Source organism: Kribbella sp. NPDC002412 (assembly GCF_053592935.1).
The window spans coordinates 1-57,509 of record NZ_JBSFBL010000022.1; the positions used below are offsets into that span (position 1 = coordinate 1).

Annotated in this window: 49 protein-coding genes (1 of these 49 running past the window's edge); 23 read left to right on the plus strand and 26 right to left on the minus strand. The window is 69.3% G+C overall.

The features are described from left to right. A partial coding sequence (locus ACWCOV_RS19060) for an amino acid adenylation domain-containing protein (RefSeq protein WP_449830597.1) occupies positions 1–3,013 on the minus strand: 3,013 nt, incomplete at its 3' end. Positions 3,014–3,326: 313 nt separating this feature from the next. Here ACWCOV_RS19060 and ACWCOV_RS19065 point away from each other — a divergent pair. Beyond that, a complete protein-coding gene (locus ACWCOV_RS19065) occupies positions 3,327–3,854 on the plus strand; it encodes a hypothetical protein (protein ID WP_449830598.1) in 528 nt (175 codons plus the stop codon). Positions 3,855–3,875: 21 nt separating this feature from the next. Here ACWCOV_RS19065 and ACWCOV_RS19070 read toward each other — a convergent pair whose 3' ends face one another. Then, positions 3,876–4,985, minus strand: coding sequence for a neutral zinc metallopeptidase (locus ACWCOV_RS19070; RefSeq protein WP_449830599.1), 1,110 nt, complete (start codon positions 4,983–4,985; stop codon positions 3,876–3,878). A gap of 121 nt (positions 4,986–5,106) precedes the next feature. Between ACWCOV_RS19070 and ACWCOV_RS19075 the strand changes: the two genes are divergently transcribed. Further along, on the plus strand, positions 5,107–6,807 hold the full coding sequence (locus ACWCOV_RS19075) for a DUF2207 domain-containing protein (RefSeq protein ID WP_449830600.1): 1,701 nt from the start codon (positions 5,107–5,109) through the stop codon (positions 6,805–6,807). A gap of 63 nt (positions 6,808–6,870) precedes the next feature. Here the strand turns inward: ACWCOV_RS19075 and ACWCOV_RS19080 are convergent, their stop codons facing one another. The 3 genes from ACWCOV_RS19080 to ACWCOV_RS19090 form a co-directional block, all read right to left on the minus strand. Continuing rightward, positions 6,871–7,866, minus strand: coding sequence for a neutral zinc metallopeptidase (locus tag ACWCOV_RS19080; RefSeq protein ID WP_449830601.1), 996 nt, complete (start codon positions 7,864–7,866; stop codon positions 6,871–6,873). A 1,309-nt stretch (positions 7,867–9,175) separates the two neighbouring features. After that, positions 9,176–10,444 carry a neutral zinc metallopeptidase gene (locus ACWCOV_RS19085; RefSeq protein ID WP_449830602.1) on the minus strand — a complete coding sequence of 423 codons (1,269 nt, stop codon included), beginning with the start codon at positions 10,442–10,444 and terminating at the stop codon, positions 9,176–9,178. A 62-nt stretch (positions 10,445–10,506) separates the two neighbouring features. Then, on the minus strand, positions 10,507–11,691 hold the full coding sequence (locus ACWCOV_RS19090; protein WP_449830603.1) for a neutral zinc metallopeptidase: 1,185 nt from the start codon (positions 11,689–11,691) through the stop codon (positions 10,507–10,509). Between the two features lie 100 nt (positions 11,692–11,791). On the opposite strand from ACWCOV_RS19090, the gene ACWCOV_RS19095 reads away from it, so the two are divergent. Next, complete coding sequence (locus ACWCOV_RS19095) at positions 11,792–13,471, plus strand: DUF2207 domain-containing protein (RefSeq protein ID WP_449830604.1); 1,680 nt, start codon at positions 11,792–11,794, stop codon at positions 13,469–13,471. Between the two features lie 57 nt (positions 13,472–13,528). Here ACWCOV_RS19095 and ACWCOV_RS19100 read toward each other — a convergent pair whose 3' ends face one another. The 3 genes from ACWCOV_RS19100 to ACWCOV_RS19110 form a co-directional block, all read right to left on the minus strand. Beyond that, positions 13,529–14,818 carry a peptidase C39 family protein gene (locus ACWCOV_RS19100; RefSeq protein WP_449830605.1) on the minus strand — a complete coding sequence of 430 codons (1,290 nt, stop codon included), beginning with the start codon at positions 14,816–14,818 and terminating at the stop codon, positions 13,529–13,531. Positions 14,819–14,909: 91 nt separating this feature from the next. Then, positions 14,910–15,473, minus strand: a complete 564-nt coding sequence (locus ACWCOV_RS19105) for a GNAT family N-acetyltransferase (protein WP_449830606.1) — start codon at positions 15,471–15,473, stop codon at positions 14,910–14,912. 95 nt (positions 15,474–15,568) lie between these two features. Further along, positions 15,569–16,402, minus strand: a complete 834-nt coding sequence (locus tag ACWCOV_RS19110; RefSeq protein WP_449830607.1) for a lysozyme — start codon at positions 16,400–16,402, stop codon at positions 15,569–15,571. A gap of 150 nt (positions 16,403–16,552) precedes the next feature. On the opposite strand from ACWCOV_RS19110, the gene cysS reads away from it, so the two are divergent. Continuing rightward, positions 16,553–17,989 carry a cysteine--tRNA ligase gene (gene cysS, locus ACWCOV_RS19115; RefSeq protein WP_449830608.1) on the plus strand — a complete coding sequence of 479 codons (1,437 nt, stop codon included), beginning with the start codon at positions 16,553–16,555 and terminating at the stop codon, positions 17,987–17,989. Between the two features lies 1 nt (position 17,990). Then, positions 17,991–18,953 (plus strand): 23S rRNA (guanosine(2251)-2'-O)-methyltransferase RlmB, encoded by a 963-nt coding sequence (rlmB, locus tag ACWCOV_RS19120; RefSeq protein ID WP_449830609.1) that lies wholly within the window; start codon positions 17,991–17,993, stop codon positions 18,951–18,953. 58 nt (positions 18,954–19,011) lie between these two features. Here rlmB and ACWCOV_RS19125 read toward each other — a convergent pair whose 3' ends face one another. From ACWCOV_RS19125 to ACWCOV_RS19140, 4 genes are all read right to left on the minus strand, one after another. Then, positions 19,012–19,896 carry a S1 family peptidase gene (locus ACWCOV_RS19125; RefSeq protein WP_449830610.1) on the minus strand — a complete coding sequence of 295 codons (885 nt, stop codon included), beginning with the start codon at positions 19,894–19,896 and terminating at the stop codon, positions 19,012–19,014. A gap of 128 nt (positions 19,897–20,024) precedes the next feature. After that, positions 20,025–20,903 (minus strand): S1 family peptidase, encoded by an 879-nt coding sequence (locus tag ACWCOV_RS19130; RefSeq protein WP_449830611.1) that lies wholly within the window; start codon positions 20,901–20,903, stop codon positions 20,025–20,027. A gap of 48 nt (positions 20,904–20,951) precedes the next feature. Next, positions 20,952–22,622: a DUF7800 domain-containing protein gene (locus tag ACWCOV_RS19135; RefSeq protein ID WP_449830612.1), complete on the minus strand. Its 1,671-nt coding sequence runs from the start codon at positions 22,620–22,622 to the stop codon at positions 20,952–20,954. 17 nt (positions 22,623–22,639) lie between these two features. Further along, positions 22,640–23,224 (minus strand): TetR/AcrR family transcriptional regulator, encoded by a 585-nt coding sequence (locus tag ACWCOV_RS19140; protein ID WP_360474117.1) that lies wholly within the window; start codon positions 23,222–23,224, stop codon positions 22,640–22,642. An 85-nt stretch (positions 23,225–23,309) separates the two neighbouring features. Between ACWCOV_RS19140 and ACWCOV_RS19145 the strand changes: the two genes are divergently transcribed. Both ACWCOV_RS19145 and ACWCOV_RS19150 read left to right on the plus strand, forming a co-directional pair. Then, positions 23,310–24,461 (plus strand): acyl-CoA dehydrogenase family protein, encoded by a 1,152-nt coding sequence (locus ACWCOV_RS19145; RefSeq protein WP_449830613.1) that lies wholly within the window; start codon positions 23,310–23,312, stop codon positions 24,459–24,461. Beyond that, positions 24,458–25,225 carry an SDR family NAD(P)-dependent oxidoreductase gene (locus ACWCOV_RS19150; RefSeq protein ID WP_449830614.1) on the plus strand — a complete coding sequence of 256 codons (768 nt, stop codon included), beginning with the start codon at positions 24,458–24,460 and terminating at the stop codon, positions 25,223–25,225. The genes ACWCOV_RS19145 and ACWCOV_RS19150 overlap by 4 nt, the downstream gene beginning before the upstream one ends. On the opposite strand, the gene ACWCOV_RS19155 is transcribed toward ACWCOV_RS19150, so the two are convergent. From ACWCOV_RS19155 to ACWCOV_RS19165, 3 genes are read right to left on the minus strand one after another with little or no spacing between them, the layout of a single operon-like run. After that, the gene (locus tag ACWCOV_RS19155; RefSeq protein ID WP_449830615.1) at positions 25,206–26,480 is read right to left on the minus strand and encodes a glycoside hydrolase family 27 protein; all 1,275 of its coding nucleotides are present in this window, start codon (positions 26,478–26,480) and stop codon (positions 25,206–25,208) included. The two genes, ACWCOV_RS19150 and ACWCOV_RS19155, sit on opposite strands and share 20 nt — an antisense overlap. Continuing rightward, positions 26,474–27,619, minus strand: a complete 1,146-nt coding sequence (dgoD, locus tag ACWCOV_RS19160; RefSeq protein ID WP_449830616.1) for a galactonate dehydratase — start codon at positions 27,617–27,619, stop codon at positions 26,474–26,476. Before dgoD ends, ACWCOV_RS19155 begins: the two co-directional genes overlap by 7 nt. Beyond that, the gene (locus ACWCOV_RS19165; RefSeq protein ID WP_449830617.1) at positions 27,616–28,848 is read right to left on the minus strand and encodes an ROK family protein; all 1,233 of its coding nucleotides are present in this window, start codon (positions 28,846–28,848) and stop codon (positions 27,616–27,618) included. Before ACWCOV_RS19165 ends, dgoD begins: the two co-directional genes overlap by 4 nt. Positions 28,849–28,993: 145 nt before the next feature. Between ACWCOV_RS19165 and ACWCOV_RS19170 the strand changes: the two genes are divergently transcribed. From ACWCOV_RS19170 to ACWCOV_RS19185, 4 genes are read left to right on the plus strand one after another with little or no spacing between them, the layout of a single operon-like run. Further along, positions 28,994–29,779 carry an NAD-dependent epimerase/dehydratase family protein gene (locus ACWCOV_RS19170; protein WP_449830618.1) on the plus strand — a complete coding sequence of 262 codons (786 nt, stop codon included), beginning with the start codon at positions 28,994–28,996 and terminating at the stop codon, positions 29,777–29,779. Between the two features lie 21 nt (positions 29,780–29,800). After that, the gene (locus ACWCOV_RS19175; protein ID WP_449830619.1) at positions 29,801–31,171 is read left to right on the plus strand and encodes an ABC transporter substrate-binding protein; all 1,371 of its coding nucleotides are present in this window, start codon (positions 29,801–29,803) and stop codon (positions 31,169–31,171) included. Continuing rightward, positions 31,168–32,139, plus strand: a complete 972-nt coding sequence (locus ACWCOV_RS19180; protein WP_449830620.1) for a carbohydrate ABC transporter permease — start codon at positions 31,168–31,170, stop codon at positions 32,137–32,139. Before ACWCOV_RS19175 ends, ACWCOV_RS19180 begins: the two co-directional genes overlap by 4 nt. Then, positions 32,136–32,957, plus strand: coding sequence for a carbohydrate ABC transporter permease (locus ACWCOV_RS19185; protein ID WP_449830621.1), 822 nt, complete (start codon positions 32,136–32,138; stop codon positions 32,955–32,957). The genes ACWCOV_RS19180 and ACWCOV_RS19185 overlap by 4 nt, the downstream gene beginning before the upstream one ends. A gap of 50 nt (positions 32,958–33,007) precedes the next feature. Here the strand turns inward: ACWCOV_RS19185 and ACWCOV_RS19190 are convergent, their stop codons facing one another. Genes ACWCOV_RS19190 through ACWCOV_RS19200 form a run of 3 tightly spaced genes read right to left on the minus strand, consistent with a single transcriptional unit; the run spans position 33,008 to position 35,478 of the window. Then, positions 33,008–34,057, minus strand: a complete 1,050-nt coding sequence (locus ACWCOV_RS19190) for a hypothetical protein (RefSeq protein WP_449830622.1) — start codon at positions 34,055–34,057, stop codon at positions 33,008–33,010. Further along, entirely contained in the window at positions 34,057–34,179 is a 123-nt protein-coding gene (locus ACWCOV_RS19195; RefSeq protein ID WP_449830623.1) for a hypothetical protein, read from the minus strand. Before ACWCOV_RS19195 ends, ACWCOV_RS19190 begins: the two co-directional genes overlap by 1 nt. Positions 34,180–34,230: 51 nt before the next feature. After that, positions 34,231–35,478 carry a DUF4032 domain-containing protein gene (locus tag ACWCOV_RS19200; protein WP_449830701.1) on the minus strand — a complete coding sequence of 416 codons (1,248 nt, stop codon included), beginning with the start codon at positions 35,476–35,478 and terminating at the stop codon, positions 34,231–34,233. A gap of 67 nt (positions 35,479–35,545) precedes the next feature. Between ACWCOV_RS19200 and ACWCOV_RS19205 the strand changes: the two genes are divergently transcribed. The 7 genes from ACWCOV_RS19205 to ACWCOV_RS19235 all read left to right on the plus strand — a co-directional run bounded on the left by ACWCOV_RS19205 (position 35,546) and on the right by ACWCOV_RS19235 (position 43,323). Then, a complete protein-coding gene (locus tag ACWCOV_RS19205; RefSeq protein WP_449830624.1) occupies positions 35,546–36,538 on the plus strand; it encodes a LacI family DNA-binding transcriptional regulator in 993 nt (330 codons plus the stop codon). Positions 36,539–36,711: 173 nt separating this feature from the next. Further along, positions 36,712–38,085, plus strand: coding sequence for an ABC transporter substrate-binding protein (locus ACWCOV_RS19210; RefSeq protein ID WP_449830625.1), 1,374 nt, complete (start codon positions 36,712–36,714; stop codon positions 38,083–38,085). Next, on the plus strand, positions 38,086–39,036 hold the full coding sequence (locus tag ACWCOV_RS19215) for a carbohydrate ABC transporter permease (protein WP_449830626.1): 951 nt from the start codon (positions 38,086–38,088) through the stop codon (positions 39,034–39,036). Then, on the plus strand, positions 39,033–39,902 hold the full coding sequence (locus tag ACWCOV_RS19220) for a carbohydrate ABC transporter permease (protein WP_449830627.1): 870 nt from the start codon (positions 39,033–39,035) through the stop codon (positions 39,900–39,902). Before ACWCOV_RS19215 ends, ACWCOV_RS19220 begins: the two co-directional genes overlap by 4 nt. Before the next feature lie 9 nt (positions 39,903–39,911). Then, positions 39,912–41,453 carry a glycoside hydrolase family 13 protein gene (locus ACWCOV_RS19225; protein ID WP_449830628.1) on the plus strand — a complete coding sequence of 514 codons (1,542 nt, stop codon included), beginning with the start codon at positions 39,912–39,914 and terminating at the stop codon, positions 41,451–41,453. A gap of 60 nt (positions 41,454–41,513) precedes the next feature. Next, complete coding sequence (locus ACWCOV_RS19230) at positions 41,514–42,569, plus strand: transcriptional regulator (protein WP_449830629.1); 1,056 nt, start codon at positions 41,514–41,516, stop codon at positions 42,567–42,569. A gap of 25 nt (positions 42,570–42,594) precedes the next feature. After that, entirely contained in the window at positions 42,595–43,323 is a 729-nt protein-coding gene (locus tag ACWCOV_RS19235; RefSeq protein ID WP_449830630.1) for a prevent-host-death protein, read from the plus strand. Between the two features lie 32 nt (positions 43,324–43,355). Here the strand turns inward: ACWCOV_RS19235 and ACWCOV_RS19240 are convergent, their stop codons facing one another. The 4 genes from ACWCOV_RS19240 to ACWCOV_RS19255 are packed head-to-tail and all read right to left on the minus strand — an operon-like array spanning position 43,356 to position 47,166. Continuing rightward, a complete protein-coding gene (locus tag ACWCOV_RS19240) occupies positions 43,356–45,590 on the minus strand; it encodes a heavy metal translocating P-type ATPase (RefSeq protein WP_449830631.1) in 2,235 nt (744 codons plus the stop codon). Positions 45,591–45,608: 18 nt separating this feature from the next. Then, positions 45,609–46,616 carry a hypothetical protein gene (locus tag ACWCOV_RS19245; protein ID WP_449830632.1) on the minus strand — a complete coding sequence of 336 codons (1,008 nt, stop codon included), beginning with the start codon at positions 46,614–46,616 and terminating at the stop codon, positions 45,609–45,611. Continuing rightward, positions 46,613–46,831, minus strand: a complete 219-nt coding sequence (locus ACWCOV_RS19250) for a heavy-metal-associated domain-containing protein (RefSeq protein ID WP_449830633.1) — start codon at positions 46,829–46,831, stop codon at positions 46,613–46,615. Before ACWCOV_RS19250 ends, ACWCOV_RS19245 begins: the two co-directional genes overlap by 4 nt. Positions 46,832–46,863: 32 nt before the next feature. After that, on the minus strand, positions 46,864–47,166 hold the full coding sequence (locus ACWCOV_RS19255) for a metal-sensitive transcriptional regulator (protein ID WP_449830634.1): 303 nt from the start codon (positions 47,164–47,166) through the stop codon (positions 46,864–46,866). Between the two features lie 177 nt (positions 47,167–47,343). Between ACWCOV_RS19255 and ACWCOV_RS19260 the strand changes: the two genes are divergently transcribed. Together ACWCOV_RS19260 and ACWCOV_RS19265 are read left to right on the plus strand one after the other, a co-directional pair. Then, positions 47,344–48,264 (plus strand): ABC transporter ATP-binding protein, encoded by a 921-nt coding sequence (locus ACWCOV_RS19260; RefSeq protein WP_449830635.1) that lies wholly within the window; start codon positions 47,344–47,346, stop codon positions 48,262–48,264. After that, complete coding sequence (locus tag ACWCOV_RS19265; protein ID WP_449830636.1) at positions 48,264–49,256, plus strand: ABC transporter permease subunit; 993 nt, start codon at positions 48,264–48,266, stop codon at positions 49,254–49,256. Before ACWCOV_RS19260 ends, ACWCOV_RS19265 begins: the two co-directional genes overlap by 1 nt. Here the strand turns inward: ACWCOV_RS19265 and ACWCOV_RS19270 are convergent. After that, positions 49,246–51,726 carry a YfhO family protein gene (locus ACWCOV_RS19270; RefSeq protein ID WP_449830637.1) on the minus strand — a complete coding sequence of 827 codons (2,481 nt, stop codon included), beginning with the start codon at positions 51,724–51,726 and terminating at the stop codon, positions 49,246–49,248. The genes ACWCOV_RS19265 and ACWCOV_RS19270 overlap by 11 nt on opposite strands. Positions 51,727–51,837: 111 nt before the next feature. On the opposite strand from ACWCOV_RS19270, the gene ACWCOV_RS19275 reads away from it, so the two are divergent. Further along, positions 51,838–52,809: a glycosyltransferase family 2 protein gene (locus ACWCOV_RS19275; protein WP_449830638.1), complete on the plus strand. Its 972-nt coding sequence runs from the start codon at positions 51,838–51,840 to the stop codon at positions 52,807–52,809. 93 nt (positions 52,810–52,902) lie between these two features. On the opposite strand, the gene ACWCOV_RS19280 is transcribed toward ACWCOV_RS19275, so the two are convergent. After that, positions 52,903–53,982, minus strand: a complete 1,080-nt coding sequence (locus ACWCOV_RS19280) for an ABC transporter ATP-binding protein (RefSeq protein ID WP_449830639.1) — start codon at positions 53,980–53,982, stop codon at positions 52,903–52,905. Between the two features lie 219 nt (positions 53,983–54,201). On the opposite strand from ACWCOV_RS19280, the gene ACWCOV_RS19285 reads away from it, so the two are divergent. Then, on the plus strand, positions 54,202–55,221 hold the full coding sequence (locus ACWCOV_RS19285; RefSeq protein ID WP_449830640.1) for a LacI family DNA-binding transcriptional regulator: 1,020 nt from the start codon (positions 54,202–54,204) through the stop codon (positions 55,219–55,221). Here ACWCOV_RS19285 and ACWCOV_RS19290 read toward each other — a convergent pair. Then, positions 55,218–55,712 (minus strand): hypothetical protein, encoded by a 495-nt coding sequence (locus ACWCOV_RS19290; RefSeq protein ID WP_449830641.1) that lies wholly within the window; start codon positions 55,710–55,712, stop codon positions 55,218–55,220. The two genes, ACWCOV_RS19285 and ACWCOV_RS19290, sit on opposite strands and share 4 nt — an antisense overlap. Positions 55,713–55,805: 93 nt before the next feature. Further along, entirely contained in the window at positions 55,806–56,468 is a 663-nt protein-coding gene (gene snpA, locus ACWCOV_RS19295) for a snapalysin (RefSeq protein WP_449830642.1), read from the minus strand. Positions 56,469–56,730: 262 nt separating this feature from the next. On the opposite strand from snpA, the gene ACWCOV_RS19300 reads away from it, so the two are divergent. Further along, positions 56,731–57,509, plus strand: partial view of a flavin-containing monooxygenase gene (locus ACWCOV_RS19300; protein ID WP_449830643.1) — the 5' portion only. 298 nt of this gene lie beyond the right edge of the window; the window shows 779 of its 1,077 coding nt (coding positions 1–779); it begins with the start codon at positions 56,731–56,733; its stop codon lies beyond the right edge, outside the window.

Sequence of the window (57,509 nt, forward strand, 5' to 3'; positions counted from 1 at the left end):
ACGACGCGATCATCGTGTCGTCGGCCAGGAACGCGCCCTCACCGACGGTGGTCATCTTCGGCAGCAGGAGCACCGTCGACGCCTCGACGTCGCGGCCGACCTTCGCTCCAAGGGCGCGCAGCCACCACGGGGTCAGCAGGCTGGCGTACAGCGGGAAGAGCAGCGTGCGGGCCGAGTCCAGCAGTCGCTCGGTCGCCCACACCTGCCACCCGATCCGGCTCCGGACGGGGTAATGGCCGGGTTTGATGCCGATACCCAGCAGCCGGACGCCGATCAAGGTCAGCGCGGCCAGCGTTGCGAAGCCGACGAGCGTCATCAGCGGCACGGCTTTGAGTGCTTCCAGGGCCGCGGCTTGCAGCGTTGTCGTGCCTTCGAGCGCGTTGCCCAGTACGACGAGGGCGGCCGCGGCCGCCGCCACCGGGATCAACGACATGAGGGCCGACTGAGCGCCGTACGCGAGAACCCACCACGGCGCGCGGTTCGGGCGGTGGTCCGGCCAGGGATGGCGGGCGCGGCCGATGCGGGTCGCGGGGGATCCGGACCAGCGCTCGCTCGCCGGGACCTTGCCGGACACGGCGGAGCCGGCGGCGATCTCGGCGTTCCGGCCGATCTCCGCGCCGGGCAGCAGCGTGCTGCGCGAGCCGACGACCGCCTCGGCACCGACGGTCACCGGGCCGACGTGCAGCTGGTCGCCGTCGATCCAGTAGCCGGCCAGGTCGACCTCGGGCTCGATCGAGGCGCCGCGGCCCATGGTCAGCATGCCGGTCACCGGCGGGAGGGTGTGCAGGTCGACGCCGCGGCCGATCTTCGCGCCGAGCGCTCTGGCGTAGTAGGCGATCCAGGGTGCGCCGGCGAGGTTGGCCGCGCCGGCGGCGTCCGCGAGGTTCTCGGCCGCCCACAGCCGGACGTGGACGTTGCCGCCTCTCGGGTACGTGCCGGCTTTCAGGTTGCGCAGCAGGATGCGGGCGCCGACGACGGCGATCCCCATCCGCCCCGCCGGCGTGATGAGGATCAGCCAGCCGGCCAGGATCCACCACCAGGACACGGTCCGCAGCCACGGCAGCGGGCCGGCGAACTCCGCGAGCAGGTTGTTCAGGGTGAACAGGTAGACGAGCCAGCGGACGCCGACGACGGTCTGCAGGATGAGCGTCAGCGCAGTCTGCAGGAGCTGGGTGGCCTTTGGCGTCGGCCGGATCTCGCGGAGCTCGACGGGCTCGGCGATGGTTGGGGTCGCCTCGTCGAGTCGGTCCGCGAGCGCGCCGAGCCGGGGGTACTCGTAGATGTCCGCGACGGTGACATCCGGGTAGCGCTCGCGCAGGGCGGACACCAGTTGCGCGGCGGCCAGGCTGCCGCCGCCGTGCAGGAAGAAGTCGTTGTCGTCCCCGGTGACCTTGGCGCCGAGCACCTTCGTCCAGCGCTCCGCCAGCCATCCCGCCGTACCCTCGAGCTCGGCTGCGGGACCGTCGGTGTCGAGGTTCTCCAGCGGCCAGGGGAGTGCGTTGCGGTCCACCTTGCCGGACGTCCTGGTCGGCAGGGTGTCGACGACGGCGATCAGCGGCACGAGCGCTGCCGGCAGGGCTTTGCGGAGCTGCTCGGTGGCCGCTTGCTGGTCGAACTGCGTGGTGTCTTCTGGTACGACGTACCCGACGAGCAACTGGTTACCCGCGGCGCTGGCGCGGACCGCGGCGGCTGCGCCGGACACGCTGGGCAACGCCTGCAGGGCGGCGTCGACCTCGCCGAGCTCGATCCGGCGGCCGCCGAGCTTGACCTGCTCGTCCGCGCGGCCCTGGAACAGCAGTCCCTCGGGCTCGTAACGGACCAGGTCGCCGCTGCGGTACGCGCGTTCCCAGCCGAGGGTCGGCATCGAGGCGAACTTCTCCGCGTCCTTCGCCGGGTCCAGGTAGCGGGCCAGCCCGACACCGCCGATGATCAGCTCACCGATCTGGCCCTCCTGCACCTCGTTGCCTTCGGCATCGACCACGGCAAGGTCCCAGCCGTCGAGCGGGAGGCCGATCCGGACCGGTCCTTCCCCGGTCAGCTGGGCGCCGCAGGCCACTACGGTCGCCTCGGTGGGACCGTACGTGTTCCAGACCTCGCGGCCGTCCGTCGCCAGTCGCTCGGCGAGCTCGGGCGGACACGCCTCGCCGCCGAAGATCAGCAGCCGCACCTGGTCGAGCGCGTCCGGCGGCCACAGCGCCGCAAGAGTCGGCACAGTCGACACGATCGTGATGCCCTGCGCGACGAGCCACGGGCCGAGATCCATTCCGCTGCGCACGAGTGACCGCGGAGCCGGGACAAGGCAGGCTCCATGCCGCCAGGCCAGCCACATCTCCTCACAGGACGCGTCGAACGCCACTGAGAGGCCGGCGAGAACCCGGTCGTCCGCGCCGATCGGGTCCTGCTGCAGGAACATCCGCGCTTCCGCGTCCACGAACGCGGCGGCCGATCGATGCGTGACGGCGACACCCTTGGGTACGCCGGTCGAGCCCGAGGTGAAGATGATCCACGCGTCGTCGTCCGGCTCGGGACCGTCGGCTCGCGGCGGTGCGGTCTGCGGTGAGTCCATGCGGGCCGAGTACGGGTAGTCGTAGTACCCGTCGGCGTTGTCGTTGTCCGGCAACGGCCCCGGCTCCGGCCGCATCAGCGTGAGCTCGAGGTCGTCGGTGACGATCGCCGCCACGGACGCCTCGCCGAACACCAGCTCCGCCCGCTCGTCCGGATCGTCCGCATCCACCGGCACGTACGCCGCCCCGGCCTGCAGTGTGCCGAGGATCGCGACGTACAGATCGTTGTGCCCCGACGAGATCCGCACCCCGACCCGATCGCCCGGCCCGATCCCGCCCTCGGTCAACCGCGCGGCAAACTTCCCGGTCTGCTCCAGCAGCTCCCGGTAGCTCAGACTCACACTTCCGTCGTCCAGCGCCGGCTCGTCCGCAAACCCGGCAGCCGTCTCCTGCAACACATCCACCAGCGTCCGCGCGGGCGGCGCCGCCTCCCCGCGTCGCAACGTCACGCCCGGATAATACGCCCCCCTGTTAACACAACCAGAACCGTGAACAACCACAGAGTTCTTTCCCACGCGGCGGCTACGTTCCGCTGTCTTCGTCGCGTCACCCGCGCCGCTCCCGCCCGCCCCGCGTTGCGCGTGCTCCTGCCGTCGCCCGCTTGTGAAAGCCTACCGCCCGTGGTCGCCGCCGAGTAAACGAATGTCGGTGGACCGTGGTCGACCCGGCATCAACCGTTTGTTCCGAAGGTCGCGGATCCGGCGCAGGCGCCGAACTTGTCGCCGGCGTTGCCGAGTCGGCGAGCAAGCCAGATAGTCAGATATGAATGAGGTCTGGTTCGTGCTGTTGCCGGCTACCTTCGGCCTACTGGGGACGTTGTCTGGTGGCTACCTGACATACCGAAGCACAGGCGCGGCTGAGCTCCGAGCCGCCCGGCGTGCGACTCGTGCGGCACTCGTCACGCTGCTTGACTCGGTCCTGCAGGTCGACCAGGACGGCAGGCGCCATCGGGAGTCGGCCCGCGAAGCAGTCGCACTGCTGATGGCCGAGGGGCTACCCGCAAACGCCGCGGTCGATCTGCTGGACGCCGCAAGTCACTGGGCCCGGATCCTGCCCCGGCTGCAGGACTCGCACTGGGCCAGCACTGGTCGAGCCAGTCGCCTCGACCCGAACGGACCCCTGGTGAAGACAGGCCCCGACGTACGGCGGCTCTACGCCACCGCAATAGAAGAGCTGCTGACCTGGCTCAACGCACCATGGAGACCACGCCGCCAAACCGTCCAACGCATCCGAGACCGCCTGCAAGAACTGGACTCTGCCCTGACACAACGCGACTTGAACGACACCTGACGCGCCGTGGTGCGGCTGTCTCTACTTGACCAGGTCTGCGCGGGCGGCGTAGGTGTTGCAGGCTTTGTTTTCGGAGATGTTATAGCCGTTTTGGATCCAGAAGCCTTGGCTGGTGGCGAGGCCGTGGGTGCGTTCTTCTTCGGGGGTGCTGGGGGACTCGCCGAAGCTGTTGCTGGACTGCTCGCGGAACTCGGACATGCGGTCGGTCAGCGGGTAGGACGACGCGACGGCCTTGCTGAAGACGCCGGCGAAGCAGGAGGCCTGGAGCTCGTTGCGGCGGGAGTACTCGAGCTTCTTGTCGGGGTGGTCCTGCAGGTACGCCGCTCGCGCGTAGAACAACCCGGTGACGCCCTGGACGTGGTGGCCGTACTCGTGGGCGATCGTCATCAGGTAGGCAAGGTCCTGCTGCGGGCCGAACGCCTTGTTCATCTGCTGTACGTCGGTGTACATCACCGAGTTGCCGTAGCAGTAGAAGGCGAGGACGCGACCGGACAGCGGCGCGAACTGGCCGCACGGGGTGACGACCGGCTTGTCGAACACGACCAGGCCGGGGTCGGGCTTCTCCTCGCCGAGCTCCTTGAAGATCGGCCGCCAGGCGTCGTTGAGGCAGGCGAACAGCTTCTCGTAGTACACCTTCTGCGCAGCGAGGTTGCCGTTGCCGAGGCTGGCTGCCTTACAGTTCTGCTCCGGCAGGGCGCCCGTGCGGTAGATCTGGGCGTTGAGCAGGTAGTCCTCGGCCGAACCCTTCTGCGGGTTGCTCGTCGGGGTCGGCACAATCGACGGGCCGGTGATCTCGGGCCTGGCGGCGTTGTCGCCACTGTCGCCGCCGGTCAGGATCACGCTGATCGCAGCCAGCGCGCCGCCGACGATGACGAGCATCGCGAAGCCGAACAGGATCAGCCGGGTCGCGCCACCGCGGCGCTTCGGCGGCTGGAACCCGTTGAACTGCCCCGGTCCGCCGTAGTACGGCTGCGCCCACTGACCCGGGTACGGCGCCTGTCCCGGCGGCGGCCCCGGCTGAAAATGCCCAGGCCCACCCTGGAACTGCCCAGGCCCACCCTGGAACTGCCCAGGTTGCTGAGGCCACGGCGCGGCCTGCGGAGGCGGCAGGACACCGGGCGGTGGACCCACGGGCCGATCCTGTGGCCGGCCCCCGTAGCCGTATGGGCTGCTCACCGGTGTTGCCCTCCTGCCGCTGGACGGTGCTGACTCGAGTTCGCTGGACGAACCGGCACGAGACTACTCTCGACCCATGTCACTGAAGCGCCGCATCCTGCCGGCTGCCCTGCTGATGTCCCTGACCGCCCCGTTCGTTGCCCTCGGCATGTTGCCGGCCCAGGCCGCGCCGACCCGTGCCACCGACGACCAGATCACGGCGTACTCCGCCCAGGCGACGCTGACCAAGGACGGCGCCCTGCAGGTCAAGGAAACAGTGGACCTGACCGCGGGCGGCTCGACGTTCAGCCGCACGCTGGCCACCCGGGTCCGCGCCGACGCCGAGCGGGACCGGACGTACGACGTCCGCGACGTGTCGGCGACGGTGAACGGCCAGCCGGCCCAGGGGTTCCAGGACGAGGGCATCGACGACGGCCGCCGGCTCACGCTGAACGTGTCCGGCCAGTCGAAGATCGTCTACAGCTACACCGTGGACAACGTGGTGGCCGAGTCCACCGAGGGCCGCGAGGTGAGCTGGCCGATCGTGCAGGGCTTCGGTACGGCGATCCCGCAGGCCTCGGTGACCGTCGACATCCCGTTCGCGACGTGGGTGACATGCATCTCCGGCCGCGTCGGCTCGAGCATGCCGTGTACGTCGTCCCAGTTGGCCGAGTCGGCGTCGCTGCAGATCGACCAGAACGGCGTACCGGCGGGTGGACGGCTGACCTTCCTGACCGGGCTGAGCGACCAGGCGACCGTCCAGCCGAACGCTGAGTTCAGCACGCGCTGGAGCCTCGGCCGCGCGTTCACCGTCGACTCCGGCACGCTCGGCCTCGCGGCGATCGTGCTGGGCCTCGGGCTGCTTGCTGCCGCGGCGCTGTGGTTCTTCCGCGGTCGCGACGCGGCCAAGGTCGGTGGCGGCGCGCCGGAGCGGCCGGTGCTGGACAGCTCGGACGGACCGCAGTTCGCCGCGCCGGACGGCATCCGCCCGGGACAGGTCGGCACTGTCGTCGACGAGACGGCTGACGTCGTGGACATCACCGCGACGCTGCTGGACCTCGCCGTACGCAACTACCTGACCATCGTGGAGCTGCCGCGGCAGAGCCAGTTCGGCAAGCTGGACTGGGAGCTACACCGGCTCAACCAGGGTGGTCCTGAGCTGCTGCCGTACGAGAAGGCGCTGCTGGACGCGGTGTTCGCGGACGGCGACTCGGTGGTCGTCTCCACGCTGGGCCCGTCGCTGCGGCCGCGACTCAACCTGGTGCGGGAGCAGTTGTACGCCGACGTCGTCACGCAAGGGTGGTTCACCACCCGGCCGGACGCGGTCCGGAACCGCTGGACCACTGCGGGCGTGGTGCTGCTCGGTGCAGGGGGCGTACTGACGATCGTGCTTGCGATCGTCAGCAAGTACGCACTGGTCGGCCTTGCGGTGATGCTGGCCGGGCTGGTGCTCGCGCTCGTTGGTCAGGTCGCGCCGGCCCGCACCGCGCGTGGCGCGGCCGTGCTGGGGCGAGTGGCCGGCCTGCAGCAGTACCTGCTCGACGAGACGTCGGCCGACCTGCCGCACAGCCACCGGCTCGAGTTCGCGTCCCGGTGCCTCCCGTACGCCGCTGTCCTCGGGCTGACCGAGAAGTGGGCTCTGGAGATCGCGGCAACCGATGACGACGACGACCCGGACGCCGGGATCGGCTGGTACTCCGGGCCGGAGAACTGGCACCTGTCCGACATCGGAGAGTCGCTCAGCAACTTCGTCACCTCGTTCGGCGGCTCGCTGACCACAGCCCGTCGCCTGTTCTGAGCCGGACACGCAGAAGCCCCGGACCGCCGCCGTCTGCGGATCCGGGGCTTCGCTGTTGACTGCCTACGCCACGCGGGCTTCGTCGGCGGTGAAGGTGTTGCAGGAATTGGGCTGCTTGCTGTTGTACCCGGCGATCGACCACTGGTAGTTGCTGACCCGGTTGCCGTGGTCGTGGACCCGCGGCCGGGCGTAGTCGTCACCGCTGTGCGCGATCAGGAACCGCCAGTTCGCCAGCAGCGGGTTGCGCATCGGGATGAACGTCGCGTTGGCGCCCAGGTACGCCGCGCCGAGGCAGGTGGCCTGCAGTTCGCGGCGACGGCTCTCCAGCAGCTTCTGGTTCGGCGTCAGCCCCTGCTGCCGGGTCACCGAGGCCATCAGGATGCCGGACAGGTTCTGGACGTGGTGCCCGTACTCGTGCGCGAACGTGTTCAGCATGATCGCCCGCGCGTAGACGGGGTTGGACCGGTAGTAGCGGTTGTCCACGGCGAACGGGATGTAGATGGTCGCGTTCGCGGCGCAGTACGACGACCGGACACTGCGCTGCATGCCACAGGGGGACGACAGCTTGCCGACGTACACGACTGCCTTCGGGGAGCGGAAGCCGACGCCGACCTTCTTCAGTGCCAGCGACCAGGTGCGGTCGAGGCACGGGAGCAGGCGGGCGTAGTAGGCCCGGGCGGTGGTGATGTTGACCGGCGCGAACGTCGGCTCGGCGCACTTCGAGGCCGCGATCGGGCCGACCGTGTACAGCTTGTTCGCGGTCAGGATCTCGTCCTCGGCAGGTGCGGGTGCCTCGGTCGGCGACGGGCTCGCGGACGGGGACTCCGACTGGCTTTGCGTCGGCGAGGGGCTGTCGGTCGTCTGCGGGGTGTCGTCGCCGGTGTTGCGGACCAGGAGCGTGACGCCCGATCCGACGACCAGGACGGCGAGTACGACGAGGCCGATCAGCAGACCGCGGGTGCGGGTCTTCTGCTTGCGGCGGCGACCGGGGCCGGGTGGCTGCGGGATCGGGATCGGTGGGTACTGCCAGGTCGGCGCCTGCTGCACCGGCTGACCCATCGGACCGATCTGCTGCTGACGTGGAGCGGCGTGCCGCGGACCGCTCTGCTGCCTGTTTGGCGGCAGCGCGTTGCTCCACGGCGACTGCTGCTGCGGCTGCTGGGGCTGTGACGGCGCCCAGAGGTACGACCCTTCCGAGTGCGGCCCCGTCGACCCACCACTCTGCGGAGGCCCTGGCTGCCACCCCGCCAACCCACCACCAGACGAGTCAGCGCCGGACTGACCGGAGCCGGACTGGCCGGAGCCGAACTGGTTGGAGCCGAATTGGCTCGGTCCGGGTTGGCTCGGCCGGGGACCGGGTTGACCGGGACCAGGCTGGCCCGCTGCCGGGTGGTTGGGCGTGCGGCCGGACTGGCCGAGGCCCGGTTGCGGACCCGACCAGGTCGGGCCGGACTGCGGAGGCCCGGACCAACTCGGCCCCGGCGGCGGAGCGGGCCGGCCGGAAGGCGATTGAGGATCTGCCGGACGGGACTGGCTTGGGCCTGCCTGTGGGCCGGACCAGGTCGGTCCGTGCTCAGCACCTGGTTGGGGAGCAGGCCGGCCAGGGTCTGACTGCGAACTGGACTGGGTGGAGCCGGGCTGGGCTGGACCACGCTGGGCAGGGCCGGGCTGCGTAGGACCCGCCTGCGTCGGGTGGGACTGCTCCGGGCGCGACTGCTCTGCGCGCGACTGGTCCGGGCGCGACTGCCCGGCGCGGGGCTGGTCGGGGCGCGACGGGTCAGGCCGAGGCTCGTCGGGGCCCGACTGCTCAGGCCGGGGCTGGTCGGGCCGGGACTGTTCCGGGTGGGTTTGCCAGGTCGGACCGTCGTCTTGGACTGGGGGGCGGCGGCCTTGCCAGCCTTTGCCGAACCAGTTGTTGGCGGGCGGCTCGTCCTGGGACTCGTTGGGGTCCTGGAACTCGCGCTTGGCGTCCGTGCTGTCGCTCCACCACCTGCGCGACTGGCCATCCCCGGCAGGCTGCGGCGGCGGACCGGCCGGCTGGTCGCCGTCAGCCGGTTCGCGCTCCGGGGGTGGATTCCAGTTGTCCGACATCGAATACTCCTCACGACCTTGCTGGGTGTAGCCGTCACGGTGGTGCATCCGGCGCTGTTCGGGGTGCCGACGCCGCGCCCGGTCGTTCGATCCCCCCGGACAGACTGCAGGTCCCCGGACATACTTTGCGTGATCCGGGGCGCACCAGGCTAGCCAGCCCGGCAGGTCGCCGTCTGCAGCCCACCGCCTGGTGACCGAGACCACTATGACGTTGTGAGGTGCCGCACCAGTTCCGGAGGTACGGCGACCAGCCCCGAGCCGACCGCCGTACCAGGGCTCACTGCACCTTGGCAGAGCCGACCGCGAAGGTGTTGCAGACGCTCGGGTTGCGGCTGTTGAACCCGCGGGTCGCCCAGTAGCGGTGGTTCACCCCGTCGCCGTGGTCGTTGTTGTGGTCGGTCCAGTGCAGGATCAGCCACTTCCACTGGAACAGCGCCTCCCCGGTGATCGGGTAGCTGCGCCGGTTCGCCCCGATGAAGATGTCGCCGAAGCAGGACGCCTGCAGCTCGAGCCGCCGGCTGCCCTCCAGCTCCAGCGCCTGGGTCGGGGCCTCGTACCGGATCCGGTGGTTGGCCGCCAGGATGCCGGTCAGGTTCTGGACGTGGTGGCCGTACTCGTGCGCGAACTGGTGCAGCATCCACATCCGCGCCCACACCTTCTGGTACGCCTGCGGGTAGCGGTTGTAGTTGCCGATGTCCTCGCTGAGGTTCATGTAGATGGTCTCGTTGCTACCGCAGTAGAACGGCGGCCCGGAGTCGTTGCCCATCCCGCACGGCGTGCTGACGGTCCCGCTGAACGGCTGCACCGTCGGCGGCCGGAACCGGGCGCCGGACTTGGCGACCAGCGCCGGCCAGGACCGGTTCAGGCACTTGAGCAGGTTGGCGTAGTTGGCCCGCGCGCCCGACACGGTCGACGGGCGGGACCTGGACTCCTTGCAGTTCACCGCCTTCATCGCCCCGGCCTTGTACAGCTTGTTGCGCAGCACCAGGTCCGCGTCGGTCGGCCCGGGGTTCGGCTTCGGCTTGGACGTCGTCCGCGGCGCCGTCGGCTTGGTCGCGGTCGGCCGGGTCGTGGTCCTGGTCGGCGCGCTGGTTGCCCGGGTCGGCGACACCGACGGGCTGTTCGACGGGCCGTACGTCGGGCTGTAGCTGGAGGTGCCGTACGTCGGGCTGGTGTACGGGTCGCCGTCGCCCTTCAGCGCGTTCGAGACACCGAAGATGCCGACCGCACCGAGCACGACGACGCCGAGCACGACGAACACAGCCTTGCCCCCGCCACCCTTCTTACGCGGCGCCGGTCCACCAGGTCCACCGGGTCCACCGGGCGGCGCGCCCCAGCCAAACTGAGGCTGCGGCTGACCGTACGGCGGACGCTGCGGAGGCATCCCCTGGTACGGCGCGCCCTGGTACGGCGCGCCCTGGTACGGCGCGCCCGGCGGCGGACCGCCGTACTGAGGTGCCTGCTGCCACGGCTGTCCACCCTGGGGGGCACCGTAGGGAGGCTGCTGCTGCGGCCCGGGCGGCGGGCCCCACTGGTTGCCTGACACGGGGCAGACGCTATCCGAGCCCCGGGCCACCAACCGTTGCCTTGCTCAACAGACGGGCAGGATCAGCTGACCTTGCCAGGGCTCGCCGTGAACGTGTTGCACTTCCCCAGGTTGCGGCTGGCGTAGGCGGCCCGGCTCCACGCCCCGTGGCTGGCCTTGCTGCCGTGGTCGCGCGGCAGGTACGACACGTCCCCGCTCTGCGTCACGACCCACAGCCACTGCCGATACAGCTCGCCCTTGATCGGGTAGCTGTTCCGGTTGGCGCCCAGGAACGCGTTGCCGAGGCAGGACGCCTGGAGTTCCATCCGCCGGTTCACGAGCAGCTTCGCCGCCTGGTTCGGAGCGTCGTACCGGACTCGGTAGAACGCGGGCAGGATGCCGGTCATCTGCTGGACCGCGTGCGCGTACTCGTGCGCCACCGTGTGCGTGGCCAGGGCCCGCGCGAACGGCTGGTTCTGCTTCCAGTACTTCACGTCGTCCGCCACGTCCATGTAGATCGTGTGGTTCGACGGGCAGTAGAACGACAGGCTCCGGTCGGAATTGCCGCACGGGGAGTTCGCCGCGCCGACCCACGACACCAGGCCCGGGGACCGGAACGTGCGCCCGGATGCCGCCACCTGCCGCGGCCAGGCGCGGTCCAGGCAGGTCTTGAGTGTCCGGTAGTACGCCTGCGCCTTGGACCCGTTGGCGAGGCCGGTCCGCGGCTCCCTGCAGTTCACCGGCCGCATCACCCCGGTCTTGTAGAGCCGGTGCGTGGCAACGAACTGCAGCGGGTCGATCTCGACCGGCTTGGGTGAGGTCGTCCGGGTGGCCGGCGGCCGGGTCGTCGTGGCCCGGGTCGGCGGCGGGATCGACGGCCGCGAGGTGGTTGCCACCGGCACCGAAGGCGTGGAGTACGTCGGAGCGCTCGTCGCCACCGGCTGCGCCACCGACGGGTCGTCGCCACCCTGCGTGGCCTTGATGCCGATGAACACACCGGCGGCGCCCAGTACGGCGAGCAGCCCGAAGACCAGCGCGATCTTGCCGCCACTCGACTTCTTCGGCGGCATGCCAGGCTGCTGACCACCGGGCAACGGGCCCCATCCGTACTGCGGGCCGCCCTGCGGCGGACCGTAGTACTGCGGCTGCTGCGGCGGCCCGTAGTACGCCGGCGGTGGGCCGTACTGCCCCGGCTGCTGCGGCGGCGGTCCGTACTGCCCGGGGCCCGGTGGTGGGCCAGTTGGTGGTCCCCACTGGTTGCCTGGCACCCGTCAGACGCTAGCGGAGCCAGGGATCACGCTGGCCCGCGTGCTGCTCGCGGTATGGTGCCCGAGTCAACTGACCCTCTCTATACGGTGTGATTGGGCGATGCGTCTACGTCTGCTCGGGCTAACCCTGTGTGCCCTCGGTCTCTCCGCCTTGACCGGCGTCCCGGCCGGTGCGACCGGTTCCCACGGTGCCGCCGACCCGGTCGTGACCAACTTCGACAGCCAGATCCGGGTCGAGCGCGACGGCCTGCTCAAGGTCTCCGAGACCTGGAAGCTCAGCAACGTGACCGGGACGTTCACCCGGTTCGTGGTGACCCGTGACGAGCTGCCCGACGACGTCGACCACGTGCAGGAGATCTCGGACCTGAAGGTCACGGCCGGCGGCCAGGACAAACAGGCCGAGCTGAGCACGACCGGCAACGTCACCTCGATCGCGGTCGCGGACGTCAGCGGCAGCAGCCAGCTGGACTTCACCTACACGGTCAAGGGCGCGGTCGCCGAGACGCTGAACGGCACCGAGGTGCGGTTCGCCCCGCTGACCGGGATCAACCTGACCGTCCAGCAGGCGAACATCGTCTTCAGCACGCCGGAGGTCACCCACGTCTCCTGCTTCGCCGGCGCGGTCGACAGCAACACTCCGTGCACCCTGGCGCAGATCGGCGAGACGGCCGGGCCGACGTTCCAGCAGCAGGGCCTGCCGCCGGGCAATACGGTCCGGATGACGGTCGGCTTCCCCGAGGGCGAGGTGGCCGCGAACTCGATCGTCGAGTACCGCAAGTCCTTCAAGCGCGCGTTCTCCACCGACACCGCGCAGCTGCTGACCGCGCTCGGCCTGCTACTGCTCGGTGCGATCGCGCTGGTGGTGCTCTACCGGGTCCGCGGCAAGGACCGGGTCGACCCCCGCCGCGTCGTGCCGGCCTCGCTGTTCAGCCTCGGCAACGACACCCGGATCGACTTCACCCCGCCGTCGAACCTGCGGCCCGGTGAGGTGGGCACCCTGATCGACGAGCGGATCGACCCGGTCGACGTCACCGCGACGATCATCGACCTGGCCGTCCGCGGGCACATCACGATCATCGAGCAGGAGCACGACTCCGAGTACGCGCGCCCGGACTGGGAGCTGCGCCGGGTCGCGAACGCCCCGTCCGAGGAGCTGCAGCGCTACGAGAACGTCCTGATCCGGGCGATCTTCGGCGACTCGGACTCGGTGCTGGTCTCCGAGCTCGGCCGCCAGGTCCGGGCGAACCTCGGCCAGGTCCAGGACGCCTTGTACGACGGTGTCGTCAAGCGCGGCTGGTTCACCGAGCGGCCGGACCGGACCCGCTCGCTGTGGGCGACGATCGGGATCGCCGTGACCGTGCTGGGTGTGGCGCTGACCGTTCTCCTGGCGCTGCTGTCCACCTGGGGCCTGGTCGGGCTCGCGGTCACCGCCGTCGGCGTCGGCCTGATCGTGGTCGGGCGCTACATGCCGGCCAAGGCTCCGGCCGCCGGCCGGGTGCTCGGCCAGGTCGCCGCGATCCGCGGTGAGCTGCTCGAGATGGACGTCAGCGAGCTGCCGACCGACCAGCACGCGGAGCTGTGCTCGCGCGCGCTTCCGTACGCCGTCGTGCTCGGCGGCTCGGAGCGCTGGATCGACGCGCTGGTCGCGACCGACGACGACGTCGACGAGGACGAGGGCTTCGCCTGGTACCGCGGCCCGCGCGGCTGGCACCTGCAGTACCTGCCGGACTCGCTCCGCAACCTCACGACGAACCTCACGGGCGCGCTCTTCGCCCGCTGAGCCCAGCTCAGAACAGCGCCTGCCACACCGCCCCGGTGTGGCAGGCGCTGTTGCTTGTCACCAGTTGGCCTGCGGCCCCGCCGGCGGCAGCGGCATCCCCTCCGGGTGGATGACGTACACGAGCCCGCCGGAGTGCGGAACCCACGCGTTCTCGAACGCGGTCCGGTCGTACGTCGTCCGCACCTCGTCGTTGCTCGGGATCAGGTGCGACGCCGGGTCGTTCACCACCACGTTGCCGTCCGGGTCGAACCCGACGATCACCATCAGGTGCCCGTTCGTCCCGTAGCCGGCCCCGGGCAGGTCGCCCTTCTTGAACGACAGCGACGCGACCAGCGGGATGCCGGCCTTGATGAACTGCTCCGCCTCGGTCAGGGACCGCAGCCGGGTGACGAACCCGTCGATCCCGCGGGTCCCGGCGTACGCCGTGTTGAACGGCCAGTTCCCGGCGCCGTCGTAGGCGTAGTCGAAGACCGAGCGGGCCGCGTGGTCGACCTGTGGATCGGCGTCGTCCGGATCGACCCAGGCTGTCTCCGCGTCGGTCGGCCCGGCGCCGAAGTGGTCGAGCACCATGGCTGTCGAGGTCGCCGAGCACCAGGCCTCGCCGCCGCCGTCCCACTGCGGGTAGTGCCCGATGTGGGTCTCCTGCGAGTACGTCGGCACGTCGAGAACGATCCCCTCGGCGCCGCCAAGGGGGCTCACGGCAACCTTCTTCGCGTCCGGCAGCCGGGACGCCACCGCGCCGACGGACCGGACCGACGGGGTCTGCGTCGTACCCGCCAGCCGGTAGAGCGAGACCTTCAGCTGCCAGCGGTCGAGTGACCGGTCGTTGGCCGCGACGAAGGTGTCGACGGCAACCGATCCGTTCGTGTCGCCCTGGGACGGCACCGACGTCCGGTGGATGTCGCCGGCGGCGGTGTCGTCGCCGCTCGACCAGCGGCCGAGCACGTACCACTTGGTGGACGTGCCGAGGTCGGTGCGGCCGGACATCGCCACTTCGACCCAGGTCCCGGGCGGGGTGGTCGCGTTCCAGGACGCGATCAGCTCGGTCAGGCCGAAGCCGGGTGTGACGACCGGTGAGGTCCAGCTGGTCCGGTCGTAGCTCTTGGCGGCGCCGTCACCGAACGGGTCGACGTACGACGTGCTGCCGTCCGGCGTCCCGAAGGTCAGGGCGCCGTCGGCCACGGTGGTGCCGGAGTGGGCACCGGCGAGGAAGTCATCGGTCGACGTCCACGTGTGGTAGGCGATGTCGCGCAGCTGCGGCACCTTCGTGGCCTCGCTGGGCAAGGTCCCGGAGGTCAGCACGACCACGCCGGCGAGCAGGGCGGTGAGACTTTGGGCGGCGGTCATGAGTTGACCGTAGACCCGGCGCTCCCCGCTGTCGCGGTGAACGCGTGCCGCGGTTGTGGTCTTGTCCGGTCAAATACTTACGAGCCCCGGATCAGGAGCGCAGCTCCCACTCGTCGGCGAGCATCGCGAAGACGGCTTCGTCGGTCCACTCGCCCTTGATGAGCTCGTTCTTGACGAAGGTCCCTTCGTGGCGCATCCCCAGTCGCTTCAGCAGCTTGGCCGAACCGGTGTTGCGCGCGTCCAGCCGGCCGATGATCCGGTGCATCCCGAACTCCTCGAAGCCGAGCCGCAGCACCTCCACCGAAGCCTCCGCCGCGTACCCGTGCCCGTGGAACTCCGGGTGGAACACGAACCCGATCTCGCCGCCCTGGTGCGCCGCGTTGTGCACGAACAGCGACACCTCGCCGACGTGCTGCCCGGTCTCGCGCAGAATCACGGCCAGCGTCAGCGCCTGCCCGTCCGCGTCCATCGGCGGAAAGTCGGCCAACCGGCCGGGCAGCGACTTGTTGCGGACCCGCTCCGGAGTCTGCGTGTCGTACAGCAGGAAGCGCGTCACGTCGTCGTTGGACTGCAGCTTCAGGAGGTCTTCGTAGTCGCTCTCGAGGTACTGGCGCAGGGTCAGGCGGTCGGTCTCGATCGGCAAGGAATAGGTCACGCCGACGAGCCTATGAGACGTCCGCAACCCAATAAAACAAGGGTGGCCAGGCCCTCCCACCTTCGAGGCGGGAGGGCCTGCCTCCTCTCCCCGGCTCAGCCGTTGGCGAGGGCCACCAGGCGGGTCATGTCGCCGTTGAAGCGGTTCTGGTCGAGCGGGGTCGAGGTCCACTGCCAGAACGTGTAGTAGGGCCAGCCGCCCGGCAGGGTGCCCGGCGACGACGCGTACCGGGGCACCCAGAGCGGGTTGGTCGTGCTGAAGGCTGTGGTGTTACCGGTGCACCGGGTCCACCAGTCCAGGTTGCTGTAGATGACGGCGTCGCGACCGGTTCGGGACTTGTAGGTGTTCAGGAAGTCCCGGATCCAGGTCACCATCGCGGACTGGCTCAGTCCGTAGCAGGTGGCGCCGTACGGGTTGTACTCGATGTCGAGGGCGCCCGGCAGGGTCTTGCCGTCCCGGGACCAGCCGCCGCCGTTGGTGGCGAAGTAGTTGGCCTGGGTGGCGCCGCTGGAGCTGTTCGGCAGCGCGAAGTGGTACGCGCCGCGGATCATGCCGACGTTGTAGGAACCGTTGTACTGCTGGGCGAAGTACGGGTTCTTGTACGACGTGCCCTCGGTCGCCTTCACGTAGGCGAACCGCTTGCCGTTGTTCCAGTGCGTCGTCCAGTTGACGTTGCCTTGGTGGCTGGACACGTCGATGCCTTCGACGGTCGCGGCCGGCGCCATCACGGCGGGTGCGGACGCGGTCGTCGTGTTCTGCAGCCAGCCCATGTAGGCCTCGCCGGCCTTGCTGATGCCGTGCTGACGTGCCTCGGCGGTGGGCTGCGGTGCGGTGGACGGGGGATCGGTCGGACGTGCTTGGGCGGGGCCGATCGAGGCCAGGAGCAGGCCAAGAGTGACGGCGGCACCCGTGAAAAGGGCGGACTTCACGGTGAACCTCCAGAGCGATGAGGGGCGGAACAGAGCGCTCGGCGGAGGTTTTACCCGGCTTTGGTAAGAATCAACCCTCGATCGTCGGATATCTGTGAGTATTTACCGAGGTTGTCAGGAGCAGGTGCCAACTCCCGTTACCCTTGATCGGTGACACTTCGCTTGTACGACACCGCGACAGCAGCAGTGAGGGATTTCGAACCGGTCCACCCGGGCAAGGTCGGGATCTACCACTGTGGGCTGACGGTGCAGGGTGCCCCGCACGTCGGGCACATCTACAAGGAGGTCGTGTTCGACGTCCTGCGGCGCTGGCTCGAGCGCTCCGGGTACGAGGTCACCGTGATCGCGAACGTGACCGACATCGAGGACAAGATCCTGGCCAAGTCCGCCGACCGGGGCGTCCCGTGGTGGGCGCACGCCTACGAGTTCGAGCGCGAGCTGCACTGGGCCTACGACGTGCTCGGCTGCCGCCCGCCGACGTACGAGCCGCGCGCCACCGGGCACATCCCGGAGATGCTGGAGATGATCGACCAGCTGATCGAGCGCGGGCACGCGTACATCGCCCCGGACGGGTCCGGCGACGTCTACTTCGACGTCCGGTCCTGGCCGTCGTACGGCGAGCTGTCGAACCAGCGGATCGAGGACATGAAGGCCGCCGAGGACGCGGACCCGCGCGGCAAGCGGGACCCGCGCGACTTCGCGCTGTGGAAGGGCCACACCGAGGCCACTCCGCGGACGGCCTCCTGGCCGACCCCGTGGGGCCGCGGCCGGCCGGGCTGGCACCTGGAGTGCTCGGCGATGGCCGGCAAGTACCTGGGCGAGGAGTTCGACATCCACGGCGGCGGGCTGGACCTGCGGTTCCCGCACCACGAGAACGAGCTGGCCCAGTCGACCGCGGTCGGGCAGAAGTTCGCCCGGTTCTGGATGCACAACGCGCTCGTCACCACCGCCGGCGAGAAGATGTCGAAGTCGATGGGCAACAGCGCGGTGGTGCGCAACGTGGTCGAGCGGGTCCGCCCGATCGAGCTGCGCTGGTACCTGGTGCAGTCGCACTACCGGTCGGTGGTGGAGTTCTCCTTCGAGGCGCTGGACGAGGCCGCGAAGAGCTTCCAGCGGGTGGAGGGTTTCGTCACCCGTGCCACCGAGGTGACCGGCGGGGCCGAGCCGGCTGCCGAGCTGCCCGCGGACTTCGTCGCCGCGATGGACGACGACCTGGGGACGCCGGCCGCGATCGCCGTACTGCACAACACCGTGCGGGACGGGAACAAGCTGGTCGCGGACGGGGACTCGCCGGCGCTGCGGGAGAGTCTGGCCGCGGTGCGCGGGATGCTCGGCGTGCTCGGGCTGGACCCGCAGGCCGAGCCGTGGGCCTCGCGGACCGGTGCCACCGAAGAGCTCAGCGAGGTGGTGGACGGGCTGGTCAAGGCGCTGCTGGAGCAGCGGCAGGCCGCCCGGGAGCGTAAGGACTATGCCGCGTCGGACGACATCCGCGACCGGCTGAAGGCGCTCGGCGTGGTCGTCGAGGACACCCCACAGGGGCCTCGCTGGTCGATCGCGGCGCCTGCAACCAACAACGAAGGAAGCTGACGTGCCAGGCAGTAGCCAGCGCAAGGGAGCAATCCGCAAGAAGCCGCGGGGTAACCCGACCGCCGGATCCGGTGGCCGGGTCCGCCGCGGTCTGGAGGGCAAGGGCCCGACGCCGAAGGCGGTGGACCGGGTCAAGCACCCCGCGCACAAGCGGGCGAAGGCGAAGGAGCGCGCCAAGGAACGCGAGCGCACCCGCCGCCCGGCCCGGCGCGACACCGACGCGTCCGTCGAATGGGTGTACGGGCGCAACCCGGTGGTCGAGGCGCTGCGGGCCGGTGTCCCGGTCGCGGCACTTCATGTTGCCGAAGGCACCGAACGGGACGCCCGGCTGCGCGAGGCCCTGCACGTCGCGGTCGAGCACGGCATCTCGGTCCTCGAGGTGCCGCGCGCCGAGCTGGACCGGGTCACGGCCGGCGGCGCCCACCAGGGTGTCGCGGTTCAGATCCCGCCGTACGAGTACGCGCACCCGGACGACCTGCTCTCCCGGGCGTACGACGCGGGGGAGGTGCCGCTCGTGGTCGCGCTCGACGGTGTGACCGACCCGCGGAACCTGGGCGCGATCACCCGCTCGGCGGCCGCGTTCGGGGCGCACGGTGTGCTCGTGCCGGAGCGCCGTACGGCGTCCATGTCGGCGTCGGCGTGGAAGACGTCGGCCGGCGCGGCGGCCCGGATCCCGGTCGCCCGCGCGACCAACCTGAACCGGGCGCTCAAGTCCTACAAGGACGCCGGCCTGCTGGTCGTCGGCCTGGACATGGGCGGCGCCGTCGACCTCCCCGAGCTCGAGGCCGCCACCGAGCCGCTCGTGCTCGTGGTCGGCTCCGAAGGCAAGGGCCTGGCCCGCCTGGTCCGGGAGAACTGCGACGTCATCGTCTCGATCCCGATGACCAGCGCCACCGAGTCCCTCAACGCCGGCATCGCGACCGGTGTGGCCCTGTACGAGATCTCCCGCCGCCGCGCGCAGTGAGCCGACAGGGCAGCGCCCCGGATCCACTGCGGATCCGGGGCGCTGTTCTGCGTTGGTGTCAGTAGACGCTGACGCCGTAGCGGGAGAGAACTTCGGTGACGGGCTGGAAGTAGGTCGTGCCACCGGTCGAGCAGTTGCCGGAGCCGCCGGAGGTCAGGCCCAGGGCGACGCTGCCGGAGAACAGCGCGCCGCCGGAGTCGCCGCCTTCCGCGCACACGTTGGTGCGGATCAGGCCGGTGACGGTTCCTTCGGCGTAGTTCACCGTCGCGTTGGTCCCGGTGACCGAGCCGCTGCGCAGGCCGGTGGTGCTGCCACTGCGCTGGACCGACTGGCCGACGCTGGCGTTCCCCGCGGATGTGATGTCCCGGGTCGAGCCGTTGTAGAGGTTCACCACACCGGGGCGGTTGGTGTACGACGTGCTGTACCGGACGATCCCGTAGTCGTTGCCCGGGAAGCTCGTCCCGTAGCGGGTGCCCAGCAGCGTGGTCTTGCTCGAGTTCGCGTACCAGCTGGACGCGATGTTGGTGCAGTGACCGGCGGTCAGGAAGTAGTACGTGCTGCCGCTGCGGACGTTGAAGCCGAGCGAGCAGCGGTACTGCCCGCCGTAGATGGCGTCACCGCCGGCGATGAGCTTCGACAGCTTGCCGGGCATCTTCTCCAGCGTGACCCGGTTGCCGAACTGCTTCGTGACGTTGGTGAGCGCCGTCAGCTTCCCACCGGTGACCGTTTCGTCGTACGAGACGATGATCCGGCCGTCCGGGTTGGTCTGCCAGGCGGTGCCCGGGATGGACGCGTCCTTGGACAAGGTCGCGGTGATGGCCGAGGCCGACAGCGTCGAGGGGTCGACCGGAGCGGCCGAGGCCTGCGTGGACAGCAGGCCTGCGGCCGTCAGTCCGGCTGCTGCCAGGATGGCAGCGGTACGGCGGATGGGCAGAACGTTCACGGTTTCAGCCTCCTCACGATGAGGACGCGCTCGGGGCGGGTGCGTCCTTGACTTAAACCGTGTGCATTAGTACCCACTCTGCCCCTGAGTATTCAGGTGAACTCGGAGCGTGAGGGAAAACCTGCGTCTCAGTAGACCGAGACGCCGTACGCGTTGAGGGCCTCGACCACCGGCTGGAAGTAGGTGACACCGCCGGAGTCGCAGTCGCCGGAGCCACCGGAGGTCAGGCCGAAGGCCCAGTGCCGGTAGAACAGCGGGCCGCCGGAGTCGCCGGGCTCGGCGCAGACGCTGGTCCGGATCAGGCCCGCGACCCGGCCGTCGCCGTAGTTCACCGTGGCGTTCAGCCCGGTCACCCGGCCGCTGTGCAGGCCGGTGGTGATGCCGGAGCGGTAGACCAGCTGACCGATGCCCGGGTTCATCGCCGTGGTGATGTCCTGCGAGCGGCCGTTGTACAGGTACACGGCGCCGCCCGGCGGACGGATGACGGTGGGGTAGATGACCAGGGCGTAGTCGTTCCACGGGTAGCTGGAGTGGTGCAGCTTGCCGAGGTACAGGTCGTGGTCGGCGTCCTGGTACCAGGTCGTGGCCTCGTTGCCGCAGTGCCCGGCGGTCAGCAGGTAGTACTTGCCTTTCCGCTGGACGTTGAAGCCGGCCGAGCACTTGACCTCGCCACCCCACATGCCGGTGCCGCCGGTGACGTACTTGGTCAGCTTGCCGGGCAGCTTCTCGACGACGACGTTCGTGCCGAGCTTCTTGGTGACGTTGGTCAGCGCGGTCAGCTTCGCGCCGGTGACGGTGGAGTCGTAGGAGACCAGCACCTTGCCGTCCGGCCGGGTCATCCAGGCCGTGCCGGGGGTGTGGACCTCCTCGTTGAGGGTGGAGGTGATCGCCGCCGCGGACAGCCGGGGCGGCTTGACCGGGTCGGCCTGCGCCAGTGGCAGCGCAGCCAGAGACATAGCAGTAGCGGCGACGAGTGCCGCCGTACGTCTGAGGGTGGAAGATCGCATGTCACAAGCCTTCCGTGACGAGCCGCGGGCGAACCGGCCGTGGCAGCTTCAGGACATCAAACGATTGGAAGGCGAGTCTAAGCGTCCGTAGGTCGACGTCCGGTCGAGCAATTGACGCTCACCGCGCAGCTCAGCGTGGTCGACGTCCACCGCCCAGTCCTCGCCGGACAGCGTCACCGTCATCGCGCCGTTTCCGAACCACGGCCCCCGCGCGATCCGCCAGTCGGCAGCCACGTCGCGGACACCCGCCGACCGGGCGAGCTTGTGCAGCAACGTGGTCATCCACCGCTTGTCGAGCAGGTGGTTCGCCCACCGGATGTGCCGGGGGACCGGGTTGCGGAACGGCGACATGGTGAGCTGGTGGATCGCCGTACCGGGATGGTCGACGGCGAGCAGGTTGGCCTCGGCGAGGTAGCTGCAGTGCACGTCGCCGGACAGCATCAGGATCGAGGCCGGCGGGTCCTCGCTGCGGGCCACTGCGGCCAGTAGATCGGTCACGTCGTCGAACGACTTCCGGAACGACGCCCAGTGCTCCAGATCCATGCCCTGCCGGATCCGCTCGCCGATGCGCGCCGCCCGCGGTCCCCACGCGCCCGACGAGATCGCCTCGTTCCAGCCCTCCAGGTGATGCAGCCCGGGCGCGAGCAGGAACGGCAACGTCGACGCGAGCAGCAGGTGGTGAATCGGTCGGGACGCCTCGACGGTGTGGCGCCGGACCCATTCCCACTCGTGCGCGTCGACCATCGCGCGCTCGCCCGGCTCGAGGCGCCGCGAGCAGCGCGAGTCGACGGCGACCAGCCGGACCCCGCGGGACGCGGCCCCGAAGTCGCGGACGAAACTCCACCGCGTCGAGGCCGGGTCCTCGTCCGCTGCGCACGCGAAGCTGTCGAGGTACGCCGTACGCTCGTCGTCGTCCTCGATCGAGCGCATCGCGCGGTACGTCGCGTCCTGGTCGAGCTGCTCCGGCGACAGGTTGCCGAGGTGCTGGTAGACCCAGTACGACGCGTAGGCGCCGACGACCCGGTCGTGCCACCACGGTTGCGCAGTCACCCAGCGACGCCAGGTCAGCGAGGTGTTCCAGTCGTCGCGCAGATCGTGGTCGTCGAGCAGCATGCACAGCGGGACCGTGGAGAACAGCCAGCGGACTGCCGGCGTCCGCCACGCGTCGTCGTACAGCCAGGTGTACTCCTCATAGTTGCCGATCTCGTCGGCCACCTCGGACTCCTGCCGCCCACCGTGCGCCTCCCGCAACTTCTCGAGTACGGCGTCCGACGGGTCGTCGGCGTACACCTGGTCACCGAGCAGCAGGATCGCATCGGGTGACTCGTCGATGCCGGCCGCCATCCGCTCGGCCAGCGCGACCAGCGCGTCCGGGCCGAACTCCTGGAACCCCTTCGCGTCGAACGGCGCCGACCGCCGGCAGGACCCGAAGGTCAGCCGGAAGGTCCCGTCCGCGCGCGGCGTCCGGATCACGCTCGGGCCGTAGGGCTGGTCCTCAGGCGGCCACACCGTCGCGCCGTCCAGCCGGACCTCGTACGGCGTCTCGCTGGCCGGTGTCAGGCCCTCGATCCGGATCAGCGCGTAGTGGTGCCCGTGCACCGACCAGGTCCGGGCCTGGTGGCCGAGCACTTCGACCTCGCAGGGCTCGCTGGTCTCGACCCAGACGGTCGCCCGGGTGTCGTCGACGTACCGCAGCAGCGGCCCCAACCTGAGTTCCATCCGGAAAAGCTACAAGCTCAGTCCAACCGCAGCGAGTGCAGGACGAAGGAGGCGAGCTCGCGGTAGGCCTCGGCGTCGTTCAGGCCGGTCCGGCGGGCGATGTCACCGCGCTGGATGGCCTGCATGGTGTGCGCGATCATCTCGGCGGCGAACGCGATGTCGACCGGCCGGAACGCCTTGTTGTTGATCCCGTCCTCGATCAGCGTCCGGACCCGGTCGGCCGCGATCCGGGTGTTGCGCTCGTACACCGAGCGGGCCGGCGCGAACCGGGCCACGTCGTCCAGGAAGGTCCGGCTGGCCGGCCGGAGCGCGTCCGCGACCGCGTTCAGGTACGCCGCGATCCGCCGGTCGTGCCGGGTCTGCCGGGCGACCGCGGACTCCACCTGGGCGGTGGCATTCTTGAAGTAGTGCTTCACCACCTCGACGGCGAGCTGCTCCTTGCTCGGCGCGAGCGCGTAGAGGGTCGTCTTGCTGCAGCGCAGCTCGGCGGCCAGGTCGTCCAGGGTGAACCTGCTGAAGCCCTGCGTCAGAAACAGGGACAGGAGTCGGTCGAGCAGCTCGGACTGCCTGCGGGTACGCCGCCCCGGAACGACTGTTGTCATATCGAGACAGCATAGAACGATACGGAACTTTGGGCTTCAGTATCGTTACGAGTATCATTTCGTCAGCCGTTGAGAGGGGTGCCTGATGGCTGTCGATCGTCTGCTGCCGACTGAGGAATCCATTGACCTGCTCGCGCTGGTCCGCGACCTGTGCGAGCACGAACTCGCGCCGTACGCCGCGAAGGCCGAGGAGAGCGAGACCTTCCCGCGGGACGCGTTCCGCACGCTCGGCAAGGCCGGCCTGCTCGGCCTGCCCTACCCGGAGCAGTACGGCGGCGCCGAGCAGCCGTACGAGGTGTACCTCCAGATGCTGGAGGAGATCGCCGCCGCCTGGATGTCGGTCGGCGTGGGGGTGTCGGTGCACACCATGACCAGCTACGCCGTCGCCACCTTCGGCACGGAGGAGCAGCGGGCCCGGTTGCTGCCCGACATGGTCGGCGGTGAGCAACTGGGCGCCTACGCGCTGTCCGAGCCGCAGGCCGGGTCCGACATCAGCTCGATGACCACGAAGGCGGTCCGCGACGGTGACGACTACGTCCTGACCGGCACCAAGGCCTGGATCAGCCACGGCTCGCACGCCGACTTCTACACCACCTTCGCCCGCACGGCCGAGGACCCGAAGCGCGGCATCTCCGCCTTCCACGTGCCGGCCTCGTCCAAGGGGCTCAGCTTCGGTGCGCCCGAGCGCAAGATGGGCATGACCGGCTCGACCACGACCCTGGTCAACTACGACCAGGTCCGGGTCCCGGCCGCGAACCTGATCGGCGCCGAGGGTGACGGCATGCGGATCGCGCTGTCCGCCCTGGACTCCGGGCGACTCGGGATCGCCGCCGCGGCGATCGGCCTCGCACAGGCTGCGCTCGACGTGGCCGCGTCGTACGCGCTGGAGCGGCAGCAGTTCGGCCACGCGATCGCGGACTTCCAGGGCATCCAGTTCCTGCTCGCCGACATGGCGGCCGCGGTCGAGTCGGGCCGGGCGACGTACCTGCAGGCTGCGCGTCGGCGCGACCTCGGCAAGCCGTTCACCCAGCAGGCGGCGATCGCCAAGCTGGTCTGCACCGACGCCGCGATGAAGGTCACCACGGACGCGGTCCAGGTGCTCGGTGGGTACGGTTACACCCGCGAGTTCCCGGCCGAGCGCTACATGCGCGAGGCCAAGGTCACCCAGATCTTCGAAGGCACCAACCAGATCCAGCGGCTGGTGATCAGCCGCGACCTGCTCAGGAGCGTCAAATGAAACTTGCCCCGTCCGACGTCGCACTCGTCACCGGTGGTGGTTCCGGCCTCGGTGAGGCGACCGTACGGCGGCTCGCCGCCGACGGACTGGGGGTCGTCATCGTCGACCTGCCGTCGTCACCGGGCAAGGCGATCGCGGACGAACTGGGCGACCGGGTCGTGTTCGCCCCGGCCGACGTCACCGACGAGGCCGCGGTGACCGCGGCCCTGGACGCGGCCGCCGAACTGGGACAGCTCCGCGTGGTGGTCACCTGCGCGGGGATCGCCACCCCGGGGAGGGTCGTCGGCCGGAAGGGCCCGTTGCCGCTGGCAACGTTCCGGCAGGTGGTCGAGGTGAACCTGATCGGCACCTTCAACGTGCTCCGGCTGGCCGCCGAGCGGATGGTCGCGCAACCGGCCGGCGCGGACGGCGACCGCGGCGTCGTGGTGATGACGGCGTCCATCGCGGCGTACGACGGCCAGGTCGGGCAGGCGGCGTACGCGGCCAGCAAGGGCGGCATCGTCGGCCTGACGCTGACCGCGGCGCGCGACCTTGCCGACAAGGGGATCCGGGTGGTCACGATCGCGCCGGGCACGATGGAGACGCCGATGCTGGCGGGCCTCCCGGAGGAGACCCGCACGGTCCTCGAGCAGCAGGTGCCGCACCCGTCCCGGCTGGGGCGCCCGTCGGAGTACGCCGCCCTGGTCGGTCACATCATCGACAACCAGCTGCTCAACGGCGAGGTCATCCGCCTCGACGGCGCCCTCAGGATGCCGCCGCGCTGAGCCTCAGCCAGCGCACGCCGTGCGCTGGCACGTCGTACTCGAGCTGTCTGGACACGGACTGGGAGGTCCCGTCCCACAGGTCGTGCGCTTGGCCAGACGCAGCCGCCAGGGACTTGAGCGGCACGGACAGCTTCCGCGCGGAGTCCCCGGTCCAGAAGATCGCCACGTAGGCGGCCTCCTCCGATCGCGCGGTCCACACGATCAGCTCGCCGTCGTCGAGCGGCTCGCGGATCACTTCGCGGCCGTCGTACGACGAGGTCAGCAGCTCCGACAGCGCGGGATTGGCCAGCAGGGCAAGGGTTTCGTCATCGGTCGTCGGCAGGTCGCCGCCCATCATCAGCGGCGACCGGCCCATCGCCCACAGCGTGAGCAGGGTCTTCTGCTCGTCCTCGCTGAGCCGGCTGGCGCGGTCCTCGCCGCGCTCGGCCCGGATCCCGATGTGCCCGAGCGGAAGCATGTCGGCATCCGCCCAGCCGCCGGCCTGCTGGAACGGCGCCCAGCGGGCCAGCCGCGCGAACTGCGCGTGCACGTCCTCCCAGCGGTCCCATAGGTCGTCCGAGATCCGCCACATCTGCGCGTTCGCCCGCAGATGGTCGAGATGGTGCGTCGACAGGTGCGTGCCCGGCGACAGCGACAGCACGATGTCCCGCCCGCTGCGCTCGATCGCCGTCGCGTACGCCGCGATCTCACGATCGTGGTACGGCGCCAGCATGTCGTCGGCCTTGATGAAGTCGACACCCCACTCGGCGAACTGCGCGACCTGCGCGTCGTAGTACGCCTGGGCGCCGGGGTGGTCGTGGTTCAGGCCGAGGTTGTCCGGGTTCCACGCGCAGACGTGCTCCGGATCGGCGATCTCCCGTGCGGTCCACTGGGTGCCGAAGACGGGCAGGTCGAGCTCGACCGCGCGGCGGGGGATGCCGCGCATGATGTGCAGCCCGAACTTCAGCCCGAGGTCGTGCACCGCGGTCGCCAGCGGCCGGAAGCCGGCGCCGGCGACCGCCGAGGGGAAGCGGTTCGGCGCCGGCAGTTGGCGGCCGTAGTCGTCCAGGACGATCGGCGCGTTCGTGTTGTACCCGTGCGAGCGGGCGGTCGGGTCGTACCAGGCGATGTCGACAACTACCGTGTCCCAGCCGGACCCGAGCAGCTTTTCGCGCATCACCTGCGCGTTCGCGAGCACCTCGGCTTCGGTGACCGTGGTCCCGAAGCAGTCCCAGCTGTTCCACCCCATCGGCGGGGTGTTCGCCCGGGTCACCATTCGGCGAAGGAGCCGTCGGAGTGCCGCAGCACCGGTGATCGCCAGGCGTGGCCCTCGGCAGCGGCCGCGCGGACCGCCTCCTCGTTCACCTCGATGCCGAGGCCGGGACCGATGGGCCGCTCGATGTGGCCGTCCACGAAGCTGAACACCTGGGGATCGATCAGGTAATCGAGCCCGGCGCTGCCGCCGCCGTACTCGATGCCGAGGCTCTGCTCCTGGATCAGGAAGTTCGGCGTCGCCAGGTCGACCTGCAGGCTCGCGGCCAGCGTGATCGGGCCCAGCGGGCAGTGCGGCGCGACGGCCACGTCGTACGCCTCGGCCATCGCGGCGATCCGGCGGACCTCGGAGATGCCGCCGGCGTGCGAGATGTCCGGCTGCGCGACGGCGATACCGGCTGGGAGGACGTCGCGGAAGTCCCAGCGCGAGTACAGGCGCTCGCCGATCGCGATCGGGATGCTGGTCGACTCGGTGACCCGGCGCAGGTCCCGGGCGAACTCCGGCAGCACCGGCTCCTCGACGAACATCGGCAGCAGCGGCTCGAGCAACGGCAGGATCTGCCGGGTGGCCGCCGTGCTGAACCGGCCGTGGAAGTCGAGCGCGATGTCGACCTCGTCGCCGAGCGCCTCGCGCAGGGCGGCGACCCGGCTCACCATCGCGCGGATCTGCGCGGCGGAGGGGATCGGCGGCAGCGCCTCGGCGAGGTTGAGCTTGATCGCGGAGAATCCCTTGGCCACCTTGGCCTGGGCGTCGTCGACGATCTGCGCGTTGTCGCGGCCGTGGACCCAGGTGTAGATGCGGACCCGCTCGCGGACCGGGCCGCCGAGCAGCTCGTGCACCGGCGTCTGGTGGTAGCGGCCTTTGATGTCCCACAGGGCCTGGTCGATCCCGGCCAGCGCGCTGGAGAGCACCGGGCCGCCGCGGTAGAAGCCGCCCTTGGCCAGCGTCTGCCAGTGGTCCTCGATGCGCAGCGGATCCGTGCCGACCAGGTACTCCATCAGTGCGGTGACCGCGCCCTGCACCGCCTCGGCCCGGCCTTCGACGATCGGCTCACCCCAGCCGCTGATCCCCTCGTCGGTGTCGATCCGCAGGAACTGCCACCGCGGCGCCACCAGAAAGGTCTCGTACCCGACGATCTTCACACGGCCTCATTCGTTCGGAGTTCCGCGCCGGCCAGCAGGGCGGCGACGAGTTGGTCGGTCTGGCTCAGGACCAGGGCGGCAGCGCCGGACGCGCCCGCGCGGACGCCGAGGTCGAGCTCCGCGGCGACCACTTCGGCATCACGGGTGAGCGCCATCGCGGACCGGCGCAGGGTGGCGCGGATCGGCTCCAGGATCAGGTCGCCGGTCCGGGCGAGCTCGCCGCCGATGATGATCACGCCCGGGTTGATCAGGTTGCAGATGTTCGCCAGCACCCGGCCGGTCACCTCGCCTGCTTCCCGCAGCACCCGCACGGTGTCCGGGTCACCGGCGCCCGCCGAGGCGAGCAGCTCGTCGATGTCGTTCAGCTGCAGGGCTTTCAGGACGGCGGTCAGCGAGGCGTACTGCACCAGGCAGCCACGGTTCCCGCACGGGCACTGGGCGCCGGCCGGGTCCGCGGAGATGTGTCCGGCCTCGCCACCGCCACCGCGGGCGCCGCCGTGGTGAAGGTTGCCGTCGACAAGCAATCCGGCGCCGATCCCGGTGGACAGCCCGAGGAACAGGACGTCGCGGGCGCCCCGGCCGGCGCCCCAGGTGAACTCGGCCACCGCCTCGAGCCGGGTGTTGTTCTCCACCAGCAGCGGTACGTCGAGATGCCGCCCGAACTCGGCGGACACGTTCACCCCGGCCCACGCCTGTCCCGGCAGCGACGGGCCGACCACTCCGGTCTGCAGGTCGATCGGGCCGGGGACGCCGATCGCGACCCCGACCAGGTCATTGCGGTCGAGACCGGTCTCGGTGAGCAGGTCGTCGAGCAGCGCGACGCCGGCGGTCAGCCGCTCCTGCCACGGGGTGTCCCGCGGGGTGGTGACGCCGGCGCTGGCGAGCGTCCGCCCGGACAGGTCGGTGACGTGGCCCCAGACGCGTTCGAGGGTGAAGTCCAGGCCGGCCGCGGCGCCCGCGCCCGGGTTCGCCCGCAGGAAGCCGCGGGCCCGCCCGTCGACCTCGGAGGCGTCGATCCCGGCCTGGGCGACCTGGTCGCCGACCACCTCGATCACCACCCCGCCGGTGATCAGGTCCGCGACGATCGTCGACACGGTGGTCCGGGACAGGCCGCAGATGCGAGCCAGCTCGGCCCGGTGCAACGCCCCGTGCTCCATCAGGGCGGACAGCATCCGTTCGGAGTTCGTACGCCGCAGCGCTCGCAGTGATCCGGTGTCCTTGGCAGCCACGTCGTCGAGTATCGACGCCCGGTCCGGTCGGCGTCAACAAAACTGACATGGTGTGTTCACACTCTTGACACACACCCGGAACTACTCGAACAATTCCCGACACAGATCGGGTATCGGTCCCGGCCGGGCGACATGGATGGACGACATGAGCGCTGTGCGGAACGACCGTGAACCGCTGGTGGTGATCACCGGTGGGCTGGGCCGGGTGGCCGGTGTGGTGCTGCCCCAGCTGCGCAAGCACTACAGGCTCCGGTTGGTCGACCGCTCTGCGCCGGCCGCGTCCGGCGAGGAGGTCCTGCAGGCAGACATCGGCGATCCCGATGCGGCGTACCGGGCCTTCGAGGGTGCCGACGCTGTGCTGCACCTGGCCGCGAACAGCAGTCCGTGGCAGACCTGGGACAGCGTGTACGCCGCCAACGTCCAACCGACTCAGGCCGTGCTGGAGGCGGCTGCGGCGCACGCCGTCCCCAAGGTCGTGCTGGCCAGTTCGCTGCACGTGGTCGGTGAGTACAACCGGCCGCAGTACTGGCCGGTCGATCCGCGGGTCGATCCGCGCCCGTGTTGTCCATACGGCCTCGGCAAGGTCGTGCTGGAAGCGCTCGGCCGGACGCACGCGGCGCGGACCGGTGCGTCGGTGACTTGCCTGCGACTCGGACTGACGGGCTGGCCGCTGACTGAGCGGCGCTACCTGGGCCAGTGGCTGTCCGACGGCGACGCCGGGCGGCTGGTGCTCGCAGCGCTGAACACACGGGAGCACTACGGCGCGCACTTCGGCGTCTCCGCCAACACCCGCAACCACTGGGACATCACCTCGGCCCGGCACGAGCTCGGCTACCGGCCCGAGGACGACAGCGAGCCGCTGGCAGACCGGGCCGGCCCCTCCTCCGGCCCGGTCTGCCGGCTCTTCGACGACTCACAGCTTTCGGAATGACTTCGGAATGAGAGGTTCGACATGACCACCACGAATCCAGGGCTCTCCCGCCGCCGGTTCCTCGCCCTCTCCGGGACCGCCGTCGGCGGCGCGCTCGCGGTCGGCTGCTCGCCCGCGTCCTCGACGAACACGCCGGCCGCGGGCTCGGGCACGGGCTCGGGTTCGGCCGCCAAGGGGACCGTGACCGTGATGTCCCAGTCGGGTGAGTTCGGCCCGAAGGAGGCCAAGGCGGCCTCGCAGGCGCTCGGCATCACGGTCAAGACGGTCGAGTACGACCTGACCAAGCTGACCGCGATGCTGGCCAGCGGCAACCCGCCGGACGTGGTCCGCGGGATGGGCGCGACCGAGACGCCGTACCTGGTGGCCCGGCAGGTCGCCGAGAACCTCGATCCGTACTTCGAGAAGAGCACGCTGATCAAGGCCGACGACATCGACCCGGTCAACGACGTCTGGCGGTACGACGGAGAGAAGCAGGGCAGCGGGCCGCGGTACGGGTTCGCGAAGGACTACTCGCAGGACTGCACGCTCTGGTACAACAGCGGCCTGTTCGACGCGGCCAAGGTGGCCCGGCCGAGCGCGACCACGCCGCTGCTGCTCGACGACCTGCTCGAAGAAGGGCGGAAGCTGACCAAGCGGCAGGGCGCCAAGGTCAGCGTCTACGGCCTCAACCCGAACGGGCTCGGTCTGTTCACCCAGCTGACCTGGCTGACCGACCTGGCCGGCGGCAAGCTGACCGCCGACGACCTCGCGTCCGTGGACTTCAGCAGCCCGGAGGCGCAGCGGGCGCTGACCTGGTACCTGGAGTACGCCAAGGCCGGGATCGGCCCGACGGTTCTCAACCCCGACCCGAACGGCTGGGACGGGCCGACGTTCCAGGCCGGCCGGATGGCGGCCACGCTCAGCGGTTACTGGCTGGGTGGGCTGTTCTCGAGCGACGCCAAGTCCGCCAAGGTCGCGGGGTTCGCGCCGGCGCCGCAGTTCGACACCGGCCGCCGGGTCAGCCCGTGCTTCGGCGGCACCGGGCTGTGGATCCCGAAGGCCAGCAAGAACAAGGACGCCGCGTTCGCGGTGATGGAGTGGTTCCTGGCCGGCGAACCGGCCAAGGCGCGGGCGAGCGGTGGCTGGGGCATCCCGCCGCTGAAGTCCCTGCAGAAGCTGATGCCGCAGAAGCTGCCGTACCAGAAGCAGGCCTACGACGTGCAGATGGCCGAGAAGGAGCACTTCTCGGTGATGTCGTTCACGCCGTACGTGCGGCTGGACGCGATCAACACCGTGATCGGCCGTGAGTTGCCCAAGGCAATCAAGGGCACGGTCTCGGCGGCCCAGCTGGGCGACTCGCTGAACTCGCAGATCAACGCGCAGCTCGAGGACGGAAAGAAGCGGCTCCGGTGAGCTCAGTCCTGACCGAGGTACGCCCTCCGGCCGCACCACCCACTGTGGAGGGCCGGAGGAAGCCGCCGAGTCTGCGCCGGGCGCGCACCTTCTACCTGTTCGTCGCGCCGTGGATCATCGGGTTCGTCGCGCTGACCGTCTTCCCGCTGGGGTACGCGTTCTGGCTCAGCCTGACCGACTCCGACGGCCTCTCGCCGAAGACCCACTTCGTCGGATTCGCCAACTACGTCGAGATCTTCCAGGACCCGCTGACGATCAGTTCGCTGGCGAAGACCGGGGTGTTCACCCTGGTCACGGTGCCGCTGTCGATCTTCGCCGGGCTGCTGCTCGCGGTGATCCTGAATCAGCCGATCAAGGCCCGCGGGCTGTTTCGGGCGCTGATCTACCTGCCGGCGGTGGTTCCACCAGTAGGTGCGGCGCTGACCTTCCGGCTGATCTTCGACCGGGACGCCGGGGCGGCGAACGGGATCCTGAGCAGCTTCGGCCTGGACCCGATCACGTGGCTGGTCGACCCGAACGCCCGCTACGTGCTGTACGGCTTGGTGATGTGGGGCTGTGGCGGGTCGATGATCATCTCGCTGGCCGGGTTGCAGGACATCCCGAGGGAGTTGCAGGAGGCGGCCCAGGTGGACGGGGCGTCGTACTGGCAGTCCTTCAGCAGGATCACCGTCCCGCTGCTGTCGCCGGTGATCCTGTTCCAGGTGATCACCGGGGTGATCGGCTCGCTGCAGTCGTTCGCGCCGCTGTTGCTGTCGTCGGGTTCGCTCAGTGGGGCCGGGACGGTGCCGCAGGGCAACTACATGTACATGATCCACGTGTTCGCGCAGTACTTCTCCGCGTCCCGGTTCGGCTACGCCTCGGCGATGCTGTGGATGCTGTTCGCGGTCATCCTGCTCGTCACCCTGGTCATCATCAAGGTCAGTGCCCGGACCGTCTTCTACACCGTCGAGCCGGAGGGGAAGCGATGACCCGGTCCTACCGCTACGCGCTCTACCTCGTGCTGCTGAGCGTCGTGCTCGTGATGCTCAGCCCGATCTACTGGCTGGTGCAGACCTCGCTGAAGTCGCCGGCCGAGATGGCGTCCTTCCCGCCGACCTGGTTCCCGTCCGCGCCGCGGCTCGCGAACTACACCGAGGCCGTCACCAGCGTGAACTTCGTCGGCGCGCTGCAGAACTCGCTGACCATCGCGTTCATCACCACGACGCTGACCACACTCAGCTCGGCCTGGGTCGGGTTCGGGTTCGCCCGGCTGACCGCGCCGGGGAAGAAGCAGCTGTTCGTCATCCTGCTGTCCACGATGATGCTGCCGGGCATCGTGACGCTGGTCCCGACGTACCTGATCTTCGCGAAGCTGCACATGGTCAACACCTACTGGCCGTGGGTGGCGTGGGGGCTCGGTGGCAGCGCGTTCCTGATCTTCCTGTTCCGGCAGTTCTTCGCCGGCATCCCGCGGGAGATGGAGGAGGCCGCGATCATCGACGGCTGCGGGTACGTCGGGATCTTCTGGCGAATCTTCCTGCCGCAGTCCTGGCCGGTGATCGCGGCCAGCGTGATCCTGTCCTTCACCGGCGCCTGGGGCGACTTCGTCGGGCCGGCCATGTTCCTCAGCCAGGACAGCACCACGCTGGCGGTGGCGATGGCGACCGGCTACGTCAACGACAAGGGCCTCCCGCTCAACAACCTGGTCGCGGCCGGCGCCGTGATGTACGTGCTCCCGGTCCTCGTCCTCTTCATGTTCATGCAACGCCGCTTCGTCAGCGGCTTCTCCACATCGGGAATCAAGTGATGAGGCGCGCTCGGGGTTCATCTCCTCGCACGACAAGTGTGTGCCAGCCGTCAGCGGGGTGAGGGGGTTAGGGGGCCCGCGGGGTCGAAGAGGTCGCTGGGTTGGTGGGGGTTGTGGACGTTTTGGCGGATGAGGTCGAGGGTGGCTGGGTCTGTGTGGCGTTCGGTGACGCCGTCGGTGGTGGGGAAGTAGAAGGTGCCGTCGCCGTAGCAGAGGTCGTAGGTGACGCGGACCGGGTAGGACTGGGTGCGGCCGTGCAGGGTGACGACGAAGGTGCGCTGGTCGTTGTCCGAGCAGCCTTCCAACCAGCCGCCCGGGGGTGCGCCTTCGGGTGCGGTGGCCAGGCGTTGGGCGAGTTTCGTGGCCTGGCCACCGGTGAGGGGTGAGGCAGCGACCAGAGTGTTGTTCCAGTACTCGCAGATGCCTGCCGACGTGATGCGATCAGTGGCGTCGAGGCCGGTGCCGCGGGGCCCGGAGTCGGTCGGGGCGCAGCCGTGGTAGTCGGTGCCGGTGATCGGGCGGGCCGAGTCGAGGATGCGCTTGCGGAGAGCGTCGTCCTTGGTGAGCACGCTGATCTTCACACCGGCGACCAACCGAGTCTCCTCGGTCCAACCGGCGTCGTACTCCTTGACGCCTGGTGCCTGGACGTCGTTGAACCACACATACTGCTGCCGCCGCTCGACCGGCAGGACGGCTTCCTCGCAGGTGTAGCCCCATTTGCCGAGCCAGTCGTTGTTGCGGCCGATGATCGGCTTGCCGCCCGGCGATGGGAACGCTGGGCACGGCGCCGGGCCGGAGACGTGCTGCGTCCAGTCCGAAGGCACCTGGACCTGCACGGTCTTGTACGACTCCCAGCGCCACCCGGCCTCCGGCGTACCGGGTCGGGCGGCCTGTGGATCGGTGCGGATGTCGGTGATCGAGTGCGTCGCGGTGATCGCGGTCGCGACCGCTGCACACGCGAGTACGGCGGCCCCGATCGTGCGACCGGTCCGGCGACACCGGAGCCGGAAGTGGACGGCGGCCAGCAGGTCGTCGTCCGACGGCGCGTCCGTCGCGTGCTTCGACAAGCTCATCACGATCAGCTGCTCGTGGGCGTCCATCAGCGGTTGACCTCCTCGGCTGTGGTCAGACTGGTGCGCAGGCGCACCAGCGCACGGTGGATCTGCGACCGCACGGCCGCGCCCCGTTGCCCCAGCCACGCATCGAAGTCCGGCGGTTGCATCGGCACCTCCCACCCCTAACCACGCGGTGGGAGAGCGGAACGTTGCAGAGGTCAGTCCGCGTCGGCGATCGCCGGGGTGGGGAGGGCCAGCTTCTCGTCGGGCTTGGCTCGGAGTACGTCGTCGACGTAGGAGCGGGCCGCCTCCATGGTGTCGACCTCGTGGCCGGCCTGCTCGGACAGGAACCAGCGGTGCTCGAGGACCTCGTGGAAGACCTCGGCGGGCTCGAGCTTGCGCTTCAGGTCGCGCGGGACCGAGCGGACGACCGGCTCGAAGACGTCGGTCAGCCACTGGTGCGCGACGATCTCCTCGTCCTCGTTCTGCTGGTCGGTGGCGGCGGCGAACGAGTCGAGGTCGTTCAGCAGCCGGCGGGCCTGGTTCTCCTCGACGTCCAGGCCGGTCAGCCGGAGCAACCGGCGGGAGTGGTGGCCGGCGTCCACGACCTTCGGCTGGATCCGGACCTGGCTGCCGTCCCAGTCGGTGATGATGTCGATCTCGGCGACGTCGAACCCGAGCTCGTTGAGCCGCCGGATCCGCGAGTCCAGCCGGTGCATCTCGTCGGTGGCGAACTCCTCCGGCGCGGTCAGCTCGGCCCAGAGCGCCTCGTACCGGTCGTTGATCGACTGGACCGTCTCCTGCGGGTCGATGTCCGGGTCGAGCAGCCCGCCCTCCTGCAGGTCGAGCAGCTCGCCGAACAGGTTGATCTCCGCGGTGTAGAGGTCGTGCGCCCGCTGCCCGTCGGAGATGTCCTGGTGCAGCTCACCGGTCTCGGCGTCCACCAGGTACGCCGCGAACGCGCCGGCGTCCCGGCGGAACAAGGTGTTGGACAGCGAGCAGTCGCCCCAGAAGAAGCCGAGCAGGTGCAGCCGGACGATCAGCGCGACCAGCGCGTCGATCAGCCGGTTGACCGTGTCCGGGCGCAGCGTGCTGGAGAACAGCGCGCGGTACGGCAGCGAGAACTGCAGGTGCCGGGTGATCAGGATCGAGTCGATCGGCTCGCCGTTGCGGTCGATCCGGTCGGTGATCACGCCGACCGGCTCGACGGAGGGCGCCTCCAGCCGTTCCAGGTCGCGCAGCAGCCGGTACTCGTGCAGCGCGAGATGCTCGAGGACCTCTTTGATCGCGTAGACGGTGCCGTTGACTCGGACGAACCGGACCACGTGCCGCGAGATACCGCGCGGCAGCGCGACCAGCTGGTCCTCGGGCCAGTCCTCCAGCGGGACATCCCACGGAAGCGACAGCAGACCGGTGTCCGGGCGGGTGGCGACAAATCGGGGCACGGCCCCCAGTCTGTCAGGAATCCTGAGGCTTCAGCGAGGTACGCAAGTTGTTGCAAGAACTTGCGTGATCTGGCGTAGAGTTTGCGTCATGACACGACGACTTGCAGAGGTGGCCAAGAAGGTCGGCGTCAGCGAAGCCACCGTGAGCCGGGTCCTCAACGGGAAGCCAGGAGTGTCGGAAGCGACCCGGGAGGCGGTGCTGACCGCGCTGGACGTGCTCGGGTACGAGCGTCCCACTCAGCTGCGCGGTGATCGCGCACGACTGGTCGGCCTGGTGCTGCCGGAGTTGCAGAACCCGATCTTCCCGGCGTTCGCAGAGGTGGTCGGGGGAGCGCTGGCGCAGCAAGGTTTCACCTCCTTGCTGTGCACCCGGACGGTCGGCGGCGTGTCCGAGGCGGACTACGTCGACCTGCTCCTGCAGCAGCAGGTGTCCGGCGTGGTGTTCGCCGGCGGGTTCTACGCGCAGGCCGACGCGCCGCACCAGCACTACGAGCTGATCCAGGAGCGCAAGCTGCCGACCGTGCTGGTCAACGCGGCCGTCGACCACCTCGGCTTCCCGCAGGTGTCGTCGGACGACTACGTGGCCGCCGAGATGGCGATCGGGCACCTGCGGGCCCTCGGTCACCGGCGGATCGGCATGGTCCTCGGCCCGCGCGACCACATCCCGTCGCGGCGCAAGCTGGAGGCGTTCGTCGCGTCGGCCGAGTCCGACCCGGACCTGGTCGAGCACACGATGTTCTCGCTCGAGGGCGGGCACGCGGCCGCGACCCGGCTGGTCAACAACGGCGTCACCGGTATCGTCTGCGCCAGCGACATTCTTGCCCTGGGCGCCATTCGCGCGGTCCGCCGGGCCGGCCTCACGGTGCCCGGCGACGTCTCGGTGATCGGGTACGACGACTCCGCGATGATGAACTGCACCGACCCGCCGCTGACCACCGTCCGGCAGCCGATCGACGCGATGGGCCGCGCGGCCGTGGACATGCTGGTCGCCCTGATCGAGCGCGCCGCGGTCCCCGCCGACGAGCTCCTCTTCGAACCCGAGCTGGTGGTGCGGGCGTCCACGACCCGCGCCCGCGGCTGAGCCGCACGCCGTACCCGCAATCCCACAGCCGTCGACCGCTGGCCGGTCGGCGGCTGTTTGCGTTGGGCCCGTCTTCCCGGCTGTAGTCACGATTTTGCAATCTCAAGTCGAGGTATTGCGCGCTCGCGTCCAGTTGCCTACGGTGTGCTCACGATCGAGGGAGAGGGTGGAAGATGACGACAACGCGCCGCGGGCTCGGCCTGTTGCTGGCGGTGGGACTGGGCCTGGGGGCCGTGTCCTGTGGATCGGGGGACGACACACCGGACGCTCAGAGCTCAGCGGGAGCCGACGGGCCGGTCACGATCACGGTCGGCTGCCAGCCGCCGAAGAGCAATCCGAAGGAACGCGCGGCCTGGGACGCGGACGTGGCCGAGTTCCAGAAGCTGCACCCGAACATCACCATCCAGAGCAAGGACGCGTTCCCCTGCATCAACCCGGACACCTTCCAGGCGAAGCTGGCCGGCGGCACCCAGGAGGACGTCTTCTACGTCTACTACACCGACGTGCAGAAGATCATCAAAGCCCGGCAGGCCGCCGACATCAGCGAGTACGTCGGCAGCGTGAAGGCGGCCGGAGACCTGCGCGACGACGTCCTGGGCGTGTTCAAGGACGGCGACAAGACGTACGGGCTGCCGCGCAACAACTACAACATGGGCCTGGTCTACAACCGCAAGCTGTTCAGCCAGGCCGGGCTCGACCCGGACGCGCCGCCGAAGACGTGGTCCGAGGTGCAGGCGGCGGCCAAGAAGATCGCCGGCCTCGGCGCCGGGTATGTCGGCTTCGGTGAGTACTCCGCGGGCAACACCGGCGGCTGGCACTTCGCCGCGAGCCTGTACGCGCGCGGTGGCTCGATGGTGAGTGACGATGGCAAGACGGCCGCGTTCAACAGCGCCGAGGGCAAGGCGGTGCTGGAGAACCTCAAGCAGATGCGCTGGAACGACAACTCGATGGGCAGCAAGCAGCTCCTCCAGTGGGAGGACCTGATGCGGATGATGGGTTCCGGCAAGCTCGGCATGATGATCGGCGCGCCGGATGTGGTGCAGTCGGTGAACAACGACTTCCAGGGCAAGTTCGAGGACTACGGCGTCGCCGCGGTGCCGGAGTCCGAGGGCAAGGCGTCGCTGAGCGGTGGCGACGGCTACATGTTCAACCCGAAGGCGACGCCGGAGAAGATCAAGGCCGGCCTGCTGTGGCTGGAGTTCCACGAGCTCACGCCGGGCAAGGGCCAGTTCAACTACCAGCGGTCGAAGGAGCAGGGCCGCCCGGTCGGGTTGCCGATCCCGGACCTGTACGGCGACTCCGCGCCAGGCAAAGAGATCGTTGCCCTCCGCAAGCAGTACGCCACCGTCCCGGTCGACCACTTCGCGCCGTACGTCGCCGCCCAGTCGACCATCACCAACAAGCTCGAGCCCCCGAAGGCGCAGGAGTTGTACGCGGTCCTCGACGTCGCGATGTCCGCCGTCCTGACCCGCCAGGACGCCGACATCGACAAGCTCCTGAGTGACGCCGAGAGCAAGGCCAACAAGATCCTGGCGAAGAACACCTAAATGACAGTTACCGAGGAGCAGGTCCGTCGTCCGCACCCGGTGCGGACGACGGACCCGCAGTCACCCGACGACCACGGCGCGCTCCGGCGGGCGGTGGGGCGGAACCTCACGGCGTACGGGTTCCTGTGTGGGGCGCTGATCTGTTTCGCCTTGTTCTCCTGGTATCCGATGGTGCGGGAGGTGTTGCTGTCCTTCCAGGAGAACAACTTCGTGGACCCGCCGAAGTGGGTGGGGTTCGACAACTTCCGGGCGGTGATCGAGGATCCGGCGTTTCGGTCGGCCTGGATCAACACGGCGGTGTTCAGCGGGCTCGCGCTCGTCATCGGGTACGCCGTCCCGTTCGTGCTGGCCGTCGTGCTCAACGAGCTGAAGCACGCGAAGGCCTACCTGCGGTTCGTCGTGTACCTCCCGGTGATGCTGCCGCCCGCAGTCGCCGTACTCCTGTTCAAATGGTTCTACGACCCGGGATCCGGCCTGTTCAATCAGGTGCTGGACGTGTTCGGCATCCCGCCGCTGAGCTGGCTCGACTCGACCAGTACGGCGCTCGTCAGCCTGGTGCTCGTCTCGACCTGGATGAACCTCGGCACCGGCACGCTGATCTACCTGGCCGCGCTGCAGAGCATCCCGGGCGACCTGTACGAGTCCGCCGAGCTCGACGGCGCCGGCCTGTTCCGGCGGGTCTGGCACGTGACGATCCCGCAGACCAAGCTGATCCTGCTGGTGATGTTGCTGCTGCAGGTCGTCGCGACCATGCAGGTGTTCATCGAGCCGTACCTGCTGACCGGCGGCGGGCCGGAGAACGCGACCGTCACGGTCGCCTACCTGATGTACCAGTACGCCTTCAACTTCGGCGACTTCGGCGGCGGTGGCGCGCTCGGCCTGATGCTGATGGTCGTGCTGATGGTGTTCTCCGCGATCTACCTGCGCGTGTCCCGGGAGGCCGAACGATGAGAACTCTCGTCTCACCACTGGCGCTGCGGACTCCGCGCGGCCGGATCATGTACTGGGCGACGCTCAGCCTGACCGTCATCGGTTTCACCGGCGCCTTCGTGTTCCCGCTGTACTGGATGGTGACCGGCGCGCTGAAGTCGCCGGACGAGCTGGCGCAGATCCCGCCGAGCTTCTTCCCGAAGGACTACGACTTCGGGGTCTACAAGGAGGCGTGGGAGCAGCTGCAGCTCGGGGTGTTCCTGAAGAACACCGTGCTGTACGCCGGGGGCGCCTGGCTGTTCACGCTCGCGGTCGACGTGACGGCGGCGTACGCGTTGTCGAAGTTGCGGCCGGTGTTCGGGAAGGTCGTGCTCGGCGCGATGCTCGCGACCTTGATGATCCCGCCGATGGTCTTGCTGCTGCCGACGTACCTGACCGCGAAGGACCTGCCGATCCTGCACCTGGACCTGCTGAACACGCCGTGGGCGATCTGGTTGCCGGCGGCGGCGAACGGGTTCTTCGTGTTCCTGCTGAAGCGGTTCTTCGACTCGATTCCGCGGGAGCTGCTGGAGGCGGCGGAGATCGACGGTGCGTCACCGGCCCGGATCCTGTGGTCGATCGTGCTGCCGGTGTCGCGGCCGATCCTCGGCGTGGTGTCGATCCTGTCGGTGGTCACGGTCTGGAAGGACTTCGTCTGGCCGCTGCTGGTGCTGCCGGAGACGGACAAGATGTCGATCAGCGTCGGCATCGCGTCACTGTCCGCGCAGATGCCGCAGAACGTGCTGATCGCCGCCCTGGTGATCGCCAGCCTGCCCACCATCGTGGTGTTCTTCGTCTTCCAACGCAGCATCATGGCCGGCCTCACCGCCGGAAGCCTCAAAGGATAAGGAGATTTCATGGCGGACGAGTGGTGGCGTGGGGCTGCGATCTACCAGGTGTACTTGAGGAGTTTTGCCGACGGGAACGGTGACGGGATCGGGGATCTGGCCGGTCTGCGGGGGAAGTTGCCGTATCTGGCTGAGTTGGGGGTGGATGCGATCTGGTTGAACCCCTGGTATCCGTCGCCGATGGCGGACGGGGGGTACGACGTTGCCGACTACCGGGCGATCGATCCGGCGTTCGGGACGCTGGCGGAGGCCGAGGCGTACATCGCGGAGGCGCACGCGCTGAACATCCGCACCATCATCGACATCGTCCCGAACCACGGCTCCGACCAGCAGGACTGGTTCGTCCAGGCGCTGCGGGCCGGCCCCGGCTCACCCGAGCGCGAGCGCTTCATCTTCCGCACCGGCAACGGAGACGAGCCACCCAACGACTGGCAGTCGATCTTCAACGGTCCGGCCTGGACCCGGGTCGAGGACGGTGAGTGGTACCTGCACCTGTTCGCCCCCGAGCAGCCCGACTTCAACTGGCGCAATCCGGAGGTGGTCGAGGAGTTCCACGACATCCTGCGGTTCTGGCTGGACCGCGGCGTCGACGGGATCCGGATCGACAGCGCGGCCGTGCTGTTCAAGGACCTGGACAGCGTCGAGGAGTCGTACACCGACCACGACGAGGTGCACGAGGTGTACCGCGGCTGGCGGCGGATCACCGACCAGTACGACGACCGGTTCCTGGTCGGCGAGATGTGGATGCCGGACCAGGAGCGGTTCGCGCTCTACCTGCGCCCGGACGAGATGCAGACCGCCTTCAACTTCGACTTCCTCTCCCGCCCGTGGCAGGCCGACCAGCTCAAGGCTTCGATCGACCTCACCCTGACCACCCATGTTCCGATCGGCGCCCCGCCGACCTGGGTGCTGTCCAACCACGACGTCACCCGGCCGGTCACGAAGTACGGCCGCCCGGACACGTCGTTCTCGCACCAGGACCGCAAGCACGGCATGCGGACCGACCTGGTCCTCGGCGAACGCCGGGCCCGCGCGGCCGCCCTGCTCGCGATGGCGCTCCCGGGCGGCCTGTACGTCTACCAAGGCGAGGAGCTCGGCCTGCCCGAGGTCGAGGACCTCCCGGACCACCTGCTCCAGGACCCGATCTTCACCCGCTCCAACGGCGCCGACCGCGGCCGTGATGGTTGCCGGGTGCCCCTTCCCTGGTCCGGCAAGGAGCCGCCGTTCGGCTTCGGCGCCGGGGCGCCGTGGCTGCCGCAGCCGGCCGACTGGAAAAACCTCACCGCCGAGTCCCAGCACGACGACCAGAACTCGATGCTGACCCTCTACCGCACCGGCCTGAAGCTCCGCCGTACCCACCTCGGCGACGGCACCCTCCGCTGGCTCGACACCCCACCCGGCGTCCTCGCCTTCACCCGCGAGAGCCTGATCTCGGTCACGAATCTGACCCCGGAGCCGATCGAGCTTCCGCCGTACGACGAACTGCTGCTGGCCAGCAGCCCGTTGGACGACGGGCTACTGGCCAGCGACAGTACGGCGTGGATCAGATGAGTGGACGGTGTTCGGTGTTCGTCGATTGCCGAACACCGAACAGTTGGTTAGTTTGAAGGTGTGGAGGAACTTGACGAGAGCATCAGGGCAGCCTTTGCGCAGGTAGAGGTGGCTGTAGCGCCGCCAGGCGACCTGTTCGAGGCGCCCGACTCAGGCGCGGACCTGATCGTCGACCCTGAAGGCGCAGCTCTTGGACTGTGGGTCAAGCACGCTGCGGTCGTCAATGATCAACAGGCAACACGACTGGTGCACGAGCACGAAAACCTCATCGCGATGGCTGCGGGTGCCCGAACGGTGGCGATCCTGTTCGTCGTTGCTGATCAAGTCACCAGGACGGCGCGCCGGGTCCTGACCCAGGCTGGAGCGGGATACCTGGACCGACGCGGACACCTTGGCCTTCATGCCCCCGGGCTCATCGTTGAAGTCGATATCGAACCGCAGATCCGGCAGGTCGGCAGGCGTGATCCGCTCTCCGGCAACGTGGGACTCGAGGTGGCGGCTGCCCTCCTCACGGCGCCTGAGAGAAGGCCTGCGGTCAGGCAGCTCTCCCGGGAGCTGGGGAGGTCAGTCAGCACAGTCTCAGAGGTTCTGGCCGGACTGCGAGAGGATCGGTACATCGACGAGCGGAACACCGTTTCCGGAACCCGCCTCTTCTGGGAGTTGGCTGAGCGTTGGCCGGGCGATGGCGACTATCTCGTCGAGGCGCCGCGGCCCGGTCGTGATTCCTCGATGGAACTGCTGAAGTTCGAGTTCAACAGGGTCGGAGAAGTGCCGGGATGGGCGCTGCGTGGTCCGGCGGCAGCGTCGGTTCTCGGGGCGCCCGTGGCTGTGCGGGCTGACCAGCCGCTGGACTTCTTCGTGCCGAACGCGACCATCGCACATCGCGCACGGAGGCTACTCGGAGCTGCGACTTCAGTAGATGTGGCCGGATGTTCAGTCGCAGTAGCGCCAGTCCCAGCGGCGTGCATGGCTCGCTTCGATCCACCGGAGAACTATTTCGAGTTTCCGACCACGCACCCGCTCTTTGTCGCACTTGACCTCGCTCAGGACGCGGGCCGCGGACGCGAGGTGCTGAGTGACTGGACGCCGTCGGGACCATGGGCTCGTGTCTGGTAGCCATGTTGTACTCGTCGGTCAGACCATGGCGGCGATTGTGGAAGCCGTCGCTTCGGTGGAGGACCTGACCGGTGCCAAGCCAACCGTCGTCGGCGGGCTCGCAGTTCTGGCTCGGTTGAGCAGTGCCCACCGCGCCACGATCGATCTGGACATCGTCGATCGCAGAGCCAATGGGCAGGATCGACAGTTGGAGATCCTTCGCACGAGCTCGGATACCACACCTGCCGAACCCGCCGGTGTTCTCGTGCCGACCAGCTACGGTGACGTTCGCGTGGATGTGCTCGAGGTGAATCAGCATGAGCTGGATCACCCAAGCGACGACGTCGGAGATCGTCTGCATGCCAGATCGCACGCGTGGGCCGCCGACTCGGCGTCCACCATGGCGATCTCGGTGGTCACATCGGGCAGAAACGAGCTGGTCCGGGCGTCGACGAAGGTCGCCGAGCCCGGACCTCTGATCGCCATGAAGCTGCAAGCCATCATGGATCGTGGCGATGACAAGGCCGGCACGGATCTTTGGGACATCATCCGGCTCGGGCTCGATCCGGTCTGTCGCCCGCTAGCCCTCGAGCAACTTCGTGCCTGCGATCGTCAGTTGGCAGCCGACATTGCACAACATGTCGAGGGATGGTTTCGCATCAAGCGGGACTGGGCCCTCGATCGGCTTCTCAGAGTCGCCGGGACTGCCGTGGTGCCCGACGATGTCGACCTCGTGGCGGACCTGCTTGCTGATGCCTGCTCGCGTTCTACCTGACGGCGGGCAGGCACCAGCTGTCCACTGATGGATCAGATGAGTGGACGGAATCGGCGCAACCGCAGGCTGTTCGTCACCACGAAGACCGAGCTGAAGGCCATCGCGGCCCCGGCCAGCATCGGGTTGAGCAGGCCGGCGGCGGCCAACGGGATGGCGGCCACGTTGTAGGCGAAGGCCCAGAACAGGTTGCCCTTGATGGTGCGCAGCGTGCTGCGGGACAGGCGGATGGCGTCCGCCGCCGCGCGCAGGTCGCCGCGAACCAGGGTCAGGTCGCTGGCCTCGATGGCCACGTCGGTGCCGGTGCCCATGCTCAGGCCGAGGTCGGCCTGGGCCAGGGCGGCCGCGTCGTTGACGCCGTCGCCGACCATCGCTACCACACGGCCTTCGGCCTGCAGTTGCTTGACCGCGTCGACCTTGCCGGCCGGCAGCACCTCGGCGATCACCTCGTCGATGCCGACCTCGGCCGCGACCTTCGACGCCACCGCTTCGTTGTCGCCGGTCAGCAGCACCGGTCGCAGCCCGAGCTCGCGAAGCTGCTTGATCGCCTGCGCGGAGGTGTCCTTCACCGTGTCCGCGACGACCAGCACCGCCCGGGCCTGACCGTCCCAGCCGACGGCGACCGCAGTACTGCCCTCGGCCTCGGCGTGCTCCTTAGCGTGCGCCAGGTCGTCCGGCAGGTACTGGCTCCACTCCTCCAGCAGCTGGGTCCGCCCGACCAGTACGGCGTGCCCGTCCACGATGCCCTGGACACCAAGGCCCTCGACGTTCCCGAAGTCCTCGACCTGGGGCAGCGTGCCGAGCTCAGCCTGAGCGCCACGGGCGACTGCCTGTGCGATGGGGTGCTCGCTGGAGTGCTCCAGCGCCCCGGCCAGCCGCAGCACCTCGGCCCGGTCCTCGGACGGCGCCAGCAGTACGTCGACCAGCTCCATCCGGCCCGTGGTCACGGTGCCCGTCTTGTCCAGCACGACGGTGTCGATCCGGCGGGTGGACTCGAGCACCTCCGGGCCCTTGATCAGGATGCCCAGCTGCGCGCCGCGACCGGTCCCGACCATCAACGCGGTCGGCGTGGCCAGCCCGAGGGCGCAGGGGCAGGCGATGATCAGCACGGCGACCGCCGCGGTGAACGCGACCTCCACCGGCGAACCGTTGCCGAGCCAGAACCCCAGCGTGCCCAGCGCCAGCCCGATCACGATCGGCACGAAGATCCCGGACACCTTGTCGGCCAGCCGCTGGACCGCGGCCTTCCCGTTCTGGGCGTCCTCGACCAGCCGGGCCATCTGCGCCAGCTGGGTGTCCGCCCCGACCCGGGTCGCCCGGACCACGAGCCGGCCGCCGGCGTTCACGGTGGCGCCGACGACCGCGTCGCCCTCGCCGACCTCGACCGGCACCGACTCGCCGGTCAGCATCGACGCGTCCACCGCGCTGCTTCCGGTGACGATCACGCCGTCGGTGGCGACCTTCTCACCAGGCCGTACGACGAACTGGTCGCCGACCACCAACTGGTCCGCCGGGATCCGGACCTCGGACCCGTCGCGCAGCACGGCGACGTCCTTCGCGCCCAGCTCCAGCAGGGCCCGCAGGGCCGCACCGGACCGGCGCTTGGCACGGGCCTCGAAGTACCGCCCGGCCAGGATGAACGTGGTGACACCGGCCGCGACCTCGAGGTAGATCTCCTCCGCGCCGCCACCCCGGGACGGGATCAGCGTGAACGGCATCTTCATCCCCGGCTCACCGGCGCCGCCGATGAACAACGCGTACAGCGACCACAGGAAGGCGCTCACCACGCCCAACGAGATCAGCGTGTCCATCGTGGCCGCGCCGTGCCGCAGGTTGGTCCAGGCGGCCTTGTGGAACGGCCAGGCCGCCCACGTCACGACCGGGAAGGCCAGCGTCAGCGACGCCCACTGCCAGAAGTCGAACTGCAGCGCGGGGATCATGCCGAACGCGATCACCGGAACCGCCAGCGCGATGCTGGCGAACAGGCGGTGGCGCAGCGGCTTCAGCTCGTCCGGCTCCTCGGCCTCCGGCGCGTCGACGGCGGGCGCCGGAAGGGCGGCGGTGTAGCCGGTCTTCTCGACGGTGGCGACCAGGTCGTCGGTGGTGATGCCGTCCGCGAACGTCACCTTCGCCTTCTCGGTGGCGTAGTTGACGGTCGCGGTGACACCGTCCATCCGGTTCAGCTTCTTCTCCACCCGGGCGGCGCACGAGGCGCACGTCATGCCACCGATGATGAGCTCGACGGACTGACCGGGTTCTGTGGTGGTCATTGCAGTGTGCCTCCTCTCTCAGTGGCCGTGCGGGGTGGTCTCGTGGCCCGGCGTTGCCGGGCTCTTGGACGCCGGGGCCTTGGTCGTCGGGACCTGCTTGGGCGGGACGATCGCGGTCCCGTCGGTGCCCACCTTCACGGTGAACTCGGCGGTGTGGACCTTGCCCGCGTGCTGGAAGTCCAGGAACAGGCTGTACGTCCCGGCCGTCGGGAAGGTGGTGGCGAACTCGATCTCCGGCCCGCCCTTCATCCCCGCGGTCGCCTCCTGTGCGGGATGCGTGTGCAGGTAGGCGAGGTCGCCGCCGCGCAGCGACACCAGGTGCCCGAAGGCGCCCAGGTACGGCTGCAGGTCGGTGACCGGCTTCCCGCCCCGGCTGATCGTGAACGTCAGCTCGGACTCCTTGCCCGCGACCGGGGTGCCCGCCAGCGTCACGTCGTACCCGTCGAAGCTGTAGGTGCTCGCCGGATCGCTCAGCGGGACCGGGATGTAGAGGCCGGAGACGTTGACGTCCGTGCCGAGGGTCAGCGTCCGGTCGAGACCGGCCGGCTGGAAGTCGGCGAACAGCCGCCACGTGCCACCGGCGGTGAACGTGAACGGAATGCTCCAGGTCCCACTCGCGTCCCGGGTCGGGTGCACGTGGTGGAAACCGGACAGGTCCCGCCGGACCACGATCAGATGCAGGTCCTTCTCGTGCGTCTCGGTGTACTCGTTGACGGGCTTGCCGTCCGGGCCCTGGATGGTGAAGCGCAGCTCGGTCTTGGCGCCGGGCTGGTAGAACGTTGTCGCGGGGATCAAGGTGTAGCCGGCTTCGGAGACCGCGAGCCCGGGCAGTTGCCCGCCCGACTCACTGTGCCCCGATCCGTGTCCTGCCTGCTCCATACCGCCCATCTCCTCTTCGTGCGCCGGGGCGGTGGTGTCGGCCGCCGCGATCGGGTCCACCGCGGAGCCGACCGCGAACGCCGCCCCGAAGGCGAGCGCGAGCGCACCGGCGAACGCGCCGAGCCGGAGCGCGGCGGCCCGGCTCACGACGCCGCCAGTTCGTAGCCCGCCTCGTCGACGGCCTCGCGGACGGCGGCCTCGTCGAGAGCGGACTCACTCGTCACGTGCACCGCGGAGGTGCCACCCGCGACGAGGTCGATGCTGACTTCCTGCACACCGGCGATCTTGCTGATCTCCTCGGTGACGGAAGCGGAGCAGTGCCCGCAGGTCATGCCGGACACGGAGTAGGTGGTGGTGGTCATAGCGGTTCTCCTCGTGCTCGGAATTTCGGTTGTCAGCTGCGGACGAGGCGGGCGATCGCGTCGGAGGCCTCGCGCACCTTCTCCTCGGCCTCGGGGCCGCCCTTCTGCGCGGCCTCGACCACGCAGTGCGCCAGGTGCTCGTCCAGCAACTCCAGCGAGAAGGACTGCAGCGCCTTCGTGGCCGCCGACACCTGGGTGAGGATGTCGATGCAGTACTTGTCCTCCTCGACCATCCGCTGCAGGCCGCGGATCTGGCCCTCGATCCGCCGCAGCCGCTTCAGGTGGCTGCTCTTCTCGGCGGTGTATCCGTGCACGTGCTCGGCGTCGTGGGTCATCTCCGGCTCCCTCAGCTTCCTTACTGCTACCCCTTGGGGGTATGTCGACAGGCATGAAGTTACCCCCTTGGGGTATCAGATGCAAGCCCTGGACCAATACCAGTGGGGGGTATTTTCGCCAGCGGTCCCCGAACAAACCTGCCAAGCTGTGCGTCGGAAGCGCGACAAGGGGGTCAGATGCCGGAGCTGGCGATCAGCACGCGCGGCTTGCGCAAGACGTACCGGACCCGGCGGGGCCGGAAGGTGGTGGCGGTCCAGGGCCTCGACCTGGACGTGCCGGTCGGCGGGGTACACGGGTTCCTGGGGCCGAACGGGTCCGGGAAGACCACCTCGATCCGGATGCTGCTCGGGCTGATCCGGGCCGACGCGGGGACGATGACGGTGTTCGGCCGGCCGGTGCCCGCCGAGCTGCCGGCCGTGGTCGGCCGGGTCGGCGCGATCGTCGAGTCGCCGAAGTTCTTCCCGGCGTTCAGCGGCCGGAAGAACCTCGAGCTGCTCGCCGAGGCGATCGGCGCACCCCGGCAGCGGGTCGGCGAGGTGCTCGAGCAGACCTCGCTCGGCGAGCGCGGCAAGGACCGGTTCCGGGCGTACTCGCTCGGCATGAAGCAGCGGCTCGCGATCGCGGCCACGCTGCTGAAGGAGCCCGACCTGCTGATCTTCGACGAGCCGACCAACGGCCTCGACCCGGCCGGGATCCGGGAGATCCGCGAGACCATGCGCAGGCTCGGCGACCAGGGCAGGACGGTGCTGGTCAGCTCGCACATCCTGGCCGAGGTCGAGCAGGTCGCCGACACCGTCTCGATCATCGGCCACGGCCGGCTGCTCGCCGCCGGCTCGGTCGCCGAGGTGATCGGCGGCGGTACGGCGGGAACCGTGAAGGTTGCTGTGGACAACCACGAGGCGGCGACCCGGATCCTGACCGCGGCCGGGCTGACAGTGCGCGCCGACGGCAACTACCTGCTCGTCGACGGCGCCGAGCACCCGGCCGACGTCACCCGCCGGCTGGCGCAGCAGGAGCTGTACGTGTCCGAGCTGATCCCGGTCCGCGCCGACCTGGAGTCGGTCTTCCTCGAGCTCACCGAAGGCGAGGGGTTGTGATGCTTCGTCTGACCGGAGTCGAGCTCCGCCGGCTGACCGCGCGCCGCCTGACCGTCATCGGCGTACTCGGAGTCCTGGCGATCACGGTGCTGCTGATGGTCGTCGTCTGGAGCGACGCCCGCCCGATGTCCGCGGAGGAGCAGCGGTCGTCGCAGGCGCAGTTCGAGGTCGCGCACGAGTACTGGGTCCAGAACGGCGAGGCGGACCGCAAGCGCTGCGAGGCGGACTGGGAGAACCAGCCGGACCCGAAGCCGGCGAAGGCGGAGTTCTGCAACTTCCGGGAGCCGACCATCGACGACTTCGGCAAGCCGCAGGTGGTGTTCGCCGAACTGATGCCGGAGCTGCTGCTCGGGTCGTCGTACCTGCTGGTCTTCGCCGCGTTCCTGATCGGGGCCAGCTTCGTCGGGGCGGAGTTCAGCACCGGTGCCATCGGCAACTGGCTGACGTTCGAGCCGCGGCGGTTGCGGGTGTACGGCAGCAAGTTGCTGGCCGCTGCGATCGGGTTCGTCCCGGTGGCGGTCGGTGTGCTGGCGATCCTGATGGTCGGGACGTACCTGATCGTCGACCAGCTCGGGGACACATCGAGTACGACGGGCAAGGTCTGGGGCGATCTCACCGCGACGGCCGGCCGGGCCGTCCTGCTGGTCGCCGTCGGCGCCGCGCTCGGTGGGGTGGTCGGGCTGCTGCTCCGGCACACCGCGGCCGCGATCGGGGTGGCGATGGGGTACCTGGTCCTGATCGAGGGTGTCTTCGCCGGCTTCCTGAACCAGGCCCAGCCGTGGCTGGTGAAGCTGAACTTCGACGCGTTCGTCCGGCACGACGCGACGTACTACGTGAACCAGTGCTCGACCGGATCCGACGGCAGCTACCTGTGCAACAGCATCGAGAAGACCCTGTCCTTCGAGCACGGCGCCTGGTACCTCGGCATCCTGGCTGTCGTCCTGGTCGTCCTCGGCGGAGCGGTGTTCTACCGCCGGGACGTCACCTCCTAGACCGGCGGAGGCGGCCGAACAGCACGAGGCCGAGAGTGATGGCAGCGGCTGCAGCCGCGAGTGCGAGGCCGCGACGGAGACCGGGCGGCGTGTAGGTGCAGTCGACCCGGTCCGCGTTGCCGGTGAGCGGTACGGCGACCAGGCCGCCGTAGTCCCGGGGCGTCTGGGCCTTGCCGCCGCCGGCCGAGCACTCCCAGCCCGGCAGCTTCGGTACGGCGATCACGGCGTAGCCCTGGGTGCCCGCGGGCAGCGTCGCGCTGATCGAGTGGCCGCCGACCTCGACGTCCGTTGCCCCGCTCAACCGCAACATCCGCACCGCCTTCGCCAGGCGCTGCTCGTCGAGGCAGCCGAGCGCGCCGGTCGCGGTGATCCCGGACGCGGAGCCGGCGAACTTGATCTCGGCCGACACCACTCCGGACGCCGGGACGGTGCCCAGCCGGACCATCTCGCTGTTCGTGTTGATGCCCGGCCGGCGACTCGCGGTCAACTCGTGCCACTGCTCTTCGTCGGTCAGCCGGGCCGCACCGGAAACCCGCGGCTGGTGCAGGAACGCCGTCGTGCCAGGCGTGCAGCGGCCGACCAGCTTCACGTCGCCGCCGGTGATCGACTTGCTGCCGCGGTACTCCGGCACCTCGTACACCTGGGTCCCGAGCAGCCGCTCCTGGGCGACGAACGCGTTCGAGGCGGCCGTCGCCCCGAGCCGTCGCCGGACCGTCACCAGCGGCGGTACGACGGACCGCGTGATGGTCTCCTTGCCGCCCGCCTCGAGGTGCAGGCGGGCCCCGATCGAGAAGATCGCGTCGATCACCGGGTGCTCGAGATCGTCGGACGCCCGGCCGTACCCGGCCCAGCCGAAGCCGAGCCGGGTCAGCGTCTGGTTCACCGAGTAGGGGAGCAGGCTGCTGTAGAGCCCGGCGCCCTGACCGCCCAGCAGCATCGGGTCGTTCGGCGTCACCGATGTCCCCGGGTCGGCGCGGTACTGCGGCCAGGCGTTGGCGCCCATGATCGCCTCGGACCGTTCGGTCTGGTGCTGGTTCCACGGCGGCACCGATGAGCTGAGGAGCTTCGCCCGCTCCTCGTCCGTCACCACCGCGGTCCACGTGGTCTCGACGGCGACCACGGCCATCAGTACGGCGAACGCCGCCGCGACCGGCCACTTCACCCGTCGCCCGGTGGCGAAACGCCGTACGACCCAGATGGTGCCCAGCGCAACGATCGTGACGGCGCCCGAGGCGATCAGCACGGTCATCGCGTGGTCGGTCAGCAGCGGACTGCCGTCGGACAGTACGGCGATGACCGCGAGCAGAGCCGCAGCACCCAGCAACGCGAGCGGACCGGGCAGCCGAGCGGAGACCGACATCCAGGCCAGGATCACGATCACGCCGCACAGCACGAAGGCCTCGCGGTACTGGCTGCCGTTCGGGGTGTCGAAGCCGTGCCACATCTCCTGCGTCGGCGTCCACCGGAACGACAGCACGATCGCGGCGGTCGTCACGATCCAGACCACCTTGGTCCGGATCGCCACGCTTCGGTTGAACGGCAGGGTGAGGGCGAGCAGCAGGGCGACCGTGCCGACGTACAGGCTGGCGGTGCGGCCGACGCCCTCGGACAGCGGCAGCAGGCGGGACAGGAAGATGTCGACCGGGGACGGCGTGAAGATGCCGGACGGCGATGGCGTCGCGTCGTCGTTCGCGGCGAGGATCGGCAGCAGGATCGGCCCGGCCAGCGCGATGCCGAGCACGAACGCGATGCCGTGCCGGACGACGCCGCGCACCCGGAGCCCCCAGGCCAGGTCACTGGTCAGCACCCGGGCGATCAGATACAGCCCGGCCGCGATCGTTGCCATGTAGGCGGTGTAAAAGTTGGAGATCCAGAACACCGCGACCACGAGCACGCTGAGCAGGCGGTTGGTCCGCCGCAGTGACCATTCGGCGACCAGGAAGAACATCGGCAGCGCGATCAGGCCGTCCAGCCACATCGGCACGTACGCCCCGTCGTCGATGGCCCAGCCGCAGACGCCATACGACGCTCCGAGAATGGCTGCAACCCAACGGGGTCCTGGCGACATCTTGAGTAGTAGGACCGCCATCGCGGCGGCCGCGAGGCTCAGCTTGAGGACGGTGATGACGTAGACGGCCAGGTCGATCTGGTCGCGCGGGAAGAGACCCACCAGCAGGGACAATGGGCTGCCGAGGTCGACGCCGTAGTCGGCCAGGAACCCGACGCCGAACGCGCTCTGCCAGTTGAAGAGCAGGTCACCTTGGGCGCGACCGTGCAGGACGTCCCACAGGTGGGCGAAGAAGGGGATGTACTGGGTACCGAGATCGTTGGTACTGCGGGACAGTGAACCGAAGGGAAAGGTACCGCGGATGACTCCGGAGGCGGCGAACACCGCCGCCACCAGCACACCGGCCACGAGCGCAGGCAGGAGAGCCGAGCGCCTCGGGCGCTGCACCGTTTCGTCGTCCACTGGCCGCCCCTTAGCTCAGTCCCCGTGTCCGCCCGCTCGATCGAGCGCCAAAGTAGCGCGTAGTTCCGGTCTGGACAAGAATCGGTCCTGCCGAGGGAGGTGGGACGGGTGATGCGGCTGAGTCTGGTGGTGCCCTGTTACAACGAAGTCGACGTGGTCGACCGGTTCCATGAAGCCGTCAGCCAGGACCTCGCGGAGCTCGGCCGGCCCTACGAGATCGTGTACGTCGACGACGGCAGCAGCGACGGGACCCTCGACGTCCTGGTGCAGCTCGCGGACGACGACCCGGCGGTCCGGTACCTGTCCTTCAGCCGGAACTTCGGCAAGGAGGCCGCGATGCTGGCCGGCCTGCGGTACGCCTCCGGCGACGCGGTGGTGATCATGGACGCCGACCTGCAGCACCCGCCGGAGCTGATCGGCCGGATGCTGGACCTGTACGAGCGCGGATTCGACCAGGTGATCGCCCGCCGGAACCGGGTCGGCGACCCGGCCACCCGGACGCTGTTCGCCCGCGCGTACTACTGGCTGATCAACAAGTGGGCCGACGTCGAGCTGGTCGACGGGGTGGGCGACTTCCGGCTGCTGTCCCGCCGGGCCGTGAACGGGCTGCTGGAGCTGGGGGAGTACAACCGGTTCTCCAAGGGGCTGTTCGCCTGGATCGGCTTCGAGTCGATCCTGTTCGAGTACGACAACGTGAAGCAGCCGGCCGAGCGGAAGAGCCGGTGGACGTTCCGCCGGCTGCTCGAGTACGGACTGGACGGGCTGCTGTCGTTCAACAACCGGCCGCTGCGGCTGGCGATCTACATCGGCCTGCTGCTGACTGCGGTCGCGGCCGGGTACGCGGTCTGGGTGATCGCGGTCGCGGTGCTGCGCGGGGTGGAGATGCCCGGGTACGTCACGCTGATCGCGGCGATCGTCGGGCTCGGCGGACTGCAGATGGTGATGCTCGGGGTGATCGGCGAGTACATCGGCCGGATCTACTACGAGACCAAGAAGCGCCCGCACTACCTGCTGAAGCAGACCAACCTGAACCCGGCCGACCACCCGGCCACCCAGGACGACCACCGCCGCAGGGTCACCTAGGCACGGTCACCTGGACACGGTCACCTGGACGCACCACGGCCCCGGATGGTCGAGCCATCCGGGGCCGCGGTTGCGTTACGTCGTACCGCCTGGTCAGGCGGTCAGCCGCTCCTCGGTGGAGGTCGAGAACAGGTGCAGCTTGTCGGGCAGCGCCGCCAGGTGGATGGTCGAACCCTTCTCGACCGGCATCCGGGCGTCGATCCGGGCGACGATCTGCTGGTGCTCGTTGTTGTGCTCCGCGGTCCCGTACAGGTACGCGTCGGCGCCGAGCTCCTCGACCACGGCGACGTGGACCGGCAGGCCCTGGTCGGCGACCTTGAAGGCCTCCGGCCGGACGCCCAGGGTCAGCGTCTTGTCGCTGCCGGCCTTGGCCAGCAGGCTGCGCTCGAGCGGAACGACGTAGTCGCCCAGCTTCGCGCCGCCCTCGGTGATGTCCGCGGTCAGCAGGTTCATGGCCGGCGAGCCGATGAAGCCCGCGACGAACTTGTTCTTCGGGTGGTCGTAGAGGTTCAGCGGGGTGTCGACCTGCTGCAGCAGGCCGTCCTTCAGCACGGCGACCCGGTCGCCCATCGTCATGGCCTCGACCTGGTCGTGGGTGACGTAGACGGTCGTGACACCGAGACGCTGCTGGAGCTCGGCGATCTGAGTGCGGGTCTGGACGCGGAGCTTGGCGTCGAGGTTCGACAGCGGCTCGTCCATCAGGAAGACCTGCGGGTTACGGACGATCGCGCGGCCCATGGCGACACGCTGACGCTGACCACCGGACAGCGCCTTCGGCTTGCGCTCGAGGTACTCCTCCAGGCCGAGCAGCTTGGCGGCCTCCATCACGCGCTTGGCGCGGTCCTCCTTGGAGACACCCTGCATCTTCAGGGCGAAGCCCATGTTGTCGGCGACCGACATGTGCGGGTAGAGAGCGTAGTTCTGGAACACCATCGCGATGTCCCGCTCCTTCGGCGGACGGTGCGTGACGTCGCGGTCGCCGATGTAGATGGAACCCTCGTTGACCTCTTCGAGGCCGGCGAGCATCCGGAGCGAGGTGGACTTGCCGCAACCCGACGGGCCGACGAGAACCATGAACTCGCCGTCCTCGATCTCGAGGTTGAGCTTGTCGACGGCGGGGGTGTCACCACCGGGGTAGATCCGGGTGGCTGCCTTGAAAGACACAGTGGCCATGACGATGTACATCCCTTCACCGGCAGGAACGTGCCGGACGATCCGAGTAAAGGCCCCCGGGCGGGGGTGCGCTTATCCTCACCCGCCCGGCTCGTCCTGACAAGGTGTACGGCGTGTGACGTGTCCGTACTGTTCACGTTGTGGACAACTCCACGCATCCTGCAAGTTCTTGCAGGATCTTGCTGCAAGAACAACGACCGGCTGGGTACAGTGCCGGGCGTGAGCAGCAGAGCACGGCTGGCGGACATCGCGGCCAAGGCGGGGGTGAGCGAGGCCACGGTCTCGCGGGTGCTGAACGGCAAGCCGGGGGTGGCGGAGGAGACCAAGCAGTCGGTCCTGACCGCGCTCGACGTCCTCGGGTTCGAACGGCCGACCCGGTTGCGGCGCCGGTCGGCGGGGCTGATCGGGCTGGTGATGCCGGAGCTGATCAACCCGATCTTCCCGGCGTTCGCCCAGGTGATCGAGTCGGCGTTGTCACAGCGCGGGTTCACCCCGGTGCTGTGCACGCAGTCGCCGTCCGGCGCCACCGAGGAGGAGTACGTCGAGATGCTGCTGGAGCGCGGCGTCTCCGGGATCATCTTCGTCTCCGGCCTGCACGCGGACACCGGGGCCGACCACGAGCGCTACCAGTCGCTGGTGGACCGGCGGCTGCCGGTGGTGTTCGTGAACGGCTGGCTGCCCGCGGTGGAGGCGCCGTTCGTGTCCTCGGACGAGTACGCCGCGATGGAGCTGGCGGTGTCCCATGTGGTTGCCCTCGGCCACCGCCGGATCGGGTTCGCGTCCGGGCCGGAGCGGTTCATCGTCGTCCAGCGCAAGCTCGCCGGGTACCGCACCTCGATGAAGGCGCAGCTCGGCCTGACCGACCCGGAGCTCGACGAGCTGGTCGCCTTGAGCATGTTCGGCGTCGAGGGCGGCGCCGCGGCCGCGCAGCAGCTGCTGGACGCCGGGGTCAGCGCGGTCATCTGCGGCTCCGACATGATGGCGCTCGGCGTCATTCGCGCCGCCCGCCAGCGCGGCCTCTCCGTCCCGGGCGACATCTCGGTCGTCGGCTACGACGACGCCCCCATGATGGAGTTCACCGACCCACCCCTCACCACGATCCGCCAGCCCGTCCAAGCCATGGGCCTGGCCGCCGTCCAATCCCTCCTGGAAGAAGTCCGCGGCCACACCACACCCCACACCGAGTTTCTCTTCCGCCCGGAACTGGTCGTCCGCAACTCCACCGGCCCGGTGCGCTAGAACCAGTTCTCACAGGTCTTGCTCTGGAAGTCGGCCAGCGAGCGGCGTTCCGGCGTTTCCGAGTCGGTCGACGGCACCAGCACGGTGCCGGGCCGGAGGCCGGTCAGGTCCTGCTCGCTGAAATCCAGGTGGGTCGCCGACCAGCTGTTGTCGTTCGTCCAGCCGTAGATCGTGTACCGCGTCTGCGGATCACGTGGCTTCAGGGTGCCGACGAGTCGCCAGCCGTCTCCGCCTGCGGTGAGGCTGAATTGAGAGAAGCCGGTCACCGGCGGGCTGACCTCCCACTCGCCGAACTCCTCTTCGTCGGGGCCGCCGCGGGACAGGAAGAGGGTGGCGCCGTCGATGTGGCCTTCGCACATCTGTACGACGGCCACCGGTTTGCCTGCGTCGTCGACCGTCATGCCGACGACTCCGCCGGCCTCGACCCCGCATCCGGAGAGGGCTGCCAAGCAGCCGATCAGCGTCAGGCACATCCCCAGGCGGCTCAGCACGACAGCAGGCTAGATGGTCACAGCGTCGTACGAAGGACTCCGGCCCGGGACCGTCCCCTGCCGGGCGGTTCCGGGCCGGAGGGCCTGGGGTGGCTACTTCTGGAAGGCGGCTGCCGCGGCGGAGGCGATGCCGTTGGCCCAGAGCTGGTCCACGCGGGCGCGCTCGTTGGCGTCCGGGTAGGCGTTGGTGCAGGACGGGCCGGGGCCGCCGCCGGACATCAGCTCGGAGCAGGGCCCGGAGTAGTGGTCCGGCAGACCGAGCACGTGACCGGTCTCGTGGGCGGTGATCCGGGTCGGGTCGTACTGCTGCGACTGGGCGTAGTCCAGGAAGATGTAGCCCCGGCCGTGGCCGTCGGTGGACGCGTACGAACCGCGTGGGTCGTTGCCCTCGGTGTAGTAGAAGTCGTAGTTGCTGCCCTCGACGAGGGTGACGTTGGCGACCGAGGAGTTCCAGATCGACGTGCTGGAGTTGATCTGGTTGCGGAAGGTCGGCGCGTCGACGGCGTACGTGACCGTGACGGCGAGGGCCTTGTTGCCGGCCTTGGCCTGCTTGGCGCGCGCGGACTTGATCACGGCGTCGTAGAAGGCCTTGGTGGCGGCCTGGTCCTGCGGCGAGCCCGTGTACGCGGCGCGGGTCTGCGAGGTGGACACCGAGGTGTCCGGCGCCGGCGCGGGGGACGCTGCGGCGAAGGTGGGGACGGCCAGCGCGGCGGCGGCGACCCCCGCGAGCGAAGTCAGGATACGGCGATGCGACATGGGAGGGCCTCACTCCGGATCTGTGGCGGAAAGCGACCGGCGGATTACTGATCGCTACAACCCCGGATGCTGCCAAGCCTGGTCGCATTCCGCACCAGATCACTGAAAACTCGGGGGTTAACCCTCGAACCCCACCCGCCGTTCTATGCCACCCATAGCCCGCGCCCTATGTCGCATGCGCAGAACCAACCACGCGGCCGGCGGTCCCGAATGCGTGGTTCTTCCGATGCGGGCGTGGTCACCGCGCGGACAGTCTGGAGCGATGGAGCGCTTCGAAACCGTGATCGTCGGCGGCGGTCAGGCCGGCCTCGCCGTGGGGTACCACCTGGTCAGAAGCGGGCAGTCCGTGGTGATCCTGGAGGCCGGTGAGCGCGTCGGCGACTCCTGGCGCCGGCGATGGGACTCGCTGCGGGTGTTCACGCCGGCTCGCTACGACGGGCTGCCCGGCTGGTCCTTCCCGGCGCCGGGCTGGTCGTACCCCAGCAAGGACGACGTGGCCGACTACCTCGAGTCGTACGCCGCCCGCTTCCGGCTGCCGGTTCGCACCGGAGTCCGCGTCGACTGCCTGGCCCGGGAGAACAGTGGGTACGTCGTCACGTCCGGACCGAGCCGGTACGTCGCGGACAACGTGGTGGTGGCGACGGGCGCGTACCAGACTCCCCGGATCCCGCCGTACGCCGCTGAGCTCGATCCAGGCATTGTGCAGTTCCACTCGAGCGAGTACCGGAACCCGTCGCAGCTCACCGAAGGGCCGGTCCTGATCGTCGGCGCCGGCAACTCGGGTGCTGAGATCGCCCTCGAATCGTCATCGGGGCACCACACGTGGCTGTCCGGCAGAGACACGGGCCAGGAGCCGTTACGTGCCGGCGGCTCGCTGGACCGCCTGCTGACGCCGCCGTTCTGGTTCCTGCTCTCCCACGTCCTCACCGTCCGCACACCGCTGGGCCGGAAGGCGCGCGCTCAGCTCTCCGGCCGAGGGCTTCCGCTGGCCCGGGTACGGCGGAAGGACCTCGAGCGAGCCAGGATCGAGCGAGTGCCGCG

Coding starts and splice junctions, on each gene's coding strand:
- ACWCOV_RS19065 (WP_449830598.1), top strand. CDS start 3,327: ATGAATGAGGTCTGGTTCGTGCTGTTGCCGGCTACCTTCGGCCTACTG.
- ACWCOV_RS19075 (WP_449830600.1), top strand. CDS start 5,107: ATGTCACTGAAGCGCCGCATCCTGCCGGCTGCCCTGCTGATGTCCCTG.
- ACWCOV_RS19080 (WP_449830601.1), bottom strand. CDS start 7,866: ATGGGTCAGCCGGTGCAGCAGGCGCCGACCTGGCAGTACCCACCGATC.
- ACWCOV_RS19095 (WP_449830604.1), top strand. CDS start 11,792: ATGCGTCTACGTCTGCTCGGGCTAACCCTGTGTGCCCTCGGTCTCTCC.
- ACWCOV_RS19100 (WP_449830605.1), bottom strand. CDS start 14,818: ATGACCGCCGCCCAAAGTCTCACCGCCCTGCTCGCCGGCGTGGTCGTG.
- ACWCOV_RS19130 (WP_449830611.1), bottom strand. CDS start 20,903: ATGCGATCTTCCACCCTCAGACGTACGGCGGCACTCGTCGCCGCTACT.
- ACWCOV_RS19135 (WP_449830612.1), bottom strand. CDS start 22,622: ATGGAACTCAGGTTGGGGCCGCTGCTGCGGTACGTCGACGACACCCGG.
- ACWCOV_RS19140 (WP_360474117.1), bottom strand. CDS start 23,224: ATGACAACAGTCGTTCCGGGGCGGCGTACCCGCAGGCAGTCCGAGCTG.
- ACWCOV_RS19145 (WP_449830613.1), top strand. CDS start 23,310: ATGGCTGTCGATCGTCTGCTGCCGACTGAGGAATCCATTGACCTGCTC.
- ACWCOV_RS19150 (WP_449830614.1), top strand. CDS start 24,458: ATGAAACTTGCCCCGTCCGACGTCGCACTCGTCACCGGTGGTGGTTCC.
- ACWCOV_RS19155 (WP_449830615.1), bottom strand. CDS start 26,480: ATGGTGACCCGGGCGAACACCCCGCCGATGGGGTGGAACAGCTGGGAC.
- ACWCOV_RS19170 (WP_449830618.1), top strand. CDS start 28,994: ATGAGCGCTGTGCGGAACGACCGTGAACCGCTGGTGGTGATCACCGGT.
- ACWCOV_RS19175 (WP_449830619.1), top strand. CDS start 29,801: ATGACCACCACGAATCCAGGGCTCTCCCGCCGCCGGTTCCTCGCCCTC.
- ACWCOV_RS19185 (WP_449830621.1), top strand. CDS start 32,136: ATGACCCGGTCCTACCGCTACGCGCTCTACCTCGTGCTGCTGAGCGTC.
- ACWCOV_RS19190 (WP_449830622.1), bottom strand. CDS start 34,057: ATGGACGCCCACGAGCAGCTGATCGTGATGAGCTTGTCGAAGCACGCG.
- ACWCOV_RS19195 (WP_449830623.1), bottom strand. CDS start 34,179: ATGCAACCGCCGGACTTCGATGCGTGGCTGGGGCAACGGGGCGCGGCC.
- ACWCOV_RS19205 (WP_449830624.1), top strand. CDS start 35,546: ATGACACGACGACTTGCAGAGGTGGCCAAGAAGGTCGGCGTCAGCGAA.
- ACWCOV_RS19210 (WP_449830625.1), top strand. CDS start 36,712: ATGACGACAACGCGCCGCGGGCTCGGCCTGTTGCTGGCGGTGGGACTG.
- ACWCOV_RS19215 (WP_449830626.1), top strand. CDS start 38,086: ATGACAGTTACCGAGGAGCAGGTCCGTCGTCCGCACCCGGTGCGGACG.
- ACWCOV_RS19220 (WP_449830627.1), top strand. CDS start 39,033: ATGAGAACTCTCGTCTCACCACTGGCGCTGCGGACTCCGCGCGGCCGG.
- ACWCOV_RS19225 (WP_449830628.1), top strand. CDS start 39,912: ATGGCGGACGAGTGGTGGCGTGGGGCTGCGATCTACCAGGTGTACTTG.
- ACWCOV_RS19235 (WP_449830630.1), top strand. CDS start 42,595: ATGGCGGCGATTGTGGAAGCCGTCGCTTCGGTGGAGGACCTGACCGGT.
- ACWCOV_RS19240 (WP_449830631.1), bottom strand. CDS start 45,590: ATGACCACCACAGAACCCGGTCAGTCCGTCGAGCTCATCATCGGTGGC.
- ACWCOV_RS19250 (WP_449830633.1), bottom strand. CDS start 46,831: ATGACCACCACCACCTACTCCGTGTCCGGCATGACCTGCGGGCACTGC.
- ACWCOV_RS19255 (WP_449830634.1), bottom strand. CDS start 47,166: ATGACCCACGACGCCGAGCACGTGCACGGATACACCGCCGAGAAGAGC.
- ACWCOV_RS19260 (WP_449830635.1), top strand. CDS start 47,344: ATGCCGGAGCTGGCGATCAGCACGCGCGGCTTGCGCAAGACGTACCGG.
- ACWCOV_RS19265 (WP_449830636.1), top strand. CDS start 48,264: ATGCTTCGTCTGACCGGAGTCGAGCTCCGCCGGCTGACCGCGCGCCGC.
- ACWCOV_RS19275 (WP_449830638.1), top strand. CDS start 51,838: ATGCGGCTGAGTCTGGTGGTGCCCTGTTACAACGAAGTCGACGTGGTC.
- ACWCOV_RS19280 (WP_449830639.1), bottom strand. CDS start 53,982: ATGGCCACTGTGTCTTTCAAGGCAGCCACCCGGATCTACCCCGGTGGT.
- snpA (WP_449830642.1), bottom strand. CDS start 56,468: ATGTCGCATCGCCGTATCCTGACTTCGCTCGCGGGGGTCGCCGCCGCC.